The organism is Sporosarcina sp. P12(2017) (assembly GCF_002743035.1).
GTDB classification, from domain to species: Bacteria; Bacillota; Bacilli; order Bacillales_A; family Planococcaceae; genus Sporosarcina; species Sporosarcina ureae.
The window spans coordinates 1-57,671 of sequence record NZ_PDYL01000008.1; the positions used below are offsets into that span (position 1 = coordinate 1).

Sequence of the window (57,671 nt, forward strand, 5' to 3'; positions counted from 1 at the left end):
CCCGTTCCCATACCGAACACGGAAGTTAAGCTCTTCAGCGCCGATGGTAGTTGGGGGTTTCCCCCTGTGAGAGTAGGACGTTGCTAGGCACGAAGCCATTCCCTTTGGGGAGTGGCTTTTTTGTGTTTTATAATGGAAATAGATTGAATTGAGGATGATGTATTCGTACTTTACTCACTTATAGATCTGGGTTATTAGCTCTATTGTGCTGCTTAACTGCTCAATGTATCAGGGCTAGTGCTCTATTGTTCCACTTAATCGCTCAATGAGTCACGGCAAGCGCTCATTCATCTCGTCTATCCGCTCAAAGAGTCACGAGAAGTGCTCAATCGCACCACATATCCGCTCTATAAATCACTGTAACCGCTCTATAACCTTCCAAATCTGCTCAATATCTCACACCAACAGTTCACCACTATTTGCCCTTATCCACTACTCCACATAAAAGAACAATAAATTTCTATATAAAATTTTATTTACCCTAATAGTCTCTGGTTTGTTGGGGTATATTGGTAGTATGACACGTAGGATAGTAGTGGAGGGGATTCCGTGATCATGATGATAGTTAAACGCTTCTTTAAAGAACGCTTTTTTGATCAGGCGGCGCAGAATGCTTATTACTTGTTACTTTCCATATTGCCCTTTTTACTAGTAGTATTGTCAATTGTGCAATTTCTACCTTTGGAAGAGGCTAGTATTTTAGCGTTAATACGTCCATTCGTGCCAGATGAATCTTTTCAGTTGATTGAGCAAAGTGTTCAGTCCGTACTCTATAAAAGTCATGGCAAGTTGCTTGCACTCAGTGTGCTAGCTGCATTGTGGACGACATCCGTTGCGGTACAATCATTTGCCCGTTCATTGGACATGGCGAATCGGAAGCTTCACCAGCAGCCGCTATGGATTAGTATAATCCGCAATCTCGGTGTAACAATTCTTTTCATGCTTATTGTTCCGATGTCGCTATTTTTGCCATTGATTGAAAAACTTATACATACTGTCATTGCGTATTATGATGTGCTCGATGCATGGGAAGGCTGGTTGTATATTTGGCCTAATATAAAGTGGGGTCTTGGTACGTGCTTTCTATTTTTGTTCTTCCTATTATTTTATCAACTTATGCCAACGGGAAAGATGAAATGGAAAGAAGCATTGCCGGGCGCTTTACTTTCAGCATTTGGCTGGCAGTTGGTTTCATTACTATTCGGAGAGTATGTATCACGTGTAGATTATTCTAGGCTATATGGACAATTGGCAGGAATTATTATGCTTGTGTTATGGTTTTATCTAACAGCAGTGATTATTATTCTTTCTGGGTTATTGAATGCAGAGTGGAAAAGGTGGAGGCGATCTAAATGAAGATCTTGGTGGTAGATGATGATATACATATTTTAGAGTTGGTTAGTATTCATTTGCGACAGGCGGGGTATACCGTTGTGAAGGCAATGAATGGGCTAGAGGCGCTTAAGGTAGTCGATAGAGAGTGGCCAGATTTAGCGGTGGTTGATGTGATGATGCCAGGTATGGACGGTTATACGCTGACAAAGAAGCTTCGTGAAGATACGGAAATTCCCGTTTTGTTGTTGACGGCTAAAGGTGAGATGGAAGATAAGGAGCGAGGCTTTTTGGCTGGATCAGACGATTATCTGGTGAAGCCGTTTGAACCGAAAGAGTTATTGTTCAGGATCCATGCAATTTTGCGGCGTTATGACAAAGCTGTGGACCGGATGATTCAAGTCGGTCCGTTAGTGATTAATAGACAGAGTTATGAAGTAGTGCTTGGTAAGAAGTCATTACTACTTCCATTAAAGGAGTTTGAATTGTTGTCAGTGTTAGCTTCTCGTCATAGTCAGGTATTTACACGAGAAGTGTTAGTAGAACGTGTATGGGGCTTTGATTATGAAGGGGATGAGCAGACGTTGAGTGTACATATCAAACGCTTACGCGACAAGCTTGAGAAGCTTACGAATCAGGTGAAAATTGTAACGATACGTGGTGTTGGTTATAAGCTTGAGGTTTCGGAATGAAGTCGCTGTACGGAAAGTTTCTCGTTTTAACAGTTGGAATCATGCTGGTGAGTGCAATTCTAGCGTTTCTTTCCGTTAATACATATTATCACCGTTACTTGAAAGAAGAGAATGATGCAAAGAATGTTCGAGTTGCTGAGCAAATTGCATTGTTCATTGAAGCGAATAACGGTATAGATTTACATGCATACTTCGATATGCTTGCTAGTACGGGTTATAAACTACTCGTCAAACAGCCTTCAGGTGATTCAACTATCTATGGTGAAGCGTTTCGCGATGATAACCTTGAGGATGAAGCGATTCAGAAAGTCTATGATGGCGAAGTCTATCATGGCATGCGAGATCTAAGGGCGGAGACGTTCGTGACGGGGTATTTCTCTAATGAGTCAGCTAATACAGTAGGTGTACCGTTTATGTACGATGGTCAGATATATGCATTGTTTTTGCGTCCAGATATTAAAATGCTTTTCATTGAAATTCACTATTTGCTTGGTGGCATGGTCATTGTCATGGCGATTATCAGCATTCTCGCAATGCTCGTTGTTGCGCGCAAACTGATTGCACCAATTGTTGTATTGACAAGAGCGACAAAGAAGGTAGGTGAGGAGCAGTTTACGAGTGACTTGTCAATTGATCGACGTGATGAGATTGGGCAACTTGCAAAGAGCTTTCAACAGATGGTTGATCGTTTGAGTGAGAACGACCAGATTCGAAAGGCATTTGTCAGTGATGTGTCGCATGATTTTCAGTCACCTTTATTGAATATTAAAGGCTATGCAGACTTGTTATCGGATGAAGAGCTACCCGCTAATGAACGTATACGTTATGCAGGAATCATTCAAACGGAAACCGAACGACTCTCGACTTTGACGAAGCAGTTATTATTGCTGACATCACTCGATCAACTAATCTCTCCATTGCAGAAAAGAGTCTTCCGAGTTGATCAGCAAGTGAGGGAAACAGTACGGAAATTCCAATGGCTATTTCAAGAAAAAGAGATGTCGATCATGCTCGAAATTGATGATATCACGTTTAAAGGGGATCCTGCTTTTCTTGAGAAAGTATGGGAGAATCTATTGTCGAATGCACTGAAGTATTCACCGGATGGAGAAACGATCGATATTCGATTGACCGAGCAGGAACATGTAATCTGTTTCTCTATTAAAGATACAGGAATCGGTCTTTCACCTGATACAAAGAATCGAATCTTTGACCGTTTTTATCGTGCAGATCACTCAAGAACACGTGAAGTAGAGGGGACGGGCCTTGGATTATCTATTGTTGAACAAGTGGTGCGGCTTCATGACGGCCGTATAGAAGTAGTCAGTGAGTTAGGTATAGGTACGACATTCATCGTGTATTTACCTAAATTGTAACAGGCAGTTCATCTTCCGTTCATCTTGGGGTGTTATGATAATTGTAGTAGAAAGATGACAGGAGGAAATATCTTATGCAAGAAAAGTGGAGTTTACGATTGATTCGCATTGCGGCGATTTTCGGTTTAATTGGAACGGTACTCGGTTCCCATATGGCGGGTGCAGGTTCATACGCGTTCCGTCCCATTCACGCACATATTTTACTTGTAGGTTGGTTGTCAGTATTTTCGTGGGGTGTGTTCTACAAGATTTACCGAGTCCGTGCTAGAAAGCTATTAACATTGCAAGGCTGGACAGGGATTATCGGTGCGATAGGTTTAACGGCGGGTATGTGGTTACAGTTCATGCAACCCTTCAATGTCAATGAAGTATTCGCACTCATATTCTATATAGTAGGCGGTACCGTGCTATTAGTGAGTTTTGCTTTATTCGTAGTTGTAACATTCATGATTGAAAAAACACCTACTGCACGTCATTAATAGTTACCCAAGAATCCGGATCATACCAGGTTCTTGGGCTTTTTATTGTCGAATTATAAAGGAAAGTTTTTACGGATAATCAGTAGTTTCAACAAATATTTCATAACCCTTATGGCATACTAGAGCGACCTAACAGATGAAGGAGCGAATGACTATGACTGCTCGCAATCGGTTTCACCTCATTATGATTTGTTTTACTGTCTTGATTGCTGGGACGTTGTTGATTAAACAAACGGCTAGTTCGGAACAACAAAAGATTGAAACGATAGGAATAGATTACGCCCAGATGAATCAATCCGTGGAAAAAGTGCTGAAAGATATGCCGGAAATTGCAGAGGAGCTGAAATCTATCCAATCAGGAATTCATAATAATCAGCTAGATCAATCGTTTTCCACAAATAAGACAGAGTTTCGTTTACGCGTAAATAATAATCTGACAGAGCAAGAGCACTCTTCCCCATTTCTTAGAGGTATCGCGGAGAAGCAAACAGATCATTATGAAGATGCTTTAGATATTGCGGAAGAAGCTTACGGAATTACGGTAACCGAAGATGAGATAGATGCATATATTAAAGAGAATGTCTCAACGATTTGGGATGCAGAAAAACGAAGATATGCGAAATCGCTACAATTAACGCTAAATGAATTGGACTATCAATTTGATCGAGATATCTATGTGATGAATGTTTTGTGGGAAAGAGTATTGCCAATTGTGATGCAAGAGTTTCCGAGGCAGCGTGGTGAAAGTGGACAAGCCTATGGAAAACGATTAAAAGAAGAGTTTTTCAGTAGTACAGAAGATTCCGCATAGAAATTTATTAGTTATATCGGTTACAAAGGAAATTTGGAATCATTTTTGGTATTCTTGTGATCTCAATTTCAATTGAAGATGGCTAGTTATTGCTATATTATTTCTCGGGGAATATATACTTGATTCAAATACAATATCTCTCTATTTACTAGCGATATGTGTGAAAAGGACAAATAGATCTTTAATTTTACTAGTCTCCATTTTTGAAAGTGTTTGCATACTATAAGCTGAATCTTCGCCTAAATGAATTTTGTAGAAATAACGGCGAGAATTTGTGCTATATGCTATATTTAAGACTACTTTCTAATGAAATGGAGCGGAAAAAATGATAGAACTTCAAGGGATATTGCTCGAAATGAAATTTGGTAATATCCTTACACTGCTCTTATCTATCGTCACAATCCTTAATATTCTGCTATTGGCATCGGTTTTATTTATCGAAAGAAGAGATGTAGGAAATACATGGGCGTGGATTATGGTTCTAGTATTTCTGCCTATTGTTGGTTTCTTTATTTATCTGTTCTTCGGACGAAGTTTAAAACAAAAAAACTTCTATAATCTTTCCGTTGCAGAAAGAAAGGCTGAGAAAACGGAAGTGGACAAACAACTGCGACCGGAAAACTTGACCAGACTGGAAAGCAATCCATTATTAAAAGAACATACGGAATTAATCCATATGAATTTGAAATCGTCTCACGCTCTACTCTCCAAAGATAATTATATTGAAATCTTTGACGACGGACATAAAAAGTTTGCGGCATTATTTGAGGATATTAGATCTGCAACGAAAGAGATCAATATCCAGTATTATATTATTCAGTCCGATTCGCTTGGCATTAGGTTGCGTGATCTATTGATTCAAAAAGCGAAAGAGGGAGTAAAAGTACGGCTCTTGTATGATGAGGTAGGCTCGAAGAAAACACCGCCTAGATTCTATAACGAATTACGGGCAGCGGGTGGAAGTGTGGAAGTATTCTTTCCATCAATGTTCCGACTAATAAATTTTCGTGTGAATAATAGAAATCACCGGAAGCTTTGTATCATTGATGGAGAAATAGCGTACATTGGCGGATTCAATGTCGGAGATGAGTATCTTGGCCTGGATAAGAAATTTGGTTATTGGCGCGATACCCATTTCAGAATTAGGGGTGGTGCGGTCAATCATATTCAAGGGAAATTCGTTCTAGATTGGCACCAAGCAAGTAAAAAAGAGCTGGGGGACTTGGGAGACTTCATATTCCAGACTGAAAAACAGAACGGCACAAGCCCAGTACAGATTGTCTCAAGTGGGCCGAATTCCGAGACGGAACATCTGAAGAACATGTATATCAAGTTATTATTATCTGCTAAAAAAAGTGTCTACATACAGACACCATACTTTATCCCAGACACAAGTTTTATGGATGCTTGCAAAATTGCATTATTATCAGGGATTGATGTACAGATTATGATTCCATGTAAGCCAGATCATCCTTTTGTCTACTGGGCTACTTGGTCGTATGTCGGTGATTTGCTAGATTATGGAGCGAAAATATTATTATATGAGAATGGCTTTCTGCATGCGAAGACGATTGTAGTGGATGGAGAAGTGTCAGTAGTAGGTACTATGAATATCGATTCACGAAGCTTCCGGTTGAATTTTGAAGTGACTGCGATTGTATATGATGAGAAAGTAGCAAAACAACTGACAGTTTTGTTTAGTCAAGATACAAAACTTAGTTCTGAGCTGACGAAAGAACGTTATGAGGAGCGATCATTGCTGATTAAGTTTAAGCAATCAATATCTCGGTTATTATCTCCTGTACTTTAAAGGTGTAAAGAAAGTACTACACTAGTATAGGTAATAACAATATCATGAAAAAAGAAGCAGCTTTGTGCTGCTTCTTTTTGTATCAGTATTTAATTTACATAAAGACTAAGTTTAGTTTACCGTCTTTTAGCTCCAAAGAAGCATCAAACTTTTTCCCGTCAGCTGAGGTGAAGCCTTTGATGACGTTCGTTTGACCTTTAGTACAGAGCAATTTCACTTGGGGCACCGTTAGTTTCTTTTTCAAGAAGAGTCCTGGGAAAGTTTGCTTACAACCATTTTTATAGTTACTACAGCCATAGAATTTTGGATGTTCAATAATGTTTCCTTTACCGCATCGCGGACAGGGAGCAACTTCAGTTCGTGTATACGAGCCTTTGCCCGATGAGGGGCGTGGTGGTAGCACGATATCGATCGTTTGTTTTTCGAGCTGAACTGGTACATCTTCAATCAGTTTTTGAATAAACTTTGATACGCTGCCCAGAAAGTGTTGACTTGTACCTTCGCCATTCCCTATTTTCTTCAAGTATGTTTCCCACTTCGCTGTCATGGAAGGGCTGGCAAGCAGACTACCTTCGATGGTCTGGCATAGTACGCGTCCTTTGTCTGTGATGGATACGATATTTTTTGTCACGGAAATATAGCCGTGTTTTTTAATCGTCTCGATAATGCCGCTTCGTGTAGCTTCCGTTCCAAGACCTTCTATTTCTTTTAAGATATTCGTCTCACTTTGATCTTCCACCAGTTTCCCACATGTTTTCATCATCGCAATGAGCTGACCTTCAGTATACGGTTTGGGCGGCTGAGTTGCGCCTTCTTTTATACTGATTTCACTTTGCACGGTTTCCTCACGTTCAAGTGGTGGTAAAGCTGGTTCTTCAGAGTCTTTTACTTTCTTTGGTGCAGAAAAAAGCTCTTTCCAACCTGTATCACGTTCGGTTTTACCCGTCGTGAAGAACAGCAATCCATTGACGTCAGTAGTGACTTTTGTTTCGGTATACAAGTAATCGCGGTGGAACATTGCTAGCGTCGTCCGAATGACTTCCTCATACAGATTACGTTCGAGTGGTGACAACTTTGTCAGTGCTGCTGGTGTTGGTAGTTTTTTCGTTGGTATGATTGCATAGTGCTCTTGTACTTTTGAGCTGTCAACATAGCGTTTTTTAGGTGTACGCGAAGCCACTTCAAATGGCTGTTCGATCAATTTTTGATAGTCTTCTATGGCCGCTTCCAAGTATGTGAATTCGCTCGGTGTAATATGCCTTGTATCAGTTCTTGGATAAGAGACGAGCTTTTTTTCATACAAGGTTTGCATTGTTTTTAATACAGTTGCCGGACTCGCTTTCCAACGTCTATTGGCTGTTGCCTGCAAGGTAGAAAGGGAGTGTAACTGTGGCGGCGGCGTTCGTTTATCTGTATTCGTCAACTCTGTTATGACCCCAGGAGTCCGCTTGGTGATGTTGCGACTGTTTAGAGCTTCTGCAATTAATTCTCGCTTCGGTTCTTTTAATTTGGCTTTTCCTTTATATGCCCCTTTTTCGGCAGTAAATATAGCTTCAGCTTCGAAAAACGGCTCTGACACAAATGTCTCGATCTCGCATTGGCGCTGATAAATCAAATAAACGGTCGGTGATTGCACACGTCCAATAGGGAACACCTCCTGAACTCCCTTGGCTTTCAACAGCAGTGTATAAAGCCTAGAACCATTCATGCCTACGAGCCAGTCACTGATTTGGCGCGCCTTTGCTTCTTCATAGAGTTGTAGATCTTGTCGATTATCTCGTAGATTCTGGAAACCTTTGCGTACTTCATCCGATTCCAGCGAGTTAATCCATAGTCGCTCAATCTTCTGGTTACGAGCTCCCGTCATGTAGTAGATGGAGTAAAAGATGTTGGAGCCTTCGCGATCGACGTCACAAGCGTTAATGACATAATCCGTTGCACGAATGAGCTTCTTAACGACCTGAAATTGTTTATACTTACCAGGGGCAACCTGAAACTCGTAGCGTTCCGGCAAGATAGGCAAGCTGCCGAGTGACCAGCGTTTCCATGCAGGATTGTATGTATGTGGTTCTTTTAATTCCACTAGATGACCGACACCCCACGTAATAAAGGCACCTTGTGGAAATGTCTGGCATGGCTGGATTTCTGTATAGCCATCATGTTTGCGAGTAGTGAATGCATCTGCATAGGCTTTTGCTTGGCTCGGTTTTTCAGCTAAAATGACCGGTTTCATAGGAACACCTCAATTTCGTTAATAGTACGTTCGTTCTGTTAGTTGTATTATCTCATATTTTGGGATGGCTGGCTATTAGGCGTCTGTAGAAAGAAAGGTTTTCATGAAAAGTATCGTAACCTTTTTGACTCACAAACGAACTACTATATAGAACCTATAGTAAGGAGCGGATTTTTTATGAAATTGAATAAAATTATACCATTTGCAATGTCAGCATTGCTTATTGGTGGCGTGGCGGTACCTGAAGCAGTTAGTGCGAAAGAGGAAGTGAAGGCGGAAGTGACATCGGATGAAAAAGCTTTTGTTAAAGTAGAAGGAACAATTAATGGCATGGAAAAGAACGATGAGTTAACACTTTACACAATTAAATGGAAAGAAGAGTCTTTTGTACTGGCTATTACAAAAGAAACGCTAATTTTTAATAATACGGGAAAGAAGGTAGAATTGAAAAAAGGTGATAAAGTGTCTGCTTATACCCATGCAGATAAACCAATGGTTATGATTTACCCACCGCAGTACACTCCAGATGCTGTTATTGTCGAGAAAGATGAAGCAAACACAGCAGTAGTTGGAATATTTGATGATGAACTGGTGGATCCATATTTGAAACTTCAATTGAATGTAGAGGACAGTACGGACATTTCCAGTGCTTCGGGTAATAAAGTGAACGCTGACGACTTGAAAGGCAAAGACTTGCTAGTATTCTACAAAGAAACAACTCGAAGTATTCCAGCAAAGACAACACCGGAGAAAGTAGTGATACTAGACGTAAATACAGTAGATGAAGATACCACCGTAGAACAGATTATAGAAGACGATCATTATATGGTCGACGGCGTTAAGATGGTACCACTTCGCTTGCTTGCTGAGAAACTCGGATATGTCGTGGATTCGACTGGTGTGGGTGCGATCATATCAAAAGGTGCTCCATCTTATACGATTACTCGCGGACAGAAGGAATACGGCTACAATAAATCATTGATGCAATTTGAAGCGACACCGGAGCTACTTGAACCGAGGAAGACTTATGTACCGGTAGGGCTTATTGAAGAAATGATGAAGTGATCAAATCATATAAAAAACAGGCAGGAGTCCGCGGACTTCTGCCTTTTTTGCCATTTACATCAAGACTTCTTCTTTTGTTTCTTTTCTGTTGGATAGAGGTTTGTAAAGTAATCGTTCGTAATGTCACGTACTTGTCCGCTTAAGAATAGTACCGCAATCACGTTAGGAATCACTACAATTGCGAGTAGTAGGTCAAGGAATTTCCAGACGAACTGCAATCCACCAAGTGCTCCGATTATAATAGCCGCAATATATGCGATGCGTATGACGACGGAGAAGTTGGGTCCGAATAAGAACTCTGCTTGTTTTTCACCGTAATAAATGATGACTACAATCGTTGTAATAACAAATAGGAATAATACGACGGATATAATAATCCCGCCTATAGAAGCTCCAAATACCGTACTATACGCTTCTGTCACCATGTTCGCCGCGTTGTCTGCGTCAATGACTTTCCAGACGCCTGTTGTCAGTATGACTAGCGCGGTCATAGTACAAACAATCAATGTATCCACGACGACTTCAAAGACGCCCCAGAAACCTTGTTTGGCGGGATGACTATTCACCGCAGCTGCGTGGGCAATCGGCGCGGTACCGATACCGGCTTCATTGGAATATAATCCACGGGCGAGTCCCCAACGAATGGCCGCGGCCACACCAGCACCTGCGAATCCGCCTGCTGCTGAAATCGGCTGGAATGCATGTGTGAAAATCAATCCAAATGCTGCAGGCACTGCATCGACATGAAAGCCGATAATAATGAGAGCAGTTAAAATATAGATTACGACCATTGATGGAATTAGACGTTCCGTTACGCGCCCAATTGCTTTAATTCCACCAAATGAAATGAGTCCAACAAGTATAGCGACGAAAATTCCCGTTATAATTGGAGATAAACCGAATGAACCTTCCAGGGTCGTAGCGATAGAGTTAGATTGCACCATAGTACTCGCCATAACTTCTAACATGAGGGCAAATGCAAAGATATACGCAACCTTTTTCCAACCAAGTCCTTTTTTTATGTAATACATCGGACCGCCGACGTAATTACCGGCAGCGTTCTTTTCACGATATTTGATGCCGAGCACGACCTCGGAATATTTCGTGCCAATTCCGATCAGTGCCACCATCCACATCCAGAAGATTGCACCAGGTCCACCGAGTGCGATGGCTACAGGAACTCCGACAATATTTGCAGCTCCCATTGTGGATGCAAGTGCTGAGGTTGTTGCTTGGAAAGGGGTTAGCGTACCATCCCCAGAGCCTTTCGACATGATCTTTCCGAAAGTTTGATGAAAAATATGAGGCATATAGCGGAACTGGAAGAACTTCAGACGAATTGTGAGGAACAGTCCACCTCCTATTAGTAAAATAATGATGGGTAATCCCCATAAAAAATCCGAGATAATTTCCACCCATTTGGTAAACGCATTCATTGGCACCGACTCCTTTTGTAGTTTGAGACTACGCAAACATCTAGTTGTTATGTTTCGGTTTACGAATTAGTTGTCTACTATACTAGTGAATGAATGGAAGTGATGTCAAATGAAAATAGAAAAGTATAGGTTTTTGGTACTTGAGTCATTGTTAATAGATACACATCAAAAAGCATATTTATCAAAAAATGATAATATATTTCTCGCAAATCATTTTGTTGAATACATGGAATTATTTGAAAATGGTTGACAAGTTGCTTTGCGCAATGTAGTATTACGTTTAATATTACATTGCAGACTAAGAATGGAACCAGTAAAAATGTTTTGTGTCTTTATAGAGAGCTGATGGTTGGTGAAAATCAGCAGGCGCACATTTTGAACTCATCCATGAGTCACTCCCTGAAATTTCTACAGTAAGGGACGTCGGTTTCCTCCGTTAACGGGATAGACAGTAATAGCTGTCGATAAGTGGATTGGCCAAGTATGGCGAATCAATTAGAGTGGTACCGCGAGTATAACCTCGTCTCTATATTTCGATATAGAGACGGGGTTTTTTGTATTTATTTTTTTAAAAAAAGGAGTGCAAAGAGATGAGCAGAAAAATTTGGGTTTTTGATACGACATTACGTGATGGAGAACAGGTACCAGGAGCTAAATTGAATCTTTATGAAAAAGTGGAGATTGCTCAGCAGCTGAAGAAGCTTGGCGTCGATATAATCGAAGCTGGTTTTCCTGCTTCATCTCAAGGTGATTTTGAAGCGGTCAAGGCTGTTGCGCAGAGAGTAGGCAATACAAATGACATTATGATCACAGCACTGGCACGCGCTGTTCAGGCAGATATAGATTCGGTTTATCATGCAGTAAAGTATGCAGAAAACCCAATGATTCATATGGTGCTAGGCACTTCTGATATTCACGTGGAGAAAAAGTTCAATAAATCAAAGGAACAGATTCTGCAAATAGGTGTAGATGCGGTGAAATATGCAAAAACATTAATGCCGCAAGTACAGTATTCAACGGAAGATGCTTCACGTTCGGAGTTCGAGTATTTATGGCATACAGTCGAATCGGTTATGAAGGCGGGTGCAACAATGATTAATGTACCTGACACAGTAGGTTTTGCAGAGCCTGAGGAATTCGGTGCGATGATCTATAGATTAAATGACCGCATGAAGAACCTGAATCCAGACGTATTATTAAGTGTTCACTGTCATAATGATTTAGGAATGGCGACTGCAAACACATTAGCAGCAGTCAAGAATGGTGCGGATAAAGTAGAGTGTACAATTAATGGAATTGGAGAACGAGCAGGCAATGCAGCGCTTGAAGAAATAGTCATGGCATTAAAAACAAGAAGCTCCATTTACAATGTGAGCACACAAATCAATACAAAAGAAATTATGAATACGTCCCGTCTTGTATCTAGCTTCATGGGATTGGATGTGCAAGTGAACAAGGCGATTACGGGAGATAATGCCTTTGCACATTCATCAGGTATACACCAAGACGGCTTATTGAAATCCCGCGATGCATATGAAATCGTTCATCCGGAAGATGTTGGACTGGATGATATGGAATTGATTTTGACGGCACGGTCAGGACGTCACGCGGTGAAAAACGCCCTTGAAAAACTTGGTTTTACCTATATGAAGCCTGAAGAGTTTGAAGGGATATTTGAAGGATTTCTAAAATTAGCAGACCTCAAGAAGGAAGTGTATGATCATGATTTATATGTAATAGTTGAAAGTTATTATGAAAAGCATGACAAAGAAAATGTAACGAATTACAGTGATCATTTCTTTGAATTTGAAGATCTGCAAGTCGTCAGTAATTCTAGTTTCCCTTCCGCTAGTGTCAAAATTCGAAAAGGGGACGAAGTTTTCAAATCGAGTGCTGTTGGAACGGGCCCAATCGATGCCCTGTATTCAGCGATTGCTGAAATCACAAAGATTCAAGTGAAGTTAATTGGCTATGATATTAGCAGTGTATCACGGGGCAAAGATGCGCTAGGAAAAGTGAAAATTACCATTGCATATGAAGGAGAAAGTTATATCGCGAAGGCAGCTGACACAGATATTTTGAAAGCAAGTGCACTGGCCTATATGAATGCGATTAATAGCGTAATCGTAGCGAAAATAAAGGGAAAGTCTGCACAAAAACTAACTGTAAATATTTAATTTGAAATAAAAAAGGCAGCCATCAGTTAAAAGATAGCTGCCTTTTCTCATGCGTAAATATGAAATAGATATTCCTGACCGTTTTTCATGGTAGGTAAATAGCGAGTAATGATAAACACCAACTTAAAGCATGGAGACAATCGCTTGATTGCACAATATACGAAGTATGTATGGTCATTTAATTGATCAATTAATTATACTGAAATATAATTACTAGGTAAAACACTATAGAATTTATAATAAAAGGCTACCGCTTGGGATATTATTACTCGTGCCAAGTGAAGCCTTTTTATTATTGTCAAATTCATGATAATAGTTCTCTTAATTCTCGTCCCGACAATAATCCCGGATCAGTCGGGATGCTTTTGACTGGCTGATCTGGAGATCGGATGCCACGCCCCTCGATGATCCAAAATTTTGATAGGATCTTATGACCATCGTAGCTGTTAAATTATCCAATGCTTTTTCAAGTGAATTGGAATAGGCAAGTTCAGGAATCTCTTTTACTTTTTCTAAGATTACTTCCGGTAAATCTTCTATAGTGATGACTGCTTCACTTGTAATTACCAGTCGCTCAATTAAGTTTTCTAGTTGTCGCACATTGCCTGGCCATGAATAATGATAGAGCGCATTTAAGCAATCTTCAGAAATTATTTTAGTGGAATGGTATTTAATATTAAAGCTATTCAGAAAACTATAGATTAAAGGAATGATATCTTCCTTGCGTTCATCCAATCGTGGCATTTGGATGTCAATGACGTTGAGTCGGTAAAACAAATCCTCGCGGAAGGTTTTATTTTCTACCATCTTCGGTAAGTCTTGATTGGTTGCAGCGATAATCCGGATGTCCACTGTCTTGCTTACGTTGCTGCCAATTGGAATAAACTTCTTATCTTGGATGACTTGGAGAACTTTTGCCTGTAGGGGCAAAGCCAACTCACCGATTTCATCCAAAAAAATGGTACCGCCATCCGCTGCCTCGAACAAACCTACTTTACCCTCTCTTTTGGCTCCCGTAAATGAACCTGCCGTGTAACCGAATAGCTCCGATTCTAATAGGTCACCAGGAATGGCAGCACAATTTACATTGAGAAAAGGTCCATCCTTTCTCTTACTCAATTTATGTATTTGATAAGCGATGACCCCTTTTCCAGTTCCCGACTGACCATGGACTAAAATTGTGGAATCTGTAGGTGCTACCTTTTCACAAAAGCGCAGTATTTTTTTCATTTTCCCATTATTCGTAATGATAGCACTTGCAAAAACTTCATCCATTGAGTTTGTAAAGTTTGGCTCCTCCGTTTTGACAAGCCGTTTAAAGTCTTGTATTTCTATTGCTGTGCACACAATGTATTCGATCTCATTGTGCGAGTTCAATATAGGGAAAGCCCTAGTCAGCAATTCGGCACCTATATGAGTTTGTTGGCGTACTGAAACGGGAGTTTTCTTTTCCAGAACGAGTGGAACTACGGAAGGGGTCCAATAACCATCGTTAAGAAATTCATCATTATACTTGCCGACCACGTCAGCCTTTGTCATTCCATAATGTTTTTCGCAATTTCGATTTACATAGACGATTTTTATTTCTTTGTCCAATACATAGATTTCATCTGATGAATAATCCAATATTTTAAGCAGTGATTCCAAGGACAGATCCATTTTCTCTTGTTCGTTTTCGTAGGACATACTATTTCACCTTCCTTTCGGCTATGTGAGTCAATTCTATGAATATTTACGTAATTCTGAGTCACTATTGACTCAATTGTAACAGAATTCTGTGAAAAATACGATAACAAACTTATTCCTATGCAACTTTCAAAAGTTGGCACGGTACTTGCAATAGTATTTAGTAACGTGGCAAGAATTAGGGAATTCCCTGATCACCCCGTGACTATATAAATGACAATAAGGAGGCACAATATGAACAGAGCAGCCGAAGTTAGCGACATAACAATTATTGGGGGTGGACCAGTCGGCTTATTCACTGCATTTTATGCAGGACTTCGACAAATGTCTGTAAAAGTTATTGAAAGTTTGCCACAACTGGGTGGCCAACTATCGGCATTGTATCCTGAAAAGTATATTTATGATATCGCCGGTTTTCCTAAAGTAAGAGCACAGGAGCTGGTAGATAATTTGATTGAACAAATGAATCAATTTCCGACTACTGTCTGCTTGGGTGAAAAGGTAATGCAAGTTGAAAAAGAAAATGACGGCGTTTTCAAACTGACAACAAATAGTGGGGTACATTATTCGAGAACAATTATTGTCACTGCAGGTAACGGAGCTTTCCAAGCAAGGAAGATGGAGATCGAGAGCGAAGAGAAGTTCCAGGGACAGAATATTCATTATTTCGTTCAGAATATGAATCAGTTCCATGACAAGAAAGTGGCTTTGTTCGGCGGCGGAGATTCAGCAGTAGATTGGGCGTTGATGCTGGAACCGATTGCTGAAAAAGCATCCATCATTCACCGCAGAGATAAGTTCCGTGCACATGAACATAGCGTGGAATTATTAAAACAATCCAAAGTAGATCGATTGACACCTTATGTTCCGGTCGAATTGTTGGGTGATGAAAGAATCAAGAAAGTAATTCTAAAGCATTCTAAAACAGAAGAGATTTTAGAGCTTGAAGTCGATGATGTACTAGTCAATTACGGTTTTGTTTCATCACTCGGGCCTATTAAAGACTGGAATCTTGAAATAGAGAAAAACTCCATTGTGGTCAATTCGAAAATGGAAACGAATATTGAAGGGCTCTACGCGGTAGGGGATATTTGCACATATGAAGGGAAAGTAAAGTTGATTGCATCTGGTTTTGGTGAAGCGCCTGTCGCGGTGAGCAGCGCAAAAGTATATATCGATCCGACAGCAAAAACGCAACCGCTGCATAGTACCAGCATCATGGGAGAGTCGGAAGAAGCTCCTAAGAAAGTGACTGCCGGAGTCAACTAATTATTTTAGATAGGAGGCTAGGAAATGGCACAATATACAATGGTAGAGCGAAGCACATGCATCGCTTGCGGGGCATGTAACCCGGTTGCCCCTGAATTGTTTGACTACACTGCCGACGGATTTGCTTTTGCATTATTGGATGACAATGAAGGCATTACCGAAGTACCAGAAGATTTGATCGAGGATTTGGAAGACGCATTCGAAGGTTGCCCGACAAATTCCATCAAAATGGCGGATGTACCGTTCTCTTGCCAGACAATTGAAGCTAGTTAATTGATTAATGAATCACAAAATATAAATATAACTCTAAGGAGAATGAGAAATGGCTTATAATAAAGTACAGAACGCGACGGACAGAACATTCGAAAGAACGATGCCTTACAATTTATTTACGGACCCGAAGGTATTAGAAAAGGAAAGAGAAATGATTTTCGCAAAGAGCTGGCAATTAGTCGGCCATGTAAGCCAAGTTGAGAAAAAAGGAGCCTTCTTCACTACTGAGATTGGCGATGACCCGATTATCATTATTCGCGGAACAGATGAAGTACTTCGTGCATTTTATAATGTTTGTCCTCACAGAGCGACAAAACTCGAGAAAAGTGATTCAGGCAAAAAGAAAATTCTTCAATGTTCATATCATGGTTGGACATTCAAAACGGATGGCGATCTAAACAAAGCCCCTAACTTCCGAAGCGAAGAAGATGCTGCTTGTGTTAAAGATGCATGCCTTCGCCCGGTTAGAATGGAAGTAATCGAATCTTTGATTTTCGTTAACTTGGATGACGATGCAAAACCGTTGGCTGAATCATATGGTGATTTCTTCGATCGCCTAGGAAAGTTTGAATTCCTGCAGAACTTGCAATTTACTCACAAAAAATCCCGTCATATTAAAGCAAACTGGAAAGCATTTATTGAAAACTATCTTGAATGTGACCATTGCCACGTAGCGCATCCAAGTTTTATTGACACACTGGACATGGACGACTATCAGATCATTACATGTGAAAACTACTCTCTGCAAGGTTCCATGATTAAGCCTGATAAACAGTACGGAGAAGTAAATCTTGATGAAGCAGAAATGCAAGGCGGATCATTCTTCTGGTTATGGCCGAACTTAATGCTAACAATTTATCCGGGACCTGCAAACATGGCAACTATCCAATTGGTTCCGATTGATCATGAAAATACTGAAATCGTTTACACTTACTACTTTAGCGAAGACAGCTTGGAAAAGTTGACTCAGGAAGAAAAAGACTTAATGACATTCGCAGAGCAAGTTCGCTTTGAAGATATCGAATTGGTTGAATTAGAGCAACTCGGCTTTAAATCACGTGCATTCGAGAAAGGCCGTTACTCACAATCTGAACAAGCAATCGTACAATTCCATGAAATGGTTCTGGAGGCGCTCAATGAATAAACTACTTGATAGAACAACTAATAAACAATTGATGATCAACGGGGAATATGTAGAAGCACCAAACTATGCTCCACTATATTCTCCATACTCAAATGAAAAAATTGCTGAAGTTGCTATGGCGGATCAAGCACTGACGAAACAAGCAATTGCAGCTGCACATAATGCAAGGAAAGTTATTGGAGGCATGCCAGCGTTTCAACGTGCCGAAATATTAGAAAATGTTGCAAGAATACTAGCTGAAAGAACGGAAGAAGCAGCGACAGTCATTTCGAGTGAATCCGCGAAGCCTATTATGTTTGCAAGAGCCGAGGTTTTAAGAACGATCGAGACATATAAATTCGCTGCAGAAGAAGCAAAACGGATTCATGGAGAAACGATTCCATTTGATGCTGCTTCAGGCGGTGTAGGACGCATCGGTTATACATTGCGTGAACCGATCGGTGTAATCGCTGCCATTACTCCATTTAACTTCCCAATGAATTTAGTGGCGCATAAAGTTGGGCCCGCAATTGCTGCAGGAAACCCAATAGTCTTGAAACCGGCATCTCAAACGCCTCTATCTGCCTTATTCATCGCAGAAGTATTTAAAGATGCAGGTCTTCCGCCGGGTGTGCTAAATGTTATAATGGGACCAGGGGGTGTCATCGGTGACATTCTTGTCATGGATGAGCGAGTTAAAATGGTCACGTTTACCGGAAGTCCAAGTGTCGGAATCGGAATTAGCAATAAAGCCGGATTGAAGAAGACCACATTGGAATTAGGATCTAATTCTGCGTTGATTATAGATAAGGACATTGATGTTGACTCTATTATTGATCGCTGTATTATGGGTGCCTTCTCGAATCAAGGTCAAGTGTGTATTTCAACACAACGTATATATGTCCACGAAGATCGTTATGACGAATTCACGACTAAGTTCACAACGGCAGCCAAAAAGTTGAAGCTGGGCGATCCACTGGTGGATGATACGTATATTTCTTCATTGATTTCGAAGAAGGAATTGGAACGCACACTTAGCTGGATTGAAGAAACAAAGAAAAGTGATGCAGAAATTCTGGCAGGTGGTCAGGCGCAAAATGGCGTACTTGAACCAACGATTATTGCCAATGCTGATCACTCACTGAAAGTTTCTTGCCAGGAAGTATTTGCACCAATCGTTGTTGTGAATAAAGTAGAATCCGTGCAGGCTGCTATTGAGCTAGTCAATGATTCCCGCTTCGGACTGCAAGCAGGCATTTATACTAATAATGTACAGCATGCACTTTATGCATCGAAAAACTTGGAAGTGGGCGGCGTGATCATTAATGACGTACCTACTTACCGTGTAGACCAAATGCCGTACGGCGGCGTGAAAGAAAGCGGTACAGGACGTGAAGGCCTAAAATATGCAATTGAAGAAATGACAGAAATGAAGCTAGTTGTTTGGAATCAAGGATGAAAGTGGTGAATGCTGGAATGAAGACTTATAAGATTGCAGTAATTGCCGGAGACGGTATCGGTCCTGAAGTCATTGATGAAGGGATCAAAGTACTGAAAAAGGTTGCTGAACTCGACGGTGGTTTCGTATTTGATTTCACCTACTTCCCTTGGGGCTGTGAATATTATACCCGTGAAGGGCGCATGATGGCTGAAAATGGAATTGAACAACTAAAGAAATTCGACGCGATCTATTTAGGGGCTGTCGGCTTCCCAGGTGTTCCAGACCATATCTCATTATGGGATCTTCTATTAATTATCCGTAAAAGTTTCGATCAATATGTTAATATCCGTCCCGTGACTTTGCTGGACGGAGCCCAATGTCCTCTGCAAAATGTCGATCGTAAAGATATTGATATGCTGTTTATCCGTGAAAACACGGAAGGTGAATATTCAGGAGCCGGAGATTGGCTGTTTAAAGGCCAGGAGCATGAAGTGGTCCTGCAAAATGGTGTATTCTCCCGCAAAGGTACAGAAAGAATTATTCGCTATGCTTTTGAGACTGCTAAAAAACAAGGCCGTAGCCTGACAAGTATCAGTAAAGCAAATGCATTAAACTATTCGATGGTCTTCTGGGATCAAGTATTTGAAGAAGTAAGTGCAGACTATCCGGAAGTAAAAACAGCTTCTTATTTAGTAGATGCCGCTGCCATGCTGATGATCACAGATCCAAAACGTTTTGAAGTAGTGGTTACTTCGAATCTATTCGGCGATATTTTAACTGATGTAGGCGCGTCAATCGCAGGTGGAATCGGTCTGGCTGCGGGAGCGAACGTTAATCCGGAGGGTACATTCCCTTCCATGTTCGAACCTGTACATGGCTCGGCGCCCGATATTGCAGGAAAAGGAATCAGTAATCCATTAGCAACTATCTGGTCTGCGAGTCAAATGCTTGATCATTTCGGTTACGAAAAATACGGCGAAATGGTAGTGAATTCCATCGAGCGGTTATTGATTGAGGATGAAGTGCTGACACCCGATATGCAAGGAAATGCCTCTACTTCAGAAGTAGGAGACCGGATTGTAGACATCATGAGAAACTTGCAATCAGTAAAGGCTTAAATTCGATTTAATCGGTGTTATGCAAATAACACCGATTAAAATTTAACAAATACCCGCTCGTTTGGCTGTGTGTGGGGATTCCCGACACATCGACACAAGTGGGTCTTTGAAATAGGAGCGGTAATATGAGAGATAAAAAAACTGTGTTTTATTCTTCATTGGCTGTTAGCTTAGTTTTAATAAGTATCGGTATTTTTGCACCGAAGCAGCTAGAGAACTTCTCCAATTCCTCACTTAGTTTTATCTATAATAATCTAGGTTGGTTCATTTTGGGAAGCGTTTTCATCTTCTTCGTTTTTTGTATTTATATCGGAATGTCCAAATTCGGTCATATTCGGTTGGGAGATGATGACGATCGGCCGGAATATAAGACGGCCACTTGGATCGGTATGCTATTTAGTGCTTCTATAGGAATCAGCCTTGTCTTCTGGGGAGTTGCAGAACCAGTTTCCTACTACATCGATCCTCCCTTTGGAACCGGTTATTCGGAAGAATCTGCAAAAACTGCAATGCAATTCGTTTTCCTGCATTGGGGTGTTTCGGCATGGGCCTGTTATGCAGTGATCGGCGTATCATTAGCATTTTTCCAGTTCCGGAAAAAGCTTCCTGCTTCTTTAAGTTCCGTCTTTTACCCGTTGGTCGGCGATAAAATCCGAGGAACTTTCGGGAAAACCATCGACGTCATTGTCATTCTATCCATCGTCATTGGGATTGCGACTTCGCTCGGTTTCGGAACATTGCAAGTCAATAGCGGCATGAATTACCTCTGGGATGTGCCGATCGGCATTTCCACACAAGCGATCATCATCATAGCCGTTAGCATTATTTACGTGGTATCAACAGTTTCCGGTCTTCAAGGGGCGATGAAGCATCTATCAAACTTGAATATGTTACTGGCGTTCGTTTTATTGGGGTTGGTGCTTATCTTTGGTCCGACACAGATGATTATGAAAATATTCTTCCAAGGAATAGGTGATTATGCCCAGAACTTCATCAGCATGTCTTTCCGTACGGAGCCATATGGAGACGGTTCATGGATTTCCAGTTGGACGTTGTTCTATTTTGGCTGGTGGATCGCATGGGCTCCGTTGGTCGGCAGCTTTGTAGCCAGGATTTCGAAAGGCAGAACGATAAAGGAATTCATGTTCGGTGCGATTTTTATCCCAGTATTGGGATCTTTCACTTGGTTTTCGGTCATGGGCGGCTCGGCGATTGCGTTCATCCAGAATGCGGGCGAGACTGCACTTGCAACGGCGGTGGAATCTGACATTACATCGGCACTGTTTATATTTTTTGAGTATTTGCCGTTTAGCGTATTTTTGAGTATTTTAGCCATGGTGCTAGTCATTGTTTTCTTTATCACTTCCGCAAACTCAGCAGTATTTGTACTTGGAATGATCAGTGAAAATGGCAATCCGAATCCATCACATCTGACAAAGATCGTATGGGGAGTGATCATCGCAGCTATCTCTGTCGTGTTGATCATGACAGGCGGCTTAGCAGGGCTACAATCGGCTCTCGTTGCCACAGCCATTCCAATCGCAGTCTTGATGCTCTTCATGTGCTACTCAACATTTATTGGGTTAAAAGAAGAGGCTGCAATCATTTCTGGGGGAGAAGCGAAGGAGAAGGTGGAACTTTTTAAACCGGAAAAGCTGAAAGAGACGAAGAAAGACCTGGCTATCTTAGCAGAAGTGAAAGAGACGAAAAAAGAACCGACCATCTTAGCAGAAGTGGAAGAGACAAGGGAAGAGGAGATGTTAGTCACGAACAAATGATTTCTCTAAAAAGTTAATGGATGAGACAGAACTGTTGTAAGCGGTAACATTGTTTGGTATGCAAAGAGATTAATCAAAAGGGCTGTTCCGGGAATTCATTACAAGGAACAGCCCTATTTCTGTTGCTAGGGAATCATGGATAGATATCGGACGTAGCAGCCGTTATTACTGCATTGCGCTTGTCTTCATCATATTATTATGATGGCTTCGTTTATAAAATGGGTGCGTCAGGGTGTAAAAGATGGAATCCGTATTTTTGAAGGGGCGCCTTATGACGAATTGGAAAAATAGAGGGTGGAGATCACGATTGAGCGGGGAGGGAGATCCCGTCAAAGCCGTTGGAAAAGAATATATGATTTAATTGTGAGGAAATGAAAAGGCAGCTATCTTAATCATGGATAGCTGCCTTTTCTCATGCGTAAATATGAAATAGATATTCCTGACCGTTCTTTACCGGATCTTGCGCAAATTTGTAACCGTGAGCAATCGCTTCTTCTGGCACATTCCGGAAAGAGCCCGGGCAATCGGTGATGACTTGCAGCATTTCACCTTTGTTCATACCTTCGAGTGTCTCCAATGTGTAAATAACAGGGTAGGGACAAGACTCACCGCGAAGGTCGAGTGTGAAGTCCGCTTCTACTTTAGCTTGCATGTATATTCATTCCTCTCTTAATTGCTAATTTACGATGGTAGCGTTTTTCTCCATATACTGTTAATGCATAGAGTCCTCCAAGCATTAGCAGTGTGGCAGAAATTGCACCAATCGGTCCGAATGTATCGAGCAGATTGATTTTTGCTCCACCCTTGACCAATGCATTAGAGACACCAAGATGATCCCATGCGTAGGCAAGAAACGTAGCGCCAATAATATTACCCACAAAAACCGGTAAAAATAGCAACTGGCCTTCCATCAAGCGATACATCATACCTGTTTCACAGCCTGACGCCATCACGATGCCTAGACCGAATAATATACCGCCTACAAACGTGCTAAGTGCTGCGATTTGTGTGATTGGCGTTAGATCATAGATCGAAATAACAATGACCGTCAAAATAGAACTGACGGCCATTCCTACAATAATTGCTTTTGCCATAATACTACGTCCAACGAGAAATAAATCACGGAATGCAGAAGTGAAACAAATTTGTCCGCGCTCGATTAGAATACCGAATGCGAGACCAAATAGCGCGCCTAAGCCAAGCAGTCTTTGTCCCGACGTGAAGAAGTACATAGTGAGTCCGATGTAAAGTACGGCAATCACTGCACCGATATACGGTTGGATTATACGTTTTTTAAGTTGCGTAGGCTTTGCATTCCCCCGAATCAATGAAGGTTTGCCTTTCCACCAACGTGTTTTCGTCAGTTTGGCACCGAAGAAAGTCCCGATACCTGTTGCTACGATGAAAATCCATGAGTGAAAAGAGAATTGGGGAACACCTGTGAAGAATGCGGCTAAGTTACAGCCAAGTGCTAGACGCGCCCCAAATCCTGCGATGATTCCGCCAATTAATCCTTGTACATAGCGCCGCTTTTGCTGCGGCAGACGGATTTTGAAGTTATTGCTAAGCAACACCATAATGAGCGCACCTGCGAACATTCCCCAGACAATCCAGCCATCTGGTCGGTTCCACGTCTCACCTTGTAGATGCACCATATCAAAGTATTGCCAGCCCGAGATATCGACTCCGAGTAATAACAGGAGGTCGCCTCCGAGTCTTGTGAATTCACCAGTTACTGCCCAGACGGTGGAAGTTAAGCCAAAATACAAAGCACTAAGAATACCAGCTATTAATAAGACGACATAGGGGTTCCAATAGTGTTGGAAAATAGGTTGAATGATTCTCTTCATGTGTAGTTGCCCCTTATAAAAGTTCTTTTTCTAGTGTATTCCTAATTTTGCAGAAATCAAGTGAGAAGATGCTAAGAAAAATATTTATTTTTATTAAAAAGGAAGGAATGGACTAATATTTCATTAGAGGTGTGAGATGATTGGGTATATCTATTCTATTCAAATAATTAACTTTGCAATATTATTTATATACATATATTTATATACAGAATATTTATTTTTTATAATAAATAGCGATATAAACTATTCCTCTTATAAGAAAAGCGCAATTAATATAACGTTATTTATACGGCATGATTTATATCGTTATTAATAAAAACATTAATTTCATAAAATAGGATCTCATTTAAATACACCTACTTATTTAGTATTTTGTCTACTAAATTAATAGTCTATAAAGTTTGTTTGAAAGAGAATATTCAGAAATTAGTGTTGACTTAATGAAAAGGTTGTATTAATGTATTGCTATGTATAACGGATAGAAGAGTTATCGTTTTATATGCGTTATATTCGTATAGAGTAATATGAGAGAAAAGGGAGGATTTATCTATGTACAATCCAGAGATTGAAAGCGCATCCATTTCCGAAAAGCGAGAACTACAACTTATAGGGTTAAAGAAGACGGTGGAAAACGTATATGAAAATGTTGGTTTTTATAAACAAAAGTTTGATGAATTGCAAATTAAGCCCAAAGATATTCGATCATTAGAGGATATTAAGAAACTACCTTTCACAAAGAAAAAAGATTTCCGCGATCAGTACCCATATGGACTATTTGCGATTCCTGTAGACGATGTTGCAAGGATTCATGGCTCATCTGGAACAAGTGGAAAGCCAACGATTGTCGGTTATTCAGAGCGTGATCTTAAAAATTGGGGAATTTTAGTGGCACGCGCTATCGTCGCAGCAGGCGGAAGGAAGTCTGATGTTTTCCATAATGCATATGGTTATGGCTTGTTTACAGGAGGGCTTGGTCTTCATCAAGGTGCAGATGAGTTAGGTGTAGCTACAATACCGATTTCTGGAGGAAACACAGAACGTCAAATCACGGTCATCAATGATCTTAAGCCACGTGGAATTTGTGGGACTCCATCTTACGTCTTGAGTATTATCGAAAAAATGGAAGAACTGGGAATGGATCCTCGTGATACAAATCTAGACTATGGGATATTTGGGGCAGAAGCTTGGTCTGAAGAAATACGTCTAAAATTAGAAAACAAACTAGGAATTAAAGCTGTAGATATTTATGGATTAAGCGAAATTATGGGACCTGGTGTTGCGTCTGAATGTCATGAAGCTCAAGATGGACTGCACATTGCAGATGATCATTTCTTTGTAGAAGTAATTAACCCGGATACCCTTGAACCTGTTGCTGATGGAGAATTAGGTGAATTAGTGTTTACTAGCTTGCAAAAGGAAGCGCTTCCAGTCATCCGTTACCGTACAGGAGATATTGCATCAATTACTCATGAGAAATGTAAGTGTGGAAGAACAACGACTCGTATGTCACGTGTTAAAGGAAGAACAGACGACATGATCATCGTGCGTGGAGTAAATGTTTTTCCATCTGAGATTGAACGAGAATTACTTCAAATAGAAGGATTGTCACCTGTTTATCAAATTCAATTAATTCGCAAAGGAGTTATGGATGCTATTGAATTACATATCGAGATTGAGATTTCTCTATATGAACAAGTTGGGTGTGACTTACTTCATGAATCCATCATGAATATGAAGCGAAAGATCCAGCACAAATTGAAAAATTCGTGTTTAATTTCAGTAGATGTTGTATGCAATGCACCGAAAGCTCTTCCAAGATCTGAAGGAAAAGCAACTCGTGTTGTAGATAAGCGTAATAGTTCGCCTGTAAGTGTATAACAATAACAACTGGATAAGGGCGTGAAGTGAGTGCAAGATTTATTACAGTTCACATTAACGGGAATTACGATTGGAAGTATTTATGCAATTGTCGCCCTTGGCTTCGTCACCATTTATAGTGTCACAAAAGTAATTAACTTAGCTCAAGGAGAATTCGTCATGCTTGGCGGATTGACTATGTTTTCACTCGTATCAGTGGGTGTGCCATATTGGCTTTCCTTTATTGCTACGATTCTCTTTGTGACACTTATCGGTTGGCTAATGGAATTCCTCTTGATACGAAGAGCCAAAGGTGCTGATGCGATCAGCTTAATCATTTTGACGATTGGAACTTCGATATTCATCCGTGGGATCAGTAGCATGGTATGGGGGAAAGACCAGCATACGGTAGCACCTTTCACCGAGAATACTCCTGTCACTATTGGAGGCGCTTCCATTACACCCCAATCAATTTGGGTTGTCTTGATCATGCTGTTAGTTGTCGGTCTCATGTACATGTTTATCGATAAAACAATGCTTGGAAAAGCATTCCAAGCATCCTCTGTTAATCCAATGGCTGCAAGATTAATGGGAATTAGTCCGAAAAGAATGTCTTCCTTCTCCTTTGTGTTGAGCGCTGCACTCGGAGCAATCGCGGGCCTTGCGATCGCACCAATCATTTTCCCAGCATATGATATGGGTGCTATGTTAGGCATTAAAGGATTCTCAGCGGCAATTTTAGGAGGACTAGGTAGTGCGCCTGGAGCTGTTATAGGTGGTTTGCTAATTGGACTATTCGAATCCATGGGAGCGGGCTATGTTAGTTCAGGAATGAAAGATATTATTACATTTTCAATATTCTTGCTTATATTGATAATAAGACCCAATGGAATTTTGGGTGAAAAAACTATTGGAAAGGGAGGTTTGTAATGAAATTACAAGGCGTTCAACAGACGAAGTGGTGGGGCGTAGTTGTATTCATTGTCGCCATCCTTATATTTCCATTGATAGTCACCCAATCATTTTTTATTACACAGGCTACTTTTGCAGGTATATACGCTATTATAGCCATCGGTCTAGGTCTATTAATGGGCTATGCGGGGCAAATATCCTTAGGACAAGCAGCGTTTTATGGAGTGGGAGCATATACTACATCTATTTTGACAGCTACGTGGGGGTGGAGTCCTTGGCTTAGCTTGCCTATAGCTTTACTAGTTCCAGCTCTTCTAGCTTTCTTCATGGGATATACGATGTCTCGATTAAGTGGATATTACTTAGCTATGGCAACATTGGCTCTTGGTATTATCGTTCACGGCCTTCTTGTTGAAGGTAAGGGAATTACAATGGGGGCATCAGGATTTTACGGTATCCCGCAGCTGACATTGTTCGGTATGACAATCAATCAAGGTGTTCCCTATTATTTTCTAGTATGGTTTTTTGTTTTACTAGTTTTAATTCTTTCGCTTAACATTGTTCATTCTCGGGTTGGACGTGCACTCCGTTCTATACACGACAGCGAAATTGCTTCCAGCTCGATGGGGGTAAATACAGGCAGGTATAAAATGCAGGTGTTTATCTTGAGCGCAGTATTTGCAGGACTGGCTGGCTGGTTGTTTGCCCACATGAGCTATAGCATATCTCCTTCTGCCTTTACATTTGATGCATCCATACTTTTCTTGGCAATGGTCGTTCTCGGCGGAAGTGGAAGTGTGTGGGGGGCATTAATAGGAGCTTTACTAATACGTATGATTGGGATTACTGTTCATACACTTGGCGAGCAATTCACCTTCATCACTAGTGATTCGGAACACGTGATTTATGGATTGATTTTGATATTAGTCGTTATCTTTATGCCAAGAGGTCTATTCCCAACAGTAGTAGACTGGTTAAAAAATACAACTATAAAGAGAGTAGAAAAGAAAGCGTCTGTAGCCATCACACCGATAAAACGAAGTGTTTCAGAATGAGGAGATGATGACATTGTTGCAAGTAGAGTCAATTACAAAAAGATTTGGTGGAGTTGTAGCAAATAGTGAAGTCAGCTTCTCTGTCGATGAAGGACAAATCGTCGGGTTGATAGGCCCCAATGGAGCAGGGAAAAGCACAATGTTCAACATGATATCTTCTATATTTCCACCGACTGAAGGAAGTATTCTGTTTTGTGGGAAGAAGATTGATCTTCTTCCTTCATATAAAGTAGCTCCATTAGGCATTTCACGTACCTTCCAAAACCTACAAGTATTTAAAAATATGACAGTGATTGAGAATGTCATGGTAGGCCAGCATATGAGAACAAAGCAAAACCTTTCAGGAGTTACTTCCATGTTGCTTGGCATAACTAGAAAAGAACGCAAAGTATATGAAGAGGCGATGGACATCTTACGTTTCTTCAATCTAGAATCACTTTACGATCAGAAAGCATCCAGTTTGTCATTAGGGAAATTGCGACTATTGGAATTTGCTCGTGCTTACGCTACAGAACCTAAACTGCTTCTATTGGATGAAATTGCAGCAGGCTTAAATCATAGTGAGACATCTGAAATGAGCGAGTTGATTAAAAGAGTACGTGAGTCTGGTGTAACCATTCTAGTCGTCGAGCATGATATGGATCTAGTCATGAGTATTTGCGACAAACTTGTTGTTTTGGATCAGGGAATGAAGATTGCAGAGGGAACCCCAAAAGAAATTCAAGCGAATGAAGCGGTAATTGCGGCTTACTTAGGTACTGAGATCGAGGAGGAAGTCGTATGAGTGAACAAAAGCTACTTGAGGTACTTGACTGTTCTGTAAGCTATGGGCCGATTCAAGCATTGAATGGTGTATCACTGTCTGTTAATCAGGGAGAAATTGTCGCTTTACTAGGTGCAAATGGAGCAGGTAAGACAACTCTTTTACAAACTGTGTCCGGATTGCTTCGACCGACAAGCGGCCAGGTTATTTATCAAGGTACTGATGTTACAGGAATGGAAGCGGAAAAAATTGTTGAGAAACACTTAATTCATGTACCTGAACATCGTCAAATTTTTTCTACAATGACTGTGTTGGATAATTTATATTTAGGTGCTTACCATCATCGTAAAACTACAAACAAGCAAGCAATAGAAGAAAACATCAAAAAAGTTTTCGAATTATTTCCGATATTAAGTGATCGAAAAGATCAAATGGGTGGAACGATGTCTGGTGGTCAGCAACAAATGCTTGCGATTGCACGGGGAATGATGGCAGAGCCTGATTTATTGCTATTAGATGAACCTACACTAGGACTCGCTCCTCTTGTAGCGAAAGATGTATTAGAACTCGTTGGCGATTTACGTAAGCAGTTTGGAACAACGATTTTATTAATAGAACAAAATTTACATGCATCCCTTAAAGTTGCTGATCGAGGGTATGTCATTTCTCATGGTGAAATCATTAAAAGCGGCAGTTCAAGTGAATTATTGAATGATCCGGAAGTAAAAGAAGCTTATTTAGGCCACACAGTACATTGATGATGGGGGATGAGAAGATGTTCAAAAAATTAACTATGTTATTTCTAGCAGTTATAATTTCATTGGTGCTAGCCGCATGTAGCGACACAGACGCGAAGTCCGAAAATGGAGAACTGACAGAGTATAAGATCGGTGCAATTTATTCAAAAACGGGTCCAAACAGTCCGTTAGGCGAACCTGAATGGAATGCGGCAAAACTACTAGAAGAAAAAATCAATGCAGATGGTGGGATTAATGGCATTCCGCTAAAGATCATCTTGGCGGATGACGAATCCAGCCAGGAAAAAGCAACACAAGAAGCTAATCGATTAGTGAACGACGAAAAAGTATTAGCGTTACTCGGGTCTTCAGGTAGTGGTGAAAGCCTTGCTATGAAAGGAATCGCCTTGCAACAAAAAGTTACTATGATTTCGGCTGCAGCAAGTGCGCATGTCGTTGAACCTGTTGAAGATGCAGAATGGGTATTTAAAACACCGCAATCGGATAGACAAGCAGTTGAACGGGTATATATGTATTTAAATGAACAAGGAATTAATAAAATTGGTACGATTAGTGATTCTAATGCGTTCGGCTCAAGTGGCTTAGAGCAATTGGAAGCTTTAGCAGATGACTATGATATTAAAATCGTAGCAAAAGAAAGCTATAATACGCAAGATCCTGATATGAGTACGCAAGTGACAAAGATTAATAGTGCAAAAGCAGAAGCAATTGTCGTTTGGGGAACTAATCCTGGACCAGCTGTAATTGCAAAGAATGCACATGATCTAGGAATAAAGTTACCGGTGTTTGGAAGTCATGGCATTGCAAATCAAAACTTTATCTCCTTGGCGGGAGAAGCTGCAGAAGGTGTAGTAATTCCAACTGGAAAGCTATTATTCCCAGACCAGATTCCTAAAGATGATATACAGCACAGTGTATTATCAGAGTTCTACAATGAGTATACAGAAAAGTATGATAGCGAACCGACTAACTTTGGTTCTTATGGCTATGACAATGTGATGTTGGCGGTAGAAGCATTAAAGAACGGAGCTACCGATCGTGAAGCTATCCGTGATTATTTAGAAGAGAATATTAAAGACTGGGTCGGTACAACAGGAGTTTATAATTATACAGCTGATGATCATAATGGGCTTGGACCGGAGAGCTTTGTGATGGCAACTGTTAAGGATGGGAAATGGACCTATATTGAATGAGATAGAAAAGCACTGCGCCATAGCAGTGCTTTTTGTATGAAAAGTTCTTTTAGAAATGACTAATCTATCTAGGAATACACGGTACAGACGCAATGTCATGAAATTTTAAAATGGAAATAAATTATTCTGAATATATTGTTGACAACGCTTACACATTGATTTAAGATACTAAGTATAACAAAAAACGATAACAACGTTAATTATACGTTATACTTAAAAGGATTAATTTCCTTCCGAAAGAGAGGAGAGTACAGCATATGAGTAATGAACAGAAAATTTATGATATAACAATAATTGGTGGCGGCCCTGTGGGTTTGTTTACATCCTTTTATGCAGGTATGCGTCAAATGTCGGTAAATTTGATTGAGAGTCTTCCACAACTTGGCGGTCAACTAACAGCTTTGTATCCAGAGAAGTATATTTACGATATTGCAGGTTTTCCGAAAATCACTGGACAAAAACTTATTGACAATCTAGTTGAGCAGATGTCTCAGTTTGAACCAAATATCACACTTGAACAAGAGGTACGTGAAGTGACTAAGCAAGAAGACGGGAACTTCAAAATCAAAACGAATAAAGAAACACATTATTCTAAGGCAATTATTATTACTGCAGGAAATGGTGCATTTCAACCTAGAAAGATTGAAATTGAAAACGCTGAACAATACGAGGGTAAAAACTTACATTACTTTATTAAAGATTTACAATACTTTGCAGGAAAGAATGTACAGGTTTTTGGTGGTGGAGATTCTGCGGTAGATTGGTCTTTGATGCTTGAGCCGATTGCGAACAAAGTAACACTCGTTCATCGCCGCGATAAATTCCGCGCACATGAAGCTAGCGTTGAGAACTTAATGAATTCCAAAGTAGAAATTAAAACACCGTATACACCATCATTATTTATTGGTGAAGATAATATTGAAAAAATTGTTCTTAGTAAAATGAAGTCAGATGAGGTGGAAGAAATCACAATTGACGAAGTGATAGTCAACTATGGTTTTGTGTCTTCACTTGGTCCTATCAAGGATTGGGAACTAGAAATAGAAAAGAACAGCATTGTCGTTAATTCAAAAATGGAAACTAACATTGAAGGTATTTATGCTGTAGGCGATATTTGTACGTATCCAGGAAAAGTTAAACTTATAGCTAGCGGGTTTGGAGAAGCACCCACGGCAGTTAGTAACGCCAAGGTCTACATTGATCCAACGGCTAAAGTTCAAGCAACACATAGTACGACATTAATGGAGAAAAAGGAAAAGCAAGATCAGAAAAAAGTCCCGGTCATCTCTTGAACATTTGACTAAATTAGAATAAAGGAGGACACCTTTTATGGCTACACATACTATTGTTGATCAATCAACTTGCATAGCGTGCGGTGCTTGTGGAGCAAGTGCACCTGACATTTTTGAATATAATGATGAAGGTTTTGCATTCGTACATCTAGATAATAATGAGGGTTCAGCAGAAGTCGATGAGGATTTACTGGATGATTTGGATGATGCGGTTGAGGGCTGCCCAACTGACTCCATTAAAGTATCGGAACATCCAATCGTTTTGGAAGAGGTCTAGTATTTTTTTGAGACCAAGTATAACAAAGTTTACGCAAAAATCATTAAGTTTGTTATATATGGTCGTTGTAAATACGTTTCTAGTGGTATTAATTTTTCAAAATCTAAAGGAGGAATCAGATAAATGGTAACGATGACAGCGATGACCGCAGATGAAAAGATGAAGTATTTCATGGAACGTATAGAAAGTGGCGATAAGATCCAGGCAGATGATTGGATGCCCGAGGAGTATCGCCAAACATTAATTAAACTTATTTCCATGCACGGAATTAGTGAAATTATGGGAGCGCTTCCTGAGAAAGAGTGGGTACCTAAAGCGCCTTCACTATACCGCAAACTTGGAATTATGGCGAAAGTACAGGATGAAATGGGTCACGGACAACTACTATTACGCGTAGCAGAAGATTTAATGAAGCCATATGGTAAAACTCGCGGTGATATCATGCAGGATCTATTTAATGAGGATCTGAAGTTTCACAATGTATTTCATATGGAAACAAAGACTTGGGCAGATGCAGGATTAATAGGTTGGTTAGTAGACGGGGCAGCAATCATTACACAAACGAATATGCTAGATGCATCTTATGGGCCGTATGCTAAGGCACTACAACGTATTTGTGCAGAAGAAGTATTCCACGCGCAGCACGGAGAATCGATTATCATGGCACTTGCTGAAGGAACAGAAGAACAGCAAGCAATGGTGCAAGATGCACTTAACCGCTGGTGGCCAGCACTTCTTATGTTCTTTGGACCTCCAAGTAAAGCTACGACAGGTGCATCGAAGCAAGAAGCAACTATTAAATATCGTATCCGGAAGAACACAAATGAAGAATTACGCCAAAGCTTCCTGGATAAATACATTCCGAGAATTCTATCGCTCAGTTTAACAATTCCGGACGATACATTGCATTTCGATCAGGAGAAAGAACATTGGGTTTACCAGCAACCCGACTGGACAGAATTTAAAAATATTATTAAGAATAATGGGCCAAAATCACAAGCGCGTCTTAATCTACGCCGTTCGTCATACGAGAACAATGCGTGGGTACGTGAAGCGTTAAGTGCAGTTGTTGAATAAAGGAGCGATGGAGAATATGTCAGAGAAAACATTTTACCAGGAATTTGAAGTATTCAGTAAGCGTACCCATGCTGCGTCATTCCAGCACCAATTTGATTTGCTAGCGCCAAATGAAGACATGGCACTTATGATGGCACAAGAAAACTTTATGCGTCGTGAGCCTGTTGTGGATATATGGGTCGTAAATAAAAAGAATATTCGCGGTATGGATGAAGAAGAGCGTCTTTCTTTGAAACGTCTGGATAACAAAGAGTACCGTACTACAAAAGGTTATGGATACTTACGTAAAAAATGGCGTAAATACGAACAAGAAATGCTTGATGAGAAGGAAATCTTATCCTGGGCAGGAGGTAAAGAAAAATGAGTAACGTAGAAAGAATGATGAGTGCGGAAGAGAAAAAGGCAGTAGAAACGCTTTTATTCCAATTAGCGGATGATGATTTTCTGTTTTCATATCGTGGCTCTGAATGGTTGGGGCTAGCTCCACATATAGAAGAAGATGTTGCGTCATCCTCCATTACACAAGATTCGATGGGTCATGCAGCTATGTATTATAAGTTGCTAGAGGACTTGGGATTAGGCAAAGCAGATGATCTCGCTCACTTACGTTCTGCGCAAGAACGAAAGAATAGTGTTTTGACTGAACGTGTCAACGGTGACGGTTATTATATGGACACACCTCAATATGATTGGGCCTATACAGTAGTTAGAAGTTACTTCTATACACAAGCGAAAAGAGCAAAAATCAATTCACTTAGAGAAAGCTCATACGAACCACTTCGCGAAATTGCTGTAAAAGTAAGCATGGAACTCTATTACCATGTCATGCATTGGAAGTTGTGGTTCGAACAACTACTAAGCTCAACTGAAGAAGCAAAAAGTAAAATGGTTAGCGCGCTTAAACTAGTTGTTGATGATATGGGAGATCTATTCTCTTATGGAGAACAAAAAGAATTGATTGAACGATTTGACTTAATAGATTCGGAAGAAAAGATACAAAATAATTGGCTTGAAGCATTGCGCCCAACTTTCGAAAAATTGAAATTGGATTTACCGATCATCCCTGAACCGAAATTAAATGGACGTAATGGACAACACACAGATGAATTGCAAACGGCAATCGATACACTTTCTGAGGTGTACAGACTCGATACAGCTACAAACTGGTAATAGAAAGAAAGAGGTGTTTTGGAAATGGTAGCTCTAGCAAAAAACTCACAAAACTTAGAAGTCTGGAAGGTGCTTGAAAGCGTCAAGGACCCTGAAATTGATACGGTCAGTATAGTAGATCTTGGAATGGTGGAAAAAGTGGATATCGAACCCGAACAGATCAAGGTAACATTATTGCCTACGTTTTTAGGTTGCCCGGCACTTGAAATCATCCGAACAAATACTAAGAATGCAGTGATGGGGCTGCCCGGTGCCAAAAGCGTCGAAGTAGAATTTATTTTCAGTCCACCTTGGACATCAGATCGAGTTACAGAAAATGGACAAAAAGGATTGAAAGAGTTTGGGATCGCTGCTCCACCGCGTCATTTAGAAGAAGATGGATCTTGGCACGTGGATTGTCCGTATTGTGATTCAACCTACGTAACGATGGAAAATATATTCGGACCAACGGCTTGTAGAAGTATTTTATATTGCAAGAGTTGTAAAACTCCTTTCGAAGCAATGAAACCAGTATCAACAATAATGTAATTGGAGGAATTTAAATGGCTAAATTAATCGCGTTATACAAACACCCTGAAAATAAAGAGGAATTTGATGAGCACTACTTCAATGTTCATTCACCAATCACAGCGAAGATTCCTGGCTTGCGTGAAATGAAAGTAACTAAGTTCACTGGTAGCCCAATGGGTGGAGAACCACCGTATTACTTGATGTGTGAAATGATCTATGACGATGCAGCATCATTAAAAGCAGGCTTGAGCTCTGATGAAGGAAAAGCTTCTGGAAAAGACTTGATGGGCTTCGCTGGTAAGCTAGTCACTTTAATGATTGGCGAAGACAGCGAATGACAGCTTACAAATTCATAGAAACATCGGTCGATCAACAAATCGGCGTAATTGAATTAAACAGACCTAAGCAACTGAACTCTTTAAATCGCAATATGGTTGGTGAAATTCTTGAGGCGATGCAATCATTTGATCGAAATGACGAAGTACGAGTAATTTTGCTAGTAGGCAAAGGAAAAGCTTTCTCTGCCGGTGCTGATATAGATGAGATGGCTGGCGCAGATTCAATGAGTCTCGAATTATTGAATCAGTTTGCTGACTGGGATCAGATTCCTCTCATCAAAAAGCCCGTCATCGGTGCAGTTCATGGATTTGTTTTTGGTGGAGGTTTTGAACTTGCTCTTTGCTGCGATGTTCTATTAGCCGCGGATGGCACAGAGTTCTCATTCCCTGAAGTGACTTTAGGTGTTATGCCTGGAGCTGGCGGGACACAACGCTTAACTAAGTTAGTAGGACGTGCGAAAGCGATAGAGTGGCTATGGACAGGTGAGCGAATCAAAGCTAATGAATTACAAGAATACGGAGTGATCAACCGAATCGTCTCTCCAGAGCTATTGCACGAAGAAGCTTTACGGTTTGCAAATAAGATCGCTAGCATGCCGCCACTTGCTATCCGAATGATTAAGGATTCAGTTAACAAGGCGGTTGACTATCCACTGTATGAAGGTATGCAGTATGAGCGAAAGAACTTCTATCTCTTGTTTTCATCGGAGGATCAAAAAGAAGGAATGCAAGCTTTTGTCGAAAAGAGAAAACCGGTATATAAAGGAAGATGAGGAGACGATTTTCTATGTTTGAAACAATTCAATACGAGTTGAAAGATGGTATTGCTTGGCTTACATTGAATCGTCCTGATAAATTAAATGCATTCGTAGCTCAGATGAATCGTGAAATTAAAGAAGCGCTGCGTATGGCTTCAAAGGACGAAAATGTAAGATGCATCGTCGTAACGGGTGCAGGTAGAGCGTTCTGTTCAGGCCAAGATCTGTCAGAAGTTAACGAACAAATGGATCATGGGCAAGTACTAAGAGATCACTACGGTCCAATGATTTTGGAAATAAAGAAATCGGAAAAGCCGATTATCGCAGCAGTCAATGGAGTAGCGGCTGGAGCAGGTTTTAGTCTAGCTTTAGCATGTGATTTCCGTTTGATGTCTGAGAAAGCCAGCTACATAAATGCATTCATACATGTAGGACTCATTCCTGACTCTGGCAATCTGTTTTATCTATCGCAATTAGTTGGTGCAGCGAAAGCAGCAGAAATTTCAATTCTAGGTGAGAAAATCACTGCAGCACAGGCATTGGATTTGGGGCTAACAACGAGAGTTTATTCTCAAGAAGATTTTGAGGTAGAAGTGAAAGCGTTCGCAAAAGGTATTGCTACGAAGCCAACTAAGGCAATTGGACTAATTAAAAGAGGATTGAATGATGTTCAAACACTATCGTTTGAAGAATATCTTCAACGCGAAGCAGAAAGTCAGCGAATTGCCGGATTGACTAAAGATCATGTAGAAGGTATCGAAGCATTTAAAGACAAAAGAAATCCTGAATTTACTGGAAAATAAGAGGAGGAATTATAATGACGAAAATTCAAGAGCAAGAAGTTGCACAAACTATGAAGCGTGATTTCTATAAATTGTTTATCAACGGAGAGCAAGTAGAGAGCAGCAATGGTGCTCGGACAAAAGTCTATAATCCGGCAACAGGAGAGCTCTTAGCGGAAGTCGCAAAAGCAACTCAAGAAGATGCACAACGCGCTATTGAAGCAGCACGTAATGCATTTGATAACGGAAAGTGGAAAATTACCCCAACAGGAAAACGTGCTCGTGTACTTAATAAAATTGCAGCGATCATGAGAAGTCGTTTTAGCGAATTAGTAGAACTAGAAGTACTGAATACGGGTAAAACTATTTCGGCAGCACAAGCTCAGATTAATCAGGCTGTAGAAGATTTTGAGTTTTATGCAGGGGCACTAGTTTCACACCGCGGCTCTGTAAATAACGTACCTGGCCAATTCCACAACTATACGGAAAAAGAGCCGGTTGGCGTATGTGCTCAAATCATTCCATGGAACTATCCACTAATGATGGCAGCTTGGAAAGTTGCACCGGCACTTGCGGCAGGTTGTTCTGTAATTATTAAACCTGCATCCCTTACACCACTGACAGCAATTGTCTTGGGAGAAATTTGCCACGAAGCAGGAGTTCCAGAAGGTGTAGTTAATATCTTACCAGGTTCAGGTTCTGAAATTGGAAACTATCTAGTTGAACATGAGTTAGTAAACAAAGTAGCTTTCACAGGATCTACACCGATTGGTAAAGATATTATGGCACGTGCTTCTGGCACATTGAAGCGTGTCACATTAGAGTTAGGCGGAAAATCACCAAGCCTAATTTTTGAAGACGCGGATATTGATCAAGCAGTAGATTGTTCTATCTATGGTATTTACAATAACACTGGACAGTCGTGTGACGCACGTTCACGTATTTATATTCATGAAGATGTGTATGATGAGTTCGTTGAGAAATTCGTTGAAAAAACTAATCGTATCGTTCTTGGTGATCCGTTCAGCAAAGGAACACATGTAGGAGCAGTAATTGACCAAGGACAATTGGATACTGTAAAAGAATATGTACAATCGGCAATTGACGAAGGGGCAGAAATTTTGGCTGGCGGTGAGCAAATACACCCTGAAGGCTTTGAAAAAGGTTTCTGGTATTCACCAACAGTCATCGGTAACGTGACGCAAGAAATGCGCGTAGTACAAGAAGAAATCTTTGGCCCTGTCGTTGTACTATCCAAGTTCTCGAATGAAAAAGAAGCGATCACATTGGCGAATGACTCGGAATTCGGTCTGGCATCATCTGTGTGGTCTAAAGACGGCGCACGTGCAACACGTGTAGCAAATAAAATTCAAGCAGGTATCGTCATGATTAACTCACCATTCTCTGCTTTCCCTGGAACACCATTCGGTGGATACAAGCAATCAGGATTTGGACGCGAGTTAGCTATTGAAACATTAGATCTTTACTCCGAGACAAAGAGTATCATGTCTTACTATGGATCTCGCCCATTAAACCCATTCGGACTGTAAAAAACATTACGTTAAAAAGGAACAGGGGCTACTTAGCATGCCTCTGTTCTTTCTTACTATAAATATAAAATAGCCAATTAAAGGGGGAAATCAAATGATTGAAAATATTGTAGTTGTTGGTTCTGGTGTGATGGGTAGAGGTATTGCTTATGTAAGTGCCTTAGGTGGGTATTCTGTCACCATCGTAGATATTAATGAACAAGCATTGGGAAATGCAGAGAAAGAAATTGAGTTAATCATCACTAAAGGTTTGGAACGACAGAAAATTACGCAACAAGTGGCAAAAGATATTCGTAGTAATCTTCATTTTGAAACAGAGTTAGCAATAGCAGCAAAAACAGCGGATCTAGTAATTGAAGCGGTGCCTGAAGTTTCGGATATTAAAAAGCAAGTCTTCCAAACGATTGAAGAAAATGCACCTGCTTCTTGTTACTTTGCAACAAATACGTCAACTATGAGTCCTACTGAAATTGCATCGTACGGTCAGCGTCCTGAACGAACTATTGCCATGCACTTTTTTAATCCCGTACATAAAATGCCACTTGTAGAAATTATACGCGGGCTAGAGACAAGTGATGAAACAGCAGAGGTCATTAGAAATGTAGCCGTTAAAATGGGGAAAGAAACGGTTGTCATCAATGAATTTCCTGGGTTTGTCACAAGCCGAATTAGCGCGCTTGTCGGAAACGAGGCGTTCTACATGTTGCAAGAAGGTTTAGGCTCACCTGAAGAAATTGATAAAGCAATTAAACTAGGCCTCAACTATCCTATGGGACCGTTTGAATTAGTAGATTTAGTCGGACTGGATGCACGCTTGAATAACTTAAAATATCTCCATGAGAAACTGGGTGAAAAATATCGTCCTGCCCCTCTGCTAGAACAATACGTCAAAGCTGGACGTCTCGGTAGAAAAAGTGGAAAAGGGATCTATGATTATACGGATAACAAGGAGATGGTGAAATCATGAGGGAAGTTGTAATCGTTGACGCAGTACGTACACCATTTGGAAGATATAAGGGAGCGTTACAAGCAGTTCGTCCCGACGATTTGGGTGCAACAGTAATTAAAGCCTTAATTGAAAGAAACCCAAGTCTTCCTACTGAAGAAATTGAAGAAGTGATTTTTGGCAATGCGAATCAGGCAGGTGAAGATAATCGTAATGTGGCTCGTATGTCTGCATTGCTTGCAGGATTGCCTATAGAAGTGGGCGGAACAACTATTAACCGCTTATGTGGATCCGGTATCGATGCAGTTATGTATGCAGCAAGAGCGATCATGGCCGGCGAAGGGAATGTCTTCATTGCGGGCGGTACGGAGAGTATGACACGCGCGCCATTTGTGATGGGGAAGCCCGAAGTAGAGTATCCACGTGGAGATATGAAAATGTATGACACGACTATTGGATGGCGCTTTACTAATAAGGAATTAGAAAAAATGTACGGATCTGACACTATGCCGAAAACAGCGGAAAATGTAGCGGAACGTTATAACATTTCGCGAGAAGAGCAAGATGCTTTTGCATATGAAAGTCAACGCAGAGCAAAAAAGGCAATGGAGGAAGGTACATTCAGCAAAGAAATTGTACCAGTTGTATATAAAGATCGTAAAGGCAAAGAAATCATTGTGGATCGGGATGAACATCCACGTCCAGAATCATCTGTCGAGGCATTAGCAAAACTACGACCGATATTTGAAGGTGGCACAGTTACAGCAGGTAATGCATCAGGGGTAAATGATGGAGCAGCAGCTCTTTTATTAATGAGTGCGGAAAAAGCGAAAGAGCTCGGACTAAAGCCACTCGCGAAGTATGTTATAGGAGCAGTGGCAGGTCTTGAGCCGGCAGTGATGGGACTAGGTCCAATTGATGCATCGCGCAAAGCTTTAAAACGTGCAGACTTAACAATTGATGACATAGGCTTAGTAGAATTAAATGAAGCATTTGCTTCTCAGTCGCTCGAATGTATTCGCCAACTAGAATTGGATACAGAGAAAGTAAATGTCAATGGTGGAGCAATTGCATACGGACATCCACTCGGAGCAAGTGGAGCACGTATTTTGATGACGTTAATATATGAAATGAATAAGCGTGATACGCAATACGGTCTGGCAACTATGTGTATAGGTGTTGGACAAGGTATAGCAATGATCGTAGAAAAGCCTGAAGCATAAAACCAATTACGATTGACGCATAAAGGAGCTTATATAATGAAACCAGTTTTATTGGAAATTGAAAACAGTATTGCTTATGTCACAATCAATCGGCCTGAATCTTTGAATTGCTTTAATTACCCTGCCTTAAAAGAACTAAAAGAAATAGTAGAGACTCTCCATATTGCCCCTGATATCAGAGCTGTGATTTTTAGAGGAGAAGGGGAAAGGGCATTCAGTGCTGGAGCGGATTTAAAAGAACGTAAGACACTTAACGAATCGGAAGTGCGCCGTAACGTAAAAGCTATTCGTGACGTGTTCAACAGCATCGCAGAATTACCTCAGCCTACAATCGCCGCTGTAAATGGTCATGCACTTGGTGGTGGTTTTGAATTGATGCTGGCTTGCGATTTCTCGATCGCTGTTAGTCACGCTACGTTAGGCTTGACTGAAACGAGTTGGGCTATCATTCCAGGGGCGGGAGGCACACAACGGCTACCTCGATTAGTTGGAGTGATGAAAGCAAAAGAGCTTATATTCACAGCCAAACGCTTGACTGCTGCAGAAGCATTAGAGCTAGGTATTGTATTAAAAGTAGTAGAATCAGATAACTTATTGGTATCTTGCGAAGAATTAGCAGAAGCTATTATGAAAAATGGCCCTGTTGCAATTAAACAAGCTAAATATGCAATTAATGAGGGTTTAAATACTGACCTTCGTACAGGTCTTGCAATTGAGACGAAAGCATACGAATTAGTTATCCCGACCGAGGACCGCGTTGAGGCCTTACAAGCGTTCAATGAAAAGCGTGAACCGGAATTCCAAGGCACATAAGCTTGTCATCATTATTGGCCAACGGTTATAATGGAGAGAAGGAACCGAATAATTTTATAGAAAGAGTGGTTTTTTCTATCTCTAATACACAATCTATGATATTTACAATTTTTGGTGATTACGTTCGCCATTATGGAAATAAAATCTGGATCGGTAGCTTGATTCGGTTGATGAAAGAGTTTGGCCATAATGAACAAGCTGTACGCGTTGTTCTATCTCGTATGATGAAACAAGGCTGGTTTGAAACAGAACGTGAAGGAAGAAAAAGTTATTATTACTTAACGGACCGTGGAGTTTCTCGTATCGAGGAAGCTGCATCGCGTATTTTTAAATTAGAGCCTCATGAGTGGGATGGTCAATGGCGTATGTTGATGTACAACATACCTGAAGACAAACGACAACTCCGTGATGAATTGCGAAAAGAGCTTTTATGGAGCGGATTCGGTACTTTTACGAATGGTTGTTGGATTACGCCGAATGATTTGGCAAAAGAAGTACGCTTATTAATAGCAAAATATGAGATTGAAGAGCATGCTGACTTATTTCTCTCAAAGTACACGGGACCAAGGTCAAACCAAGAGTTGGTTGCCAAGAGTTGGCCTCTTGAAGAGATCGAGAAAAAGTATGGAGAATTTATTTCGATATATAGTCAAAAGTTTGTCGTGGCAACGAGTGAAATGGAAAGTGGTTTGTTGTCGGACGCTCAGTGTTTTGTAGAACGCACTAATTTAGTGCATGAATATCGAAAATTCTTGTTCATTGATCCTGGTTTGCCAAAGGAACTTCTTCCTGAGATGTGGAGCGGAACACACTCAGCCCATTTATTTGCACAATATTATAAGCTACTTGCTGAACCTGCCAATCGTTTTTTCGAACATATATTTGAAAAAGATAATGATATAAGTAGAAAAGATGCTACTTATGATGCTGAAGATAATCCATTGATTATAAAATGACGGAAAAAGCCGTGAGCATATTTACGCTCACGGCTTTTCTGATGCACAATATATTAAACACTCAGTTCGTTTTGTAAAATAAGGTTGAAGTCTTTTCCTTTTTGAACATACGTATCAATAGACAGCTGAATCATTTCCAGATCTTGATCGTTCAATTGTCGGACAACTTTTCCAGGAGAACCGATCACTAATGAACGTGGCGGAATAACCTTTCCAGAAGGAATTAAAGTGTTCGCACCAATAATACACTCTTCTCCAATGTCGGCGTGATCGAGAATAGTTGAACCCATGCCAATAATAGAACGTTTTTGGATTTTGCAACCATGCAATACCACATTATGTCCGACGGTCACTTCATCTTCAATTTCAACAGGTGCATCTTCATATAGATGGATTGTAGAATTATCTTGTATACTACAGCGCTTGCCAATTACAATCGCACCCTCGTCTGCGCGTAGTACAGAGTTAAACCATATTGTAGATTCTTCACCAACTGTCACATCGCCAATCAGATAAGCACCTGGGGCAATGAAAGCGGATGCATCAATTACCGGACTTTTCTTATTATAAGGTATAATCATGAGTTTCCTCCTTCAATATAATGAAATATATGATAAAGTATAACATAAAAGGGAGTGTATTGTATGAATTCGTTATGTAATGTATTATCTATCCAATATCCAATCATTCAAGGAGGGATGGGCGATATTAGTAGCCCTAAATTGGCAGCGGCTATTTCAGAAGCTGGTGGCTTAGGCACAATCGGTTGTGGAACCTCCACTATAGCAGAGGTTGATCGTAAAATTACTGATTTGAAGTCTATAACTTCGCGTCCTTTTGCGGTAAATATTGCTATCAATGTAACTCCTTACGTCGAAGAGCTAATAGAGTTAGTTATTAAACACCAGGTACCGGTTATATCTTTATCAGCAGGAAATCCGTCACCATACATTCAATCTTTACACGATCATGGAATCAAGGTTATGGCTATCATAGCATCAGTTAAACATGCAGTAAAAGCGGAAGAAGCTGGAGCAGATATAGTAGTGGCAGAGGGGTTTGAAGCTGCTGGAATCAACTCACCGCTTGAATTAACTACCATGACATTGATCCCGCAAATCACTGCAAATGTTCAGATTCCTGTCGTAGCAGCAGGTGGAGTAGGCGATGGAAAAGGTTTGGCTGCAGCGCTTGTTTTAGGTGCCGAAGGTGTTCAGATGGGCACGCGCTTTATAGCTACTCAGGAAATGCAGGCACACGAACGCTATAAGCAACGTCTAGTAGACGCATCAGACGTAGAAACGAGAATTATTGGCCGTAAAGTGGGGCGAGTAAGGAGAGTATTAATAAACGATTATGTAGCAACTTTAGAAAAGCGTGAAAAAGAAGGAATGACGCTAGAAGAGTTTAATAAAGCAACAACTGAAGAACAGCATAAGTTAGGTGCTATTGAAGGTGACATGCAGAACGGATATATCAATAGCGGTCAGGTGGCTGGATTAATAGACGATGTTCCAACCGTTCAAGAGCTTATTGAGCGTATGATGAAAGAAGCGAAGGAAGCGTGCAAGCGCACTGCAGATTTGCTGTGAACGAATACTGATTAATATAAAATTAGCTTGCTCTCAATTTTGAGGGCAAGCGTTTTATATTTAAAGCCATAACATGAATTTACATATAAACGTTATAGTAGTTCATTCGTCGACAACAGTCAGTACGTTTCGAATATCCATACGTTCCTCAGGCTTGGGTACATGTTTCGGATAGCCGATCATTAGTGTTCCGACAATCTTTTCATCTGATTTCACACCGATCGCATCTTTAAATATCGGGTCATGTGTCCAGTCATTCGTGCGCCAGATCATGCCGATCCCGCGTTCCCATGCAGCCAGCTGAAAGTTCTGGATCATCGCAGAAATTGCAGCGTAATCTTCATCCCAACGTTTTTTACGTGAGTCTTCCGGCATGATGACGACTAAATGTAGAGGAATATCGCGGAAGTATTCTGCTTTATTCTGTGCTTTATCAGGTATATTCCCATCTCTTTCTTGGGACGTTAAAAACGCCTCGATAAATCTTTCTTTGCCTTCATCAACATACAACTGAAAGCGCCACGGCTCAGTCAATTTATGATTCGGTGCCCATTTTGCGACGTTGAGTAGTTCTATTAGTTCATCTATATCGACCGGGTCTTTTTTAAATTTCTTGATGGAGCGTCTGCCCATGATCGATTTCTCTACAGCATTCTTTCCTTCATAATCCATAATTAAAAACTCCTTTTGATAGATAGAATCATTCTAAATGAAAACCATTATCAACTACTATACTATCATAAAAAACCCCGTAAGAGCAATGAATGCACTTACGGGGTATGGGTCATCTTATTTCAAGTAATAAATAGGGGAGCCAGGTCCGAGGTCGATACCTAGCAACATCCAGATAATTAACGTTACGCTCCAGAACAGCAAGAAGAACATGGAGTATGGGAACATAACGGAAACGAGCGTCCCGATTCCCATCTTCTTATCGTACTTCTGCGCAAAGGCAATGATGATCGCGAAATAAGTCATGAGCGGTGAAATGATATTAGTTGAAGAATCCGCCACGCGATACGCCATTTGTGTCAGTTCAGGAGAATAGCCAAGTTGCATCATAATCGGTACGAAAACCGGTGCCATCATGGCCCACTTCGCTGATGCACTACCGATGAACAAGTTAATGAACGCCGCAATGACAATGAACATCAGTAACAAAGGAATCCCTGTTAAACTAATACTGTCAAGGAAGTTTGCACCGTAAACACCTAACACTAAGCCCATATTTGACTCAGAGAAGAATGCGACGAACTGACTTGCTGTGAAAGAAAGCACGATAAACATCCCCATTGCAGACATCGTCGTCGACATCATGGCGGCTACGTCTTTGTCATTACGAATCAATTTCGTTACTCTACCGTAGACAAGACCTGGCACAAAGAACATAAATGCAATGATTGGCACGAGCGATTTCATGAATGGTGATTTGATAATCGGCATATCAGCTTCATCTCCACGCAACGGAGCACCTGGGAATATAACAAGAAGCGCAACCAATGCTCCTGCAATAACGACAGAAACACCTGCCAAAATCAAACCTTTCTTTTCAAGACGAGTTAGCTTTTCAACTTTCTCGCGGAATTCACCGGTATATTCGCCAAGACGAGGTTCTACGATTTTTTCTGTGACCCACGCACCAACGAATGTCAGAACGATAACAGAAAATGCGATGAAGTAGTAGTTCATGGCAATATTCATACCTTCTGCATATTCGGGATTAATGATCGCTGCGGACATGATCGTCAATTCGCCGAGTAATGCATCAGTACCCGAAAGTAGCAAGTTTGCACTGAACCCACCGGAGACCCCGGCAAAAGCAGCTGCTAGACCCGCAAGAGGGTGTCTTCCAAGTGCTGCGAACAATACCGCACCAAGTGGTGGCAAGACAACGTAGCCTGCGTCAGACGCTACACTCGACATAACGCCTGCAAATACTAATCCAAGCGTGATCATTCGTTTTGGAACAGACATTACAAAGCCGCGAAGTAAAGCACTGATCAATCCTGAACCTTCCGCGACACCAATACCAAGCATCGTGATCAGCACGACACCAAGCGGAGCGAAACCGATAAAGTTATCGGTCATATTCGTAATGATGTAATGAATACCTTCACTACTCAGTAAATTATTTACTTCAATCATTTCGCCTTCTTTACCCGGATGTTCTGCACTAACCCCGAAGTAAGAGACTACTGCCGAGATGACGATTACCAATAAAGCCAAAACAGCAAATAATGTAACCGGATGTGGCAATCGGTTACCGGTTTTCTCAATCATATCCAAAAACTTCTGGAAAAATCCTTTTTTCTGTTTATCCATGATAATCTCCTCCCACTTGAAAAATACTATTCAATCCATCACGAAAAGGTATGAATTTTTCAGATATTATCAAGTATATAGAAGAACTCGGTTGAGTGAAATGCTTTATTAAAATAATTAAATTGGAAGATAGTTGCGACTATTGCAAGGAGGTTGAATAGTGTAAAAATAGGAGATAAAGCCAGCCAAGTATTGGGTAGGGAAGTGTACTAATTACAAAGCATCCACCATTTTCTTTCCTGGCGGCTTCTCGGTAGCAAATTGCATGCCGCCGCCACTGATTCAAGCATTAAAAATTAAGTAAGATAACTCTCTCCTTTGCCTGTAATGGTAAGGGAGAGAGTTCATGATAATAAGGAAATGAACTGTTAGGAAACAAATTTTATTTTGGTCGTTGTTCCTTAAATCCGCGCTTGAAAATTTCTTGTACATTATTGATGGTAACGTATGCATCTTCGTCTACCCGCTCTAAAATACGTCGCAACTGAACGATTTCTGTCTGGTTGATAATAATATATAAAATCGCTTGTTTCTCGAGCGTATAGCCGCCGCGACCGTCAAGAATCGTTACGCCTCTGCCCATTGTCGTGAGTAATTCATGTCGAATATCTTCTTGGTGTTTCGAAATGATCATCACGGCTTTTCTATCATCTGCGCCGTCTACTATTTTGTCAATTACTTTTGCACCCACATACACAGCAACGAGCGTAAACATTGCTTTTTCTTTACCGATAACAAAGGCTGACAATAAAATGACGGAAATATCAATAACTAGCACCGCTTTCCCAACACTCCAGCCAAGCCATTGCTGAAGCATCCGGGCAATAGTAGTCGCGCCGCCGGAAGTGCCGCCAACACGAAAGATCATTCCGAGACCCCCACCAACAAATAAACCGGCAAATAACGCGGCAAGCAATGTATCGCTGCCCAACTGTTCTCCCCAATTCTTCGTTAACTCAAGGAAAATGGATGAGAATATGATGGTGATGACAGTATAAATAATCGTTCGTTTACTGAAGAACCTATACCCGATCGCAACGAGTGCTAAGTTGATTACAAAACTGACAAGTCCAGGTGACCATTCGAATAAATAGTATGTAATGATGGTAATCCCGATGACGCCGCCTTCAGATAGCATATTCGGAATCGCAAAGTAGTTAATTCCAATTGCGAACATGAATGACCCTAAGATTAAAGCGGCATAATCAAGTAGTGTTCGTTGCATATAATCCCCTCTTTCCGAAATAGCGACATACTGTAGTATGCCGCTTCTGTGCTTCCCATGAAGTTTCTACTGTAAATGCACTATACCTGTTGGTCTCTCGATCAAAACATATAAATTAACTAGTTATGGTTGTTCCTTTAGATTTTCAGTCTACGTCAATAAAAATCCCTTTAATAACAGGCACATCCTCATCGTCTTTCCCCTCATACGTACCGTAAACGGAAACATCAAAGTCTTCCAAAATATCGGTACGCTCCCCTAGTCGGATATCTTTCACGTAAATGATTTCATCCGAGGATTTATCTGTTTTGTTTTGCACAGTTAGAGTTCCTTCATTAACAGCTGTCACGGTCCCAAGAAACTTCACTTTGGAATTGACGGGCACTTGATCATCAGCAAATGCAGCATACTCATGTTCTACCGTATCTGCTTTTAATCCCTCTTCTACTTCGTTACCTGCTTGTTCTACCGGAGCCGTCTCTTCTACTGGTTCCGTTGATTCAATCGATTCCTTCGATTCATCATTGCTACAAGCCGCTAATACAGCAGCAGTTATCATCATTGCAAATAATTTTTTCACGTAAAATCGCCTCCAATAGTAATCATAAGGAACTTTTGCAAAAAAGAAAACCTTTGTCTTAAATTAAAGTCAATAAAAAGATTGTGAGAATAGACTAGATTTAAAGGATCAATATAATTAGAAAGGATGGAGGAGTGAACAAGCTATTTACAAAATCTACCGTCGCGTTGGCAGTTTTAGTCATGATTTGGGGCATTAGTTGGCCGATTTATAAACTATCGATCGTGTATGCACCGCCACTATTATTTTCGGGTATGCGTGCGTTGCTAGGTGGTTGTTTGATTGTATTGCTGATGATAAAACTGCGTGACAGATTGCAATGGCGTCAGCATTGGCGAAAGTATGGTATTTCAGCTTTGTTCAACACCGTTCTGTTTTTTGGATTGCATACGATTGGACTACACTATTTGCCGGGCGGGTTATTCTCTGTACTTGTATACTTCCAGCCGGTCCTTCTCGGATTATTTGCTTGGATGTGGCTGGGAGAAAGTATGACTGCAACTAAAATAACGGGTCTGTTGATTGGGTTCATCGGAATAACTGTAGTTAGTGTGGAACATTTCACTACCCAGATTTCCATACTCGGCGTCATATTAGGTGTGCTGACAGCTTTCTTTTGGGCAATTGGCGTTGCATATGTGAAGAAAGTAAGTGAGGAAGTCGATGCATATTGGATGGTGGCGATGCAATTTACTATAGGGGGTGTAGTGCTGCTTGTACTCAGTGCCGTTACAGAGAGCTGGTCTGCGATAGAGTGGCATCCTATGTATCTTTTTGGACTTGGATTCGGTGCAACAATGGGTATTCCGGTTGCCTATATCATTTATTACTCGCTCATTCGTGCGGGAGAGGCAAGTAAGGTGGCGGTCTTTACCTTTTTAGTGCCTGTTATTTCGGTGTTCATCAGTACGGTGTTTGTCGGTGAGCCGATGACGCATACGTTGTGGGTGGGCTTGTTACTCGTTGTTGTCAGTATCTGTTTTGTCAATTACCACAAGAAGGAAACTATTCATGCGGATGGATACAAATAGTAAGGAGTGATGAAGAGTTACTATCCTAATAATCCGCGTGTCATAAAATAATCAAAAGCTTACGTGAAATATTTGCTTCGTGCAGAGGTGGTTCATACGGCGAGCTGTATAGTTGAAATGCAACCTGTTGAATTCTTAGACACCGTCTTTCGTCTTTTAAAATAGGAAGTATAGTACAATGTAATTGAAAATATGTCTTCTATAACAGTTCTTAGAGGGAGATGGCTATCATTTCGGCGGAAAAGGAAACAGAGATTATTGATGAACTAATGGAACAAATTGTTTCAAAGACCTTCACATATGGACAAAGATTACCTTCTGAAAATATTTTGGCGAAAAAATACAATGTACCCAGGATGACTGCAAGAAATGCATTAACCAAGTTGGAAGAACGGGGTTTTATTTATTCCAAACAAGGCAAAGGACGGTTTCTAAAAGAGCAGGCGATACAAATTCAGCTGTCTCTAACTGCAGGGACGAGCTTTACTGAAAAGATGAAGGCATTAGGGTATGAGTTAGAAACGCGCACGATAAATTGTGAACAAATTCCTTACGATGAACATACGTATCACGTATTAGAAACGAAGAAATCAGACGCTATCTACAAAATTGGAAGATTGCGTTTGATTGACGGTGAGCCGATCGCTATTCATTATTCTTTTGTTAGCGAAACGACCATACCGCGCATTAAAAAAGATGGCTTCAAAATCCAATCGATGTTTGCCTATTATCGGAAACTCGGCTATGGAGAATTTAACAGTCGCAAATCTCTACTAAGCATCACATTTCCAACTGCTGGTGAGCAACAGTTGTTATCTTGCAAAAGTATGGTCCCGCTCATTATGGTTGAAAGCGACTGTGTAGACCAGAAAACTGGTAAGGTGCTTGAATATACTAAAGTGCTATATCGCAGTGATAAGTTCAAATATGATATTACGATGAATTCATAAACAAGCAAGGGTCTCTCATCCTTGCTTGTTTTTTTATGTTCAATTGTAAAGAGTGTTTACAATATACTAACCGTATCTTAAAACACACCAACTTGGCGACAAGTTACTATTAAATTATAGAAAAGGAGGGAGCACATATGAAAAGAAGAAGAAGAACTGAAATTCTTATTCAAGATAATGGTCATCTTGCTAAAACATTTGCGGAAACCATCACGGAATCATATGAATGTCGTGAAATTACAGCGCCTCAATATGGAATGACGATGATCAAAATGCGTGAAACAGCTAAGAATTCCTTATTCTATATGGGTGAAGTCCTAGTTACGGAAGCAAAAGTGGAGATTGCCAATCGCATCGGCATCGGCATTGTCACGGGGATGGAAGAGGAGCTCGCTAAGCATTTGGCAATCATCGATGCAGCGTATAAAGCCGATTTGCCGGAAACGTTTCTATGGGAACCCCAGTTGATCGCTGCTGAGGATGAAATCAGGAAAGCGAAAACAAGACGACAGGCAGAGTTAATCGGTACAAAAGTTAATTTTGAAACGATGGAAATATAATTACTTACTAGAAACAAAGTGGACAGGAGAGAGAATATGGCGATTGATCAAGTACATGATTTGCAATATGTCTATCGTAAATTACTGCATAGTATGTCGCGGCCAGGCACAATTTCATCCATTACTGAACCGGTGAACCGAATGGATTATTCTATTCCTTGCAGTGAAGCTTTACTTTTAACTGCAATGGCATTATTGGATGGAGAAGTCACTTTCCATATTGTATCTGATGAACGCCAGGAGCTAATAGAAAAGATATCGGAATATACTTCTGCTAAATATGCATCCATTCATGAAGCGGATTTTGTCATAGTCCTTCGCGAAGATAAAGAGCAAGAAATACGACACGCTTTGGAACAGTGTAAAGTCGGTTCTCTTATTGATCCACAGCAATCTTCCACTTGGCTCATTGAAAGTTCTGTATTAGAAAATGATGGTGAAATCGTATTAAAAGGTCCGGGAATTCAATCAGAAGTGTCCTTACAAACAGGGTTTCCAGTGACGTTATGGCAAGCTAGAAATCAGCGGACGAACGAATTTCCGATGGGAATCGACTTAATTTTTATCGATCAAGCTTCACAAATTGCTTGCGTACCTAGAACGACAGCAGTTGCACATAAGGAGGTGGGATAAGTGGGGTATGTTCCTGTAAAAGGAGGTACTCAGGCGATAGATGCTTCTATCAAACGAGTGAAGTTCGAACGGCTCAAAGGGCAAGCGATTCTGGAAATTGAAACTGTTTTGTCGACGATGAGAGCTTTGGTCGATCAAGTTATGTCGGAAAGTAGTTTATATTCTCCGCAATTAGCGGCATTGGCCATCAAGCAGGCGGAGGGAAGTATGGAAGAAGCAGTATTCCTTATGCGAGCTCACCGATCCACATTGCCAAGATTGTATTACAGCGAGTCAGTCGAGACAGATGCAATGTTTGTAGAAAGAAGAATTTCTGCGAGCTTTAAAGATATACCAGGCGGTCAATTACTGGGTGCCACGTATGACTACACACATCGTCTTCTAGATTTTAATTTAATCAATGAAAAAAGGGCGGATAATACGCAGTGGTTGCAGAGCTATGCCGAAGAACTTCAAGAGGTGAAATTGGAAGAAACGGTTGAACGCTATCCGAAAGTTGTAGAGTACCTTCGTAAAGAAGGGTTGTTTGAACAATATGAAATGGACAATACAGAACCTGAAGATATTACAAAACAAAACTTGGAGTTTCCGGCGAGCCGTAGCGCGAGATTACAAGTCCTGACCCGCGGACAAACAGGTGCATTGACTTCTTTGGCATATGCCTCCTTGCGCGGATATGGAGAAGTCCATCCGACTGTAGGTGAAGTACGCGTAGGTTCGCTGCCAATTTACGTTAAGCATCCTAACGAAGAAGACGGTTCAGAGGACGAAGAGTTTTATATCGGAGACATTCAAGTAACGGAAGTAGAATCGTTTGTGCCCGTCAATGTGAAAAATGAAAACAATGAAGAAGAACTGGAATTTGAGATTGGATATGGAATTTGTTATGGACAAAATGAAACCAAGACGATTGCCATGAGTATTCTCGATCAGTGCCTAGAACATCTAACTGATGAATTTCCAACACATGATGAAGAATTTGTACTGCTTCACATTGATTCAGTGGAATCTAGTGGATTTATTTCCCACTTGAAGCTACCGCATTACGTGACATTCCAATCTAAATTAGACAGTATACGGCAAGTGAAGAAAGGGGTGCAGGTCAATGAAAGCTAACACGCATTTTGCTTTTTTCGATGAAGGTTCAAAAAAGGAAATACGTCGCGCTACTTTAAAAGCCGTAGCGATTCCAGGCTATCAAGTGCCGTTTGCTTCAAGGGAAATGCCCATTGCACGAGGCTGGGGAACAGGTGGATTGCAGCTTACACTTTCCCTTATAGGACAAACAGATGTGCTAAAAGTGATTGACCAAGGCTCCGATGAATCTGTCAATGCAGTGAGTATAAAAAAGCTAGTCCAAGATACAACGGGCGTTCAACTGACAGAGTGTACAGAAGAAGCGGATATCATTCAATCAAGGCACCGGATTCCGGAATGTTCATTGACGAAAGAGCAAATTCTTGTGTTACAAGTTCCGATACCAGAGCCGTTGCGTGCCATTGAAGAAAGGGAATATATGACAAAGATGATGCATGCGGAAGATGATTATAGTGGTGCTTGGCTGATGTTGTTTGAGCAAATTATGAAGTTCGGAAAAACGGCGACAACTGCTGATCATCCCGTATCCGTTCACGATCGTTATGTAATGGCACCAAGTCCAATTCCTAGATTCGACAATTCGAAAATGGATCATTCTGAAGCCTTGATCCTTCTCGGAGCAGGTAGGGAAAAGAAAATTTATGCTGTACCGCCCTATACATCCGTCAAATCGTTAGCTTTTGAAGATTATCCATTTACTGTTGAATCATTTGAAGGAGCTCATTGTCATTTGTGTGGAGCAGTAGATGTTTTCCTGGATGAACTCATAGATCACGAAGAGGGTGAAACGATTTATCAGTGCAACGATTCGGCTTATTGTATAGAACAATTAAACAAACAAGAGAAAGTCGAGGTGGAAAGCACGTATGCATGAAACACCGATTTTACGGGTTGAGAATTTGTGTAAGCAATATGGTACGGGTTGTCAAGAATGCCAAGATAAAGAGCGAAATAGTGTAGAGAAAAATTACTGCAAAGCTTGTGGAACAGTCTTTGCCGTGCGGGATATCTCTTTAGATCTTTATCGTGGAGAAATTTTAGGGATTGTTGGAGAAAGTGGAAGTGGCAAATCGACGATGATGCAGTGCTTGTATTTTGATACAGACATCACATCTGGAGCTGCGTACATTAACCGACCAGGGAAAGAATATAAAAATGTTTTTGAATTGTCTTCTCAGCAAAAGCGTATGATTCGAAATCATGATTATGGCATGGTATATCAAAATCCAGTTCATGGACTGAAAATGAACTTTTCATCGATTGGAAACATAGCGGAAAAACTAATTGCGGCTGGAAATCGGAATGTGTCGGATATGGAGGCAACAGGGAAAAGATTGCTTACGAATGTTCAAATTCCGTTGCATCGTATGAAAGAAGAACCTGAAAAGTTTTCGGGGGGGATGCAGCAGCGCGTGCAAATTGCGAAAGCGTTATCGAATAACCCACCTATTTTATTTTTGGATGAAGTTACGACTGGACTAGATTTGTCGGTGCAAGCAAATGTCCTAGATTTAATCAAGAAAATTCAAAGAGAACTACAAATCAGCATGATCGTGGTGTCACATGATTTGGCAGTGATTCGGATGCTGGCGGACCGTACTATTGTTATGTTAAACGGCGAAATAATTGAAGAAGGTTTGACGGATCAAGTATTGGAAGACCCACAACATGCGTATACACAACAATTAGTGTACTCATTACTATAGGAGGAACTGCTGACATGTATGTAATCCACAATGGGAATATCATAACAGAAAACGAAATTCTTGAAGGCTTTGCAGTTGTTGTAGAAGGGGAATTTATTCAAGATATTATCCCGCAGGAAGACGTAATGAGATTTCCTGAAGCTAACCGGATTGATGCCGGCGGCGGACTTATTTCTCCAGGGTTTATTGATATTCATTCTGATTATATTGAAACAATTGCATCACCAAGACCTTCTTGCATGATGGATTTCGATATAAGTTTGCGAGAGGCTGAAAAAGTATTGATCAGTCACGGGATTACCACTATGTTTCACTCACTGTCCTTTTATGGGGAAGACGTCTTTACACAGAAAACGATGCACCATCCAAAGAATATCCAGCGTATGATCGATGCCATCCATTCAACACATGGGGATTTACACTTGATACGTCATCGTTTACATGCGCGATTTGAGATTGACAATATGGATGGCGTGGCGAGTCTTGTGCAGAATATCGAAGATGACAAAGTTCATTTGCTTTCTTTTATGGACCATACACCGGGACAAGGGCAGTATCGAAATTTAGAAGTGTATCGTGAAACATTGAAAGGATATCGGGATCTATCAGATTCAGACATCAATGTGCTGATCGCTGAAAGACAAACTACAGAGTCTCTAACGACTGAAAACATGAAGGAAATTGCAGAGATTGCTACGAAAAAAGGCATTGCCATTGCCTCTCATGATGATGATAATGTACAGAAGCTAGAATTAGTGAAAACATTTGGTACGACGATTAGTGAATTTCCGATTACGTTGGAAGTTGCGAAGAGAGCGAAAGAACTTGGTTTGCATACAATTGCAGGAGCTCCCAATGTGTTACTCGGAGGTTCGCATTCGGGCAATTTATCTGCAACAGAAGCAATTGATCATGGCTGTATTGATATTTTATGCAGTGACTATTATCCTGCGGGGCTGTTGCATGCGGTCTTTGCATTACATGAACAATATGGAAATGATCTGCACCAAATGTTCATGATGGTTACGTTGAATCCGGCGAAGGCAGTCCGAATAGATGACGAATTGGGATCGATTAAAATTGGAAAGAAAGCCGACCTACTAATCATTGAGAGAATGGATGACGGCTATCCTATGTTGACGACAACAATAGTAAACGGAATGCTGACCACAAAAACTAATTATCGCACAAACTAATGTAATCGGAGAGGAGCATCATCGTGATGTCTATACTGGAAATCGCCGGATTCGGAAAACGTTTCACTATTCATCATTTAGACAAAACCATGCCAGCTACAGAAAACATTCATTTTTCCTTAGAAGCGGGTGAGTTTATTGGCATTGTAGGAAAAAGTGGAAGTGGGAAATCAACGATCTTAAAAAGTATTTATCGTACGTATTTACCGGATGAAGGTAAGATCCTATACGACTCGCAGCGCTTTGGGCTTGTAGATTTATCTCAAGTGAGCGATCGACAAATGCTGTACTTGCGTAAATACGAAATTGGTTATGTATCTCAATTTTTAAATGTTATGCCTAGGACAACCTGCCGACAGCTAGTGACCAATGCGTTGTTGGAGATGGGGGAATCTGAAATAACAGCCAATGTTGAAACTGAAAAAACGTTAGCTCATTTCGAACTGGATCCTAAGCTATGGGACAGTTATCCAAATACCTTCTCGGGCGGCGAAAAACTACGCTTGAACATTGCCATGGCTACTGTGAAAAAACCTAGACTATTATTGCTTGATGAGCCGACTGCTAGTTTAGATCAGCAATCAAAAGTAAGAGTTCGTGAAATGATAGAAAAACTGAAGAACAATGGGACAACGCTCGTAGGGATTTTCCATGATATAGAGTTCATGGAAGGGTTATGTGACAAAGTATTCGACATGAAGGCGAAAAAAATCGTGCTGGACAATAAGGTGGGTGTTGGTTCTGAAAGCTGATCTACATGTTCATAGTCACTATTCAGATGGCTCGGATTCGGTTTCTACTGTTTTTCAAAAGGCGGCACAGGCCGGCTTAACACATATCAGTTTTGTCGATCATGATACGGTAACCGGCTGGGAGGAAATCCGAACTGTAAGTGAGGATTTCGGCATCATAGCACTACCCGGCGTTGAAATATCAGCATATGACTTCCAGCGGCAACGAAAAGTACATGTGCTTGGCTACAACTATGATCCCACTGCAATACATATCCAATCGATTTGCCAACCATTGCTAGAGAGAAGGCACGCTCACTCGCTTTGGCAAATAGAACAAATAGTGAGGGCCGGTTATGTGCTTGATGAGGACAGAGTCCTTGAATCTGCGAAACCTTCTGGAACGATTTACAAACAACATATTATGAAAGAGCTGACAGAAGATCCTTTTACTTCAGTTGCCTATCAACAATTGTACAAAGAGTTATTTAAAGGACAGGGCGTCGCTTCAGGAGATATAGAATACATCGATGTGTACGATGCGGTGGAAGCCATTAAAGCTGACGGCGGATTGGCTGTAGTTGCGCATCCAGGACAGCTGGATTCATATGATTTGATCGTTGAATTGGTGGAAGCTGGACTTGACGGTATTGAACGCAATCACTTTGATCATACAGCCGAAGATAGTAGACGAGTTGAAGAACTGGCCGAACAGTATCATCTGTTGATGACAGGTGGTACAGACTATCACGGTGTATTTGGGAAAGAAATTGATATTGGTGATATTGTGAGTCCTTCCGATTTTTAATAGATGGATAAAAGTGATGTAAAGAGTCTGTGAAGAACCTGTAAATACCCACATTGCGCTATCTTTCTGTGTTTCAATAAAATTGACTAATCAGTTGATGAGGAGTGAACTTGTTGAAGAAATTGAATACGATCTTTGGAATACTTGCGTCAGTCACCTTGCTACTGTCTGCGTGTTCAAGTGGCCAAGCGGGAGCGGAAAAAACAGAAGTGGATGACGTCATCAGTATTGTCTGGTATCCCAATGAATCAGGAAATGACATGAAAACTGCACGAGATGAAATTGGAAAAGCCATTGAGGAAACAACCGGGAAATCGGTAGAGCACAAGTTGACGACTGATTATGCAATCGCAATTGAAACTATGGTGAATAATAACGCGGATCTCGCCTACATGGGTGCGCAAGGGTATGTTCAAGCTAATAAAGGAAATGAAGCAAATAAGCCGTTAGTAGTTTCCACTGGCCCTTCTGGTACATTAGATGACGCCTTATATTATAGTTGGCTTGCAGTTGACGTAGAGGATCAAGAAACCTTTAAAGTAAACGGTGAATTCTCCTTAGATACAGTTGCGGAGAAAAGCATTTCATTTGTTTCAAATAGCTCAACTTCAGGATTTGTCATTCCTTCCTCCACGATAATCGATCATTTTGCTAACAACAAGAAATATGGAGAATTGAATGCCGAAGATCTAATGGAGGGTGGCCCTCTATTTTCACAAGTCTTGTTCGGTAATTCCCATCAAGGTTCAGCAGTGAATGTATTGAATGGCAGTACAGACGTGGCGGCTTTTTGTGATACGTGTGTTGAATCCTATGTAGACGTAGTAGAAGGCGAAGAGAATGAAGTTGGATCAGTATATAAAGTGAAAAAAGATGCAGCGGAACCATTTAATCGTGTAGCAGGCAAGGAATTCACTCTGATGGAAGTAACGCCTGTACTTAACGCTCCATTTGTTGCGAATACAAATGTTCTTGGTCAAGAAGACTTTGATAAATTACAAACACTATTCACATCAGATGAGTTTGCCGATAACGAAGAAATTTTCGTCCCGAAAGATTC

56 protein-coding genes, 1 rRNA gene and 1 other annotated feature (1 of these 58 running past the window's edge) are annotated in these 57,671 nt (G+C 40.7%); of the genes, 47 read left to right on the top strand and 10 right to left on the bottom strand.

Annotation, left to right across the window (positions count from 1 at the left end; translation table 11 throughout):
- From rrf to cls, 7 genes are all read left to right on the top strand, one after another.
- A 5S ribosomal RNA gene (gene rrf, locus CSV80_RS07765) occupies window positions 1-89 on the top strand; the annotation flags it as partial.
- 466 nt (window positions 90-555) lie between these two features.
- The gene (locus tag CSV80_RS07770) at window positions 556-1,356 is read left to right on the top strand and encodes a YihY/virulence factor BrkB family protein (protein WP_199083954.1); all 801 of its coding nucleotides are present in this window, start codon (window positions 556-558) and stop codon (window positions 1,354-1,356) included.
- The gene (locus tag CSV80_RS07775) at window positions 1,353-2,024 is read left to right on the top strand and encodes a response regulator transcription factor (RefSeq protein WP_099670357.1); all 672 of its coding nucleotides are present in this window, start codon (window positions 1,353-1,355) and stop codon (window positions 2,022-2,024) included. The genes CSV80_RS07770 and CSV80_RS07775 overlap by 4 nt, the downstream gene beginning before the upstream one ends.
- A complete protein-coding gene (locus CSV80_RS07780; protein WP_099670358.1) occupies window positions 2,021-3,400 on the top strand; it encodes a sensor histidine kinase in 1,380 nt (459 codons plus the stop codon). Before CSV80_RS07775 ends, CSV80_RS07780 begins: the two co-directional genes overlap by 4 nt.
- A 74-nt stretch (window positions 3,401-3,474) precedes the next feature.
- Window positions 3,475-3,879, top strand: a complete 405-nt coding sequence (locus CSV80_RS07785; protein ID WP_029054039.1) for a hypothetical protein — start codon at window positions 3,475-3,477, stop codon at window positions 3,877-3,879.
- 184 nt (window positions 3,880-4,063) lie between these two features.
- Window positions 4,064-4,690: a hypothetical protein gene (locus CSV80_RS07790; protein ID WP_143560472.1), complete on the top strand. Its 627-nt coding sequence runs from the start codon at window positions 4,064-4,066 to the stop codon at window positions 4,688-4,690.
- 355 nt (window positions 4,691-5,045) lie between these two features.
- Entirely contained in the window at window positions 5,046-6,500 is a 1,455-nt protein-coding gene (cls, locus tag CSV80_RS07795; protein ID WP_099670497.1) for a cardiolipin synthase, read from the top strand.
- 94 nt (window positions 6,501-6,594) lie between these two features.
- Here the strand turns inward: cls and CSV80_RS07800 are convergent, their stop codons facing one another.
- Complete coding sequence (locus CSV80_RS07800; RefSeq protein ID WP_099670359.1) at window positions 6,595-8,733, bottom strand: type IA DNA topoisomerase; 2,139 nt, start codon at window positions 8,731-8,733, stop codon at window positions 6,595-6,597.
- A 177-nt stretch (window positions 8,734-8,910) separates the two neighbouring features.
- Between CSV80_RS07800 and CSV80_RS07805 the strand changes: the two genes are divergently transcribed.
- Window positions 8,911-9,798: a stalk domain-containing protein gene (locus tag CSV80_RS07805; protein ID WP_099670360.1), complete on the top strand. Its 888-nt coding sequence runs from the start codon at window positions 8,911-8,913 to the stop codon at window positions 9,796-9,798.
- 59 nt (window positions 9,799-9,857) lie between these two features.
- Here CSV80_RS07805 and CSV80_RS07810 read toward each other — a convergent pair whose 3' ends face one another.
- Window positions 9,858-11,234: an alanine/glycine:cation symporter family protein gene (locus CSV80_RS07810; RefSeq protein WP_099670361.1), complete on the bottom strand. Its 1,377-nt coding sequence runs from the start codon at window positions 11,232-11,234 to the stop codon at window positions 9,858-9,860.
- A 291-nt stretch (window positions 11,235-11,525) separates the two neighbouring features.
- Window positions 11,526-11,765, top strand: a binding site (T-box leader).
- Window positions 11,766-11,824: 59 nt separating this feature from the next.
- Between CSV80_RS07810 and CSV80_RS07815 the strand changes: the two genes are divergently transcribed.
- Window positions 11,825-13,411 (top strand): 2-isopropylmalate synthase, encoded by a 1,587-nt coding sequence (locus CSV80_RS07815; RefSeq protein WP_099670362.1) that lies wholly within the window; start codon window positions 11,825-11,827, stop codon window positions 13,409-13,411.
- 321 nt (window positions 13,412-13,732) lie between these two features.
- Here the strand turns inward: CSV80_RS07815 and CSV80_RS07820 are convergent, their stop codons facing one another.
- Window positions 13,733-15,097, bottom strand: a complete 1,365-nt coding sequence (locus CSV80_RS07820; RefSeq protein ID WP_099670363.1) for a sigma-54 interaction domain-containing protein — start codon at window positions 15,095-15,097, stop codon at window positions 13,733-13,735.
- Window positions 15,098-15,331: 234 nt separating this feature from the next.
- Between CSV80_RS07820 and CSV80_RS07825 the strand changes: the two genes are divergently transcribed.
- The 6 genes from CSV80_RS07825 (at window position 15,332) to CSV80_RS07850 (ending at window position 22,099) form a co-directional block, all read left to right on the top strand.
- Complete coding sequence (locus CSV80_RS07825) at window positions 15,332-16,366, top strand: NAD(P)/FAD-dependent oxidoreductase (RefSeq protein ID WP_099670364.1); 1,035 nt, start codon at window positions 15,332-15,334, stop codon at window positions 16,364-16,366.
- A 24-nt stretch (window positions 16,367-16,390) separates the two neighbouring features.
- Window positions 16,391-16,639, top strand: a complete 249-nt coding sequence (locus CSV80_RS07830; protein ID WP_099670365.1) for a ferredoxin — start codon at window positions 16,391-16,393, stop codon at window positions 16,637-16,639.
- A gap of 49 nt (window positions 16,640-16,688) precedes the next feature.
- Window positions 16,689-17,783: an aromatic ring-hydroxylating oxygenase subunit alpha gene (locus tag CSV80_RS07835; RefSeq protein ID WP_099670366.1), complete on the top strand. Its 1,095-nt coding sequence runs from the start codon at window positions 16,689-16,691 to the stop codon at window positions 17,781-17,783.
- Entirely contained in the window at window positions 17,776-19,221 is a 1,446-nt protein-coding gene (locus CSV80_RS07840) for an aldehyde dehydrogenase family protein (RefSeq protein WP_099670367.1), read from the top strand. Before CSV80_RS07835 ends, CSV80_RS07840 begins: the two co-directional genes overlap by 8 nt.
- A gap of 17 nt (window positions 19,222-19,238) precedes the next feature.
- A complete protein-coding gene (locus CSV80_RS07845) occupies window positions 19,239-20,321 on the top strand; it encodes a tartrate dehydrogenase (protein ID WP_099670498.1) in 1,083 nt (360 codons plus the stop codon).
- A 125-nt stretch (window positions 20,322-20,446) separates the two neighbouring features.
- Window positions 20,447-22,099, top strand: a complete 1,653-nt coding sequence (locus CSV80_RS07850; RefSeq protein ID WP_099670368.1) for a BCCT family transporter — start codon at window positions 20,447-20,449, stop codon at window positions 22,097-22,099.
- A 412-nt stretch (window positions 22,100-22,511) separates the two neighbouring features.
- Here CSV80_RS07850 and yedF read toward each other — a convergent pair whose 3' ends face one another.
- Complete coding sequence (gene yedF / locus CSV80_RS07855) at window positions 22,512-22,751, bottom strand: sulfurtransferase-like selenium metabolism protein YedF (RefSeq protein ID WP_029054032.1); 240 nt, start codon at window positions 22,749-22,751, stop codon at window positions 22,512-22,514.
- Window positions 22,741-23,949: a selenium metabolism membrane protein YedE/FdhT gene (yedE, locus tag CSV80_RS07860; protein WP_099670369.1), complete on the bottom strand. Its 1,209-nt coding sequence runs from the start codon at window positions 23,947-23,949 to the stop codon at window positions 22,741-22,743. The genes yedF and yedE overlap by 11 nt, the downstream gene beginning before the upstream one ends.
- A gap of 549 nt (window positions 23,950-24,498) precedes the next feature.
- Between yedE and CSV80_RS07865 the strand changes: the two genes are divergently transcribed.
- The 20 genes from CSV80_RS07865 (at window position 24,499) to paaX (ending at window position 42,179) form a co-directional block, all read left to right on the top strand.
- Entirely contained in the window at window positions 24,499-25,827 is a 1,329-nt protein-coding gene (locus CSV80_RS07865) for a phenylacetate--CoA ligase family protein (RefSeq protein ID WP_099670370.1), read from the top strand.
- Window positions 25,828-25,857: 30 nt separating this feature from the next.
- Entirely contained in the window at window positions 25,858-26,736 is an 879-nt protein-coding gene (locus CSV80_RS07870) for a branched-chain amino acid ABC transporter permease (protein ID WP_029054029.1), read from the top strand.
- Window positions 26,736-27,773: a branched-chain amino acid ABC transporter permease gene (locus CSV80_RS07875; protein ID WP_099670371.1), complete on the top strand. Its 1,038-nt coding sequence runs from the start codon at window positions 26,736-26,738 to the stop codon at window positions 27,771-27,773. The genes CSV80_RS07870 and CSV80_RS07875 overlap by 1 nt, the downstream gene beginning before the upstream one ends.
- A 4-nt stretch (window positions 27,774-27,777) precedes the next feature.
- The gene (locus CSV80_RS07880) at window positions 27,778-28,557 is read left to right on the top strand and encodes an ABC transporter ATP-binding protein (RefSeq protein ID WP_099670372.1); all 780 of its coding nucleotides are present in this window, start codon (window positions 27,778-27,780) and stop codon (window positions 28,555-28,557) included.
- Entirely contained in the window at window positions 28,554-29,294 is a 741-nt protein-coding gene (locus CSV80_RS07885; protein WP_099670373.1) for an ABC transporter ATP-binding protein, read from the top strand. The genes CSV80_RS07880 and CSV80_RS07885 overlap by 4 nt, the downstream gene beginning before the upstream one ends.
- Window positions 29,295-29,311: 17 nt before the next feature.
- A complete protein-coding gene (locus CSV80_RS07890; protein ID WP_099670374.1) occupies window positions 29,312-30,487 on the top strand; it encodes an ABC transporter substrate-binding protein in 1,176 nt (391 codons plus the stop codon).
- Between the two features lie 257 nt (window positions 30,488-30,744).
- Window positions 30,745-31,779, top strand: a complete 1,035-nt coding sequence (locus tag CSV80_RS07895; protein ID WP_099670375.1) for an NAD(P)/FAD-dependent oxidoreductase — start codon at window positions 30,745-30,747, stop codon at window positions 31,777-31,779.
- A gap of 37 nt (window positions 31,780-31,816) precedes the next feature.
- On the top strand, window positions 31,817-32,056 hold the full coding sequence (locus tag CSV80_RS07900; RefSeq protein ID WP_099670376.1) for a ferredoxin: 240 nt from the start codon (window positions 31,817-31,819) through the stop codon (window positions 32,054-32,056).
- Window positions 32,057-32,179: 123 nt separating this feature from the next.
- A complete protein-coding gene (gene paaA / locus CSV80_RS07905) occupies window positions 32,180-33,133 on the top strand; it encodes a 1,2-phenylacetyl-CoA epoxidase subunit PaaA (RefSeq protein WP_099670377.1) in 954 nt (317 codons plus the stop codon).
- Between the two features lie 16 nt (window positions 33,134-33,149).
- Window positions 33,150-33,497, top strand: coding sequence for a 1,2-phenylacetyl-CoA epoxidase subunit PaaB (paaB, locus tag CSV80_RS07910; protein WP_099670378.1), 348 nt, complete (start codon window positions 33,150-33,152; stop codon window positions 33,495-33,497).
- A complete protein-coding gene (gene paaC, locus CSV80_RS07915; RefSeq protein ID WP_199083948.1) occupies window positions 33,494-34,303 on the top strand; it encodes a 1,2-phenylacetyl-CoA epoxidase subunit PaaC in 810 nt (269 codons plus the stop codon). Before paaB ends, paaC begins: the two co-directional genes overlap by 4 nt.
- A 24-nt stretch (window positions 34,304-34,327) precedes the next feature.
- Entirely contained in the window at window positions 34,328-34,831 is a 504-nt protein-coding gene (paaD, locus tag CSV80_RS07920) for a 1,2-phenylacetyl-CoA epoxidase subunit PaaD (RefSeq protein WP_099670379.1), read from the top strand.
- A 14-nt stretch (window positions 34,832-34,845) separates the two neighbouring features.
- The gene (locus CSV80_RS07925) at window positions 34,846-35,151 is read left to right on the top strand and encodes an EthD family reductase (RefSeq protein ID WP_029054019.1); all 306 of its coding nucleotides are present in this window, start codon (window positions 34,846-34,848) and stop codon (window positions 35,149-35,151) included.
- On the top strand, window positions 35,148-35,924 hold the full coding sequence (locus CSV80_RS07930) for an enoyl-CoA hydratase/isomerase family protein (protein ID WP_099670380.1): 777 nt from the start codon (window positions 35,148-35,150) through the stop codon (window positions 35,922-35,924). Before CSV80_RS07925 ends, CSV80_RS07930 begins: the two co-directional genes overlap by 4 nt.
- A 14-nt stretch (window positions 35,925-35,938) precedes the next feature.
- Window positions 35,939-36,712, top strand: a complete 774-nt coding sequence (locus CSV80_RS07935) for an enoyl-CoA hydratase-related protein (RefSeq protein WP_099670381.1) — start codon at window positions 35,939-35,941, stop codon at window positions 36,710-36,712.
- 14 nt (window positions 36,713-36,726) lie between these two features.
- Entirely contained in the window at window positions 36,727-38,241 is a 1,515-nt protein-coding gene (locus CSV80_RS07940; protein WP_099670382.1) for an aldehyde dehydrogenase family protein, read from the top strand.
- A gap of 94 nt (window positions 38,242-38,335) precedes the next feature.
- The gene (locus CSV80_RS07945) at window positions 38,336-39,208 is read left to right on the top strand and encodes a 3-hydroxyacyl-CoA dehydrogenase (RefSeq protein WP_099670383.1); all 873 of its coding nucleotides are present in this window, start codon (window positions 38,336-38,338) and stop codon (window positions 39,206-39,208) included.
- Complete coding sequence (locus CSV80_RS07950; RefSeq protein ID WP_099670384.1) at window positions 39,205-40,410, top strand: acetyl-CoA C-acyltransferase; 1,206 nt, start codon at window positions 39,205-39,207, stop codon at window positions 40,408-40,410. The genes CSV80_RS07945 and CSV80_RS07950 overlap by 4 nt, the downstream gene beginning before the upstream one ends.
- A 36-nt stretch (window positions 40,411-40,446) precedes the next feature.
- Window positions 40,447-41,223 (top strand): enoyl-CoA hydratase-related protein, encoded by a 777-nt coding sequence (locus tag CSV80_RS07955; protein ID WP_099670385.1) that lies wholly within the window; start codon window positions 40,447-40,449, stop codon window positions 41,221-41,223.
- Between the two features lie 95 nt (window positions 41,224-41,318).
- Window positions 41,319-42,179, top strand: coding sequence for a phenylacetic acid degradation operon negative regulatory protein PaaX (gene paaX / locus CSV80_RS07960; RefSeq protein WP_099670386.1), 861 nt, complete (start codon window positions 41,319-41,321; stop codon window positions 42,177-42,179).
- A 53-nt stretch (window positions 42,180-42,232) separates the two neighbouring features.
- Here paaX and CSV80_RS07965 read toward each other — a convergent pair whose 3' ends face one another.
- Entirely contained in the window at window positions 42,233-42,760 is a 528-nt protein-coding gene (locus CSV80_RS07965; RefSeq protein WP_029054011.1) for a gamma carbonic anhydrase family protein, read from the bottom strand.
- Between the two features lie 63 nt (window positions 42,761-42,823).
- Here CSV80_RS07965 and CSV80_RS07970 point away from each other — a divergent pair, with 63 nt between their 5' ends.
- Entirely contained in the window at window positions 42,824-43,771 is a 948-nt protein-coding gene (locus tag CSV80_RS07970; protein ID WP_099670387.1) for an NAD(P)H-dependent flavin oxidoreductase, read from the top strand.
- Between the two features lie 102 nt (window positions 43,772-43,873).
- Here CSV80_RS07970 and CSV80_RS07975 read toward each other — a convergent pair whose 3' ends face one another.
- From CSV80_RS07975 to CSV80_RS07990, 4 genes are all read right to left on the bottom strand, one after another.
- Window positions 43,874-44,443: a nitroreductase family protein gene (locus CSV80_RS07975; RefSeq protein ID WP_099670388.1), complete on the bottom strand. Its 570-nt coding sequence runs from the start codon at window positions 44,441-44,443 to the stop codon at window positions 43,874-43,876.
- A gap of 117 nt (window positions 44,444-44,560) precedes the next feature.
- Window positions 44,561-46,093 carry an AbgT family transporter gene (locus CSV80_RS07980; RefSeq protein WP_099670389.1) on the bottom strand — a complete coding sequence of 511 codons (1,533 nt, stop codon included), beginning with the start codon at window positions 46,091-46,093 and terminating at the stop codon, window positions 44,561-44,563.
- Between the two features lie 382 nt (window positions 46,094-46,475).
- Window positions 46,476-47,318: a YitT family protein gene (locus CSV80_RS07985; RefSeq protein WP_029054007.1), complete on the bottom strand. Its 843-nt coding sequence runs from the start codon at window positions 47,316-47,318 to the stop codon at window positions 46,476-46,478.
- Window positions 47,319-47,463: 145 nt separating this feature from the next.
- Window positions 47,464-47,898, bottom strand: a complete 435-nt coding sequence (locus CSV80_RS07990) for a PQQ-binding-like beta-propeller repeat protein (RefSeq protein ID WP_099670390.1) — start codon at window positions 47,896-47,898, stop codon at window positions 47,464-47,466.
- A gap of 134 nt (window positions 47,899-48,032) precedes the next feature.
- Between CSV80_RS07990 and CSV80_RS07995 the strand changes: the two genes are divergently transcribed.
- The 11 genes from CSV80_RS07995 to CSV80_RS08045 all read left to right on the top strand — a co-directional run.
- Entirely contained in the window at window positions 48,033-48,929 is an 897-nt protein-coding gene (locus CSV80_RS07995) for a DMT family transporter (protein WP_099670391.1), read from the top strand.
- Between the two features lie 221 nt (window positions 48,930-49,150).
- The gene (locus tag CSV80_RS08000) at window positions 49,151-49,879 is read left to right on the top strand and encodes a GntR family transcriptional regulator (protein WP_199083949.1); all 729 of its coding nucleotides are present in this window, start codon (window positions 49,151-49,153) and stop codon (window positions 49,877-49,879) included.
- A gap of 137 nt (window positions 49,880-50,016) precedes the next feature.
- Window positions 50,017-50,439, top strand: coding sequence for a phosphonate C-P lyase system protein PhnG (gene phnG, locus CSV80_RS08005; RefSeq protein ID WP_099670392.1), 423 nt, complete (start codon window positions 50,017-50,019; stop codon window positions 50,437-50,439).
- A gap of 36 nt (window positions 50,440-50,475) precedes the next feature.
- Complete coding sequence (phnH, locus tag CSV80_RS08010; protein WP_099670393.1) at window positions 50,476-51,072, top strand: phosphonate C-P lyase system protein PhnH; 597 nt, start codon at window positions 50,476-50,478, stop codon at window positions 51,070-51,072.
- Window positions 51,073-52,188 (top strand): carbon-phosphorus lyase complex subunit PhnI, encoded by a 1,116-nt coding sequence (locus tag CSV80_RS08015; RefSeq protein WP_099670394.1) that lies wholly within the window; start codon window positions 51,073-51,075, stop codon window positions 52,186-52,188.
- On the top strand, window positions 52,178-53,044 hold the full coding sequence (locus tag CSV80_RS08020; RefSeq protein ID WP_099670395.1) for an alpha-D-ribose 1-methylphosphonate 5-phosphate C-P-lyase PhnJ: 867 nt from the start codon (window positions 52,178-52,180) through the stop codon (window positions 53,042-53,044). Before CSV80_RS08015 ends, CSV80_RS08020 begins: the two co-directional genes overlap by 11 nt.
- Window positions 53,037-53,876, top strand: coding sequence for an ATP-binding cassette domain-containing protein (locus tag CSV80_RS08025; RefSeq protein ID WP_099670396.1), 840 nt, complete (start codon window positions 53,037-53,039; stop codon window positions 53,874-53,876). The genes CSV80_RS08020 and CSV80_RS08025 overlap by 8 nt, the downstream gene beginning before the upstream one ends.
- A gap of 14 nt (window positions 53,877-53,890) precedes the next feature.
- A complete protein-coding gene (phnM, locus tag CSV80_RS08030) occupies window positions 53,891-55,072 on the top strand; it encodes a phosphonate metabolism protein PhnM (RefSeq protein WP_099670397.1) in 1,182 nt (393 codons plus the stop codon).
- Between the two features lie 26 nt (window positions 55,073-55,098).
- On the top strand, window positions 55,099-55,824 hold the full coding sequence (locus CSV80_RS08035; RefSeq protein ID WP_029053997.1) for a phosphonate C-P lyase system protein PhnL: 726 nt from the start codon (window positions 55,099-55,101) through the stop codon (window positions 55,822-55,824).
- Window positions 55,814-56,611 carry a PHP domain-containing protein gene (locus CSV80_RS08040; RefSeq protein ID WP_099670501.1) on the top strand — a complete coding sequence of 266 codons (798 nt, stop codon included), beginning with the start codon at window positions 55,814-55,816 and terminating at the stop codon, window positions 56,609-56,611. Before CSV80_RS08035 ends, CSV80_RS08040 begins: the two co-directional genes overlap by 11 nt.
- 113 nt (window positions 56,612-56,724) lie before the next feature.
- Window positions 56,725-57,671 carry the 5' portion of a PhnD/SsuA/transferrin family substrate-binding protein gene (locus tag CSV80_RS08045; RefSeq protein WP_369802811.1) on the top strand. The gene runs 97 nt beyond the window's last position, so the window shows 947 of its 1,044 coding nt (coding positions 1-947); the start codon lies at window positions 56,725-56,727; the stop codon falls past the right edge of the window.

What these genes read in the sequence shown, in the direction of transcription:
- CSV80_RS07770 (WP_199083954.1), top strand. Translation starts at nt 556, where the DNA reads ATGATGATAGTTAAACGCTTCTTTAAAGAACGCTTTTTTGATCAGGCG.
- CSV80_RS07775 (WP_099670357.1), top strand. Translation starts at nt 1,353, where the DNA reads ATGAAGATCTTGGTGGTAGATGATGATATACATATTTTAGAGTTGGTT.
- CSV80_RS07780 (WP_099670358.1), top strand. Translation starts at nt 2,021, where the DNA reads ATGAAGTCGCTGTACGGAAAGTTTCTCGTTTTAACAGTTGGAATCATG.
- CSV80_RS07785 (WP_029054039.1), top strand. Translation starts at nt 3,475, where the DNA reads ATGCAAGAAAAGTGGAGTTTACGATTGATTCGCATTGCGGCGATTTTC.
- CSV80_RS07790 (WP_143560472.1), top strand. Translation starts at nt 4,064, where the DNA reads ATGATTTGTTTTACTGTCTTGATTGCTGGGACGTTGTTGATTAAACAA.
- cls (WP_099670497.1), top strand. Translation starts at nt 5,046, where the DNA reads ATGAAATTTGGTAATATCCTTACACTGCTCTTATCTATCGTCACAATC.
- CSV80_RS07800 (WP_099670359.1), bottom strand. Translation starts at nt 8,733, where the DNA reads ATGAAACCGGTCATTTTAGCTGAAAAACCGAGCCAAGCAAAAGCCTAT.
- CSV80_RS07805 (WP_099670360.1), top strand. Translation starts at nt 8,911, where the DNA reads ATGAAATTGAATAAAATTATACCATTTGCAATGTCAGCATTGCTTATT.
- CSV80_RS07810 (WP_099670361.1), bottom strand. Translation starts at nt 11,234, where the DNA reads ATGAATGCGTTTACCAAATGGGTGGAAATTATCTCGGATTTTTTATGG.
- CSV80_RS07815 (WP_099670362.1), top strand. Translation starts at nt 11,825, where the DNA reads ATGAGCAGAAAAATTTGGGTTTTTGATACGACATTACGTGATGGAGAA.
- CSV80_RS07820 (WP_099670363.1), bottom strand. Translation starts at nt 15,097, where the DNA reads ATGTCCTACGAAAACGAACAAGAGAAAATGGATCTGTCCTTGGAATCA.
- CSV80_RS07825 (WP_099670364.1), top strand. Translation starts at nt 15,332, where the DNA reads ATGAACAGAGCAGCCGAAGTTAGCGACATAACAATTATTGGGGGTGGA.
- CSV80_RS07830 (WP_099670365.1), top strand. Translation starts at nt 16,391, where the DNA reads ATGGCACAATATACAATGGTAGAGCGAAGCACATGCATCGCTTGCGGG.
- CSV80_RS07835 (WP_099670366.1), top strand. Translation starts at nt 16,689, where the DNA reads ATGGCTTATAATAAAGTACAGAACGCGACGGACAGAACATTCGAAAGA.
- CSV80_RS07840 (WP_099670367.1), top strand. Translation starts at nt 17,776, where the DNA reads ATGAATAAACTACTTGATAGAACAACTAATAAACAATTGATGATCAAC.
- CSV80_RS07845 (WP_099670498.1), top strand. Translation starts at nt 19,239, where the DNA reads ATGAAGACTTATAAGATTGCAGTAATTGCCGGAGACGGTATCGGTCCT.
- CSV80_RS07850 (WP_099670368.1), top strand. Translation starts at nt 20,447, where the DNA reads ATGAGAGATAAAAAAACTGTGTTTTATTCTTCATTGGCTGTTAGCTTA.
- yedF (WP_029054032.1), bottom strand. Translation starts at nt 22,751, where the DNA reads ATGCAAGCTAAAGTAGAAGCGGACTTCACACTCGACCTTCGCGGTGAG.
- yedE (WP_099670369.1), bottom strand. Translation starts at nt 23,949, where the DNA reads ATGAAGAGAATCATTCAACCTATTTTCCAACACTATTGGAACCCCTAT.
- CSV80_RS07865 (WP_099670370.1), top strand. Translation starts at nt 24,499, where the DNA reads ATGTACAATCCAGAGATTGAAAGCGCATCCATTTCCGAAAAGCGAGAA.
- CSV80_RS07875 (WP_099670371.1), top strand. Translation starts at nt 26,736, where the DNA reads ATGAAATTACAAGGCGTTCAACAGACGAAGTGGTGGGGCGTAGTTGTA.
- CSV80_RS07880 (WP_099670372.1), top strand. Translation starts at nt 27,778, where the DNA reads ATGATGACATTGTTGCAAGTAGAGTCAATTACAAAAAGATTTGGTGGA.
- CSV80_RS07885 (WP_099670373.1), top strand. Translation starts at nt 28,554, where the DNA reads ATGAGTGAACAAAAGCTACTTGAGGTACTTGACTGTTCTGTAAGCTAT.
- CSV80_RS07890 (WP_099670374.1), top strand. Translation starts at nt 29,312, where the DNA reads ATGTTCAAAAAATTAACTATGTTATTTCTAGCAGTTATAATTTCATTG.
- CSV80_RS07895 (WP_099670375.1), top strand. Translation starts at nt 30,745, where the DNA reads ATGAGTAATGAACAGAAAATTTATGATATAACAATAATTGGTGGCGGC.
- CSV80_RS07900 (WP_099670376.1), top strand. Translation starts at nt 31,817, where the DNA reads ATGGCTACACATACTATTGTTGATCAATCAACTTGCATAGCGTGCGGT.
- paaA (WP_099670377.1), top strand. Translation starts at nt 32,180, where the DNA reads ATGGTAACGATGACAGCGATGACCGCAGATGAAAAGATGAAGTATTTC.
- paaB (WP_099670378.1), top strand. Translation starts at nt 33,150, where the DNA reads ATGTCAGAGAAAACATTTTACCAGGAATTTGAAGTATTCAGTAAGCGT.
- paaC (WP_199083948.1), top strand. Translation starts at nt 33,494, where the DNA reads ATGAGTAACGTAGAAAGAATGATGAGTGCGGAAGAGAAAAAGGCAGTA.
- paaD (WP_099670379.1), top strand. Translation starts at nt 34,328, where the DNA reads ATGGTAGCTCTAGCAAAAAACTCACAAAACTTAGAAGTCTGGAAGGTG.
- CSV80_RS07925 (WP_029054019.1), top strand. Translation starts at nt 34,846, where the DNA reads ATGGCTAAATTAATCGCGTTATACAAACACCCTGAAAATAAAGAGGAA.
- CSV80_RS07930 (WP_099670380.1), top strand. Translation starts at nt 35,148, where the DNA reads ATGACAGCTTACAAATTCATAGAAACATCGGTCGATCAACAAATCGGC.
- CSV80_RS07935 (WP_099670381.1), top strand. Translation starts at nt 35,939, where the DNA reads ATGTTTGAAACAATTCAATACGAGTTGAAAGATGGTATTGCTTGGCTT.
- CSV80_RS07940 (WP_099670382.1), top strand. Translation starts at nt 36,727, where the DNA reads ATGACGAAAATTCAAGAGCAAGAAGTTGCACAAACTATGAAGCGTGAT.
- CSV80_RS07945 (WP_099670383.1), top strand. Translation starts at nt 38,336, where the DNA reads ATGATTGAAAATATTGTAGTTGTTGGTTCTGGTGTGATGGGTAGAGGT.
- CSV80_RS07950 (WP_099670384.1), top strand. Translation starts at nt 39,205, where the DNA reads ATGAGGGAAGTTGTAATCGTTGACGCAGTACGTACACCATTTGGAAGA.
- CSV80_RS07955 (WP_099670385.1), top strand. Translation starts at nt 40,447, where the DNA reads ATGAAACCAGTTTTATTGGAAATTGAAAACAGTATTGCTTATGTCACA.
- paaX (WP_099670386.1), top strand. Translation starts at nt 41,319, where the DNA reads ATGATATTTACAATTTTTGGTGATTACGTTCGCCATTATGGAAATAAA.
- CSV80_RS07965 (WP_029054011.1), bottom strand. Translation starts at nt 42,760, where the DNA reads ATGATTATACCTTATAATAAGAAAAGTCCGGTAATTGATGCATCCGCT.
- CSV80_RS07970 (WP_099670387.1), top strand. Translation starts at nt 42,824, where the DNA reads ATGAATTCGTTATGTAATGTATTATCTATCCAATATCCAATCATTCAA.
- CSV80_RS07975 (WP_099670388.1), bottom strand. Translation starts at nt 44,443, where the DNA reads ATGGATTATGAAGGAAAGAATGCTGTAGAGAAATCGATCATGGGCAGA.
- CSV80_RS07980 (WP_099670389.1), bottom strand. Translation starts at nt 46,093, where the DNA reads ATGGATAAACAGAAAAAAGGATTTTTCCAGAAGTTTTTGGATATGATT.
- CSV80_RS07985 (WP_029054007.1), bottom strand. Translation starts at nt 47,318, where the DNA reads ATGCAACGAACACTACTTGATTATGCCGCTTTAATCTTAGGGTCATTC.
- CSV80_RS08000 (WP_199083949.1), top strand. Translation starts at nt 49,151, where the DNA reads ATGGCTATCATTTCGGCGGAAAAGGAAACAGAGATTATTGATGAACTA.
- phnG (WP_099670392.1), top strand. Translation starts at nt 50,017, where the DNA reads ATGAAAAGAAGAAGAAGAACTGAAATTCTTATTCAAGATAATGGTCAT.
- phnH (WP_099670393.1), top strand. Translation starts at nt 50,476, where the DNA reads ATGGCGATTGATCAAGTACATGATTTGCAATATGTCTATCGTAAATTA.
- CSV80_RS08020 (WP_099670395.1), top strand. Translation starts at nt 52,178, where the DNA reads ATGAAAGCTAACACGCATTTTGCTTTTTTCGATGAAGGTTCAAAAAAG.
- CSV80_RS08025 (WP_099670396.1), top strand. Translation starts at nt 53,037, where the DNA reads ATGCATGAAACACCGATTTTACGGGTTGAGAATTTGTGTAAGCAATAT.
- phnM (WP_099670397.1), top strand. Translation starts at nt 53,891, where the DNA reads ATGTATGTAATCCACAATGGGAATATCATAACAGAAAACGAAATTCTT.
- CSV80_RS08035 (WP_029053997.1), top strand. Translation starts at nt 55,099, where the DNA reads ATGTCTATACTGGAAATCGCCGGATTCGGAAAACGTTTCACTATTCAT.